Origin of the sequence: Aeromonas sp. WP2-W18-CRE-05, assembly GCF_014168615.1 — a bacterium.
Taxonomy (GTDB): domain Bacteria; phylum Pseudomonadota; class Gammaproteobacteria; order Enterobacterales; family Aeromonadaceae; genus Aeromonas; species Aeromonas caviae.
Genome location: NZ_AP021917.1, coordinates 2836029 through 2893699, shown reverse-complemented (window position 1 = coordinate 2893699; position 57671 = coordinate 2836029). Strand labels below are relative to the sequence as shown.

Sequence of the window (57671 nt, the reverse complement as noted above, 5' to 3'; positions counted from 1 at the left end):
CCAGAGAACCATGTCTTTGTCAATTTTGCTGGATGATCATTAATGACTTGTTAAAGCTGTTGTGAGATCTGGTTTACGGTTTTGGATTTTCTGTGTAGCTATTTGATTGTCATTGGTTAAGGCCGCCGATATACTGCGCCACGTGGGTGATGGTCGTCGGTGTTTGAAACGCTTTCGCAAAGCCAGATGTGATATCGAAAATGTTATTTTTGGCTTTCCTGAGTTGTTTTGGTAACAAAAACCTAACAAATGCCACTCCTCGCCCTCAAAGCGTGTGAAAACAATAACTAACGTGCTCAATGGAGCTGAGTGGGCAAAGCCGTGAAAAACAAACAGAGACCTGTAAACCTCGACCTACAGACGATCAGCTTTCCTGTCACCGCCATCGCTTCCATCTTGCATCGTGTCTCAGGGGTCATCACCTTTGTGGCATTGGCCATCTTGCTGTGGATGCTTGGTACTTCACTCGCCTCTCCCGAAGGATTTGAATCGGTCGTTGCCATCATGGACAACTTCCTGGTCAAGTTCGTGCTGTGGGGGATCCTGACCGCGCTGGCTTACCACATCGTGGGCGGTCTGCGGCACCTGGTCATGGACATGGGCTATTGGGAAGAGCTGGAATCCGGTAATCAGAGTGCCCGTGTGGCCTTCGTGATCACCGCGGTTTTGGCGGTATTGGCGGGGGTACTGGTATGGTAACCAATTCTGCAACTTTCGGGCGCAGCGGTGTTCACGATTACATCCTGATCCGCGCCACCGCCCTCATCATGACGTGCTACGTCCTCTATCTGGTTGGCTTTGTCGCGTTCAACGACATCACCTACGAGGTGTGGACCGGCTTCTTCTCCAACACCTTCACCAAGGTCTTCACCCTGCTGACGCTCGTATGCGTCTTGATCCACGCCTGGATCGGTCTGTGGCAGGTGCTGACCGACTATATCAAGCCGGTCGGACTGCGCGGTGCACTGCAGTTTGTGCTGGTGGTGGTGCTGTTTGTCTATGTGATGACTGGTTTCGTCGTGCTGTGGGGTGTGTAAGGTGACTATTCCAACTCGTGAATTTGATGCGGTCGTGATCGGTGCCGGTGGCGCCGGTATGCGCGCCGCGCTGCAGATTGCCCAGTCCGGCAAGAGCTGCGCCCTGTTATCCAAGGTTTTCCCGACCCGTTCTCACACGGTCTCCGCCCAGGGCGGGATCACGGTCGCCCTGGGCAATGCCCACGACGACAACTGGCAGTGGCACATGTATGACACCGTCAAGGGCTCCGATTACATCGGTGATCAGGAAGCCATTGAATATATGTGCAAGACCGGCCCCGAGGCCGTCTATGAACTGGAGAACATGGGCTTGCCCTTCTCCCGCTTCGACAACGGTACCGTCTATCAGCGTCCGTTTGGCGGCCAGTCCAAGAATTTCGGTGGCGAGCAGGCGGCCCGTACCGCGGCGGCAGCCGACCGTACCGGTCACGCCCTGCTGCACACCCTCTATCAGCAGAACGTCAAGAACAAGACCACCGTCTTCTCCGAATGGTATGCCCTGGATCTGGTGAAGAACCAGGACGGCCACATCGTTGGCTGTACCGCCATCGACATGGAGAGCGGTGAAGTCGTCTACTTCAAGGCCAAGGCCACGGTGCTCGCCACCGGCGGTGCCGGTCGCATCTACCAGTCCACCACCAACGCCCACATCAACACCGGTGATGGCGTCGGCATGGCGCTGCGTGCCGGGGTTGGCGTGCAGGACATGGAGTTCTGGCAGTTCCACCCGACCGGCATCGCCGGGGCTGGGGTGCTGGTGACCGAAGGTTGCCGCGGTGAAGGCGGCTACCTGCTCAATAAAGACGGCGAGCGCTTCATGGAGCGTTATGCGCCGAACGCCAAGGATCTGGCCGGTCGCGACGTGGTGGCCCGCTCCATCATGATCGAGATCCGCGAAGGTCGTGGCTGCGACGGTCCCTGGGGCCCGCACATCAAGCTCAAGCTGGATCACCTCGGCAAAGAGGTGCTGGAATCCCGCCTGCCGGGCATCTGCGAGCTCTCTCGCACCTTCGCCCACGTGGATCCGGTCAAAGAGCCCATCCCCATCATCCCGACCTGCCACTACATGATGGGCGGCGTGCCGACCAGCGTGAACGGCCAGTGCCTGACCCAGGACAAGGATGGCAACGACGTGCCGGTGGTCGGTCTGTTCGCGGTGGGTGAGATCGCCTGCGTCTCCGTGCACGGTGCTAACCGTCTGGGCGGCAACTCCCTGCTGGATCTGGTGGTGTTCGGTCGTGCTGCTGGCATGCACCTGGTGGAGACTCTTGGTTCGATGGAGCACGGCGTGGAAGCCACCGACGCCGACATCGCCAAGGCGCTGGAGCGCTTCAACCGCTGGGAAAACAACCGTGACGGGGAAGACCCGGCCCAGATCCGCAAGGATCTGCAGCGCTGCATGCAGAACAACTTCTCCGTGTTCCGGGAAGGGGATGCCATGGCAGAAGGGCTGGCCGAGCTGAAACTCATCCGCGAGCGTCTCAAGAACGCCCGTCTGGACGACACCTCCAAGGAGTTCAATACCCAGCGCATCGAGTGCCTGGAGCTGGACAACCTGATGGAGACCGCCTATGCCACCGCGGTGGCGGCGAACTTCCGTACCGAGAGCCGTGGCGCCCACAGCCGCTTCGACTTCCCGGAGCGTGACGATGAGAGCTGGCTGTGCCACAGCCTCTATCATCCGGACACCGAGTCCATGACCCGTCGCGCTGTCAACATGTCACCCAAGACCCGTGAGGCGTTCCCGCCCAAGGTCCGGACTTACTGATTGCGGAGCCAAGCACAATGAACGTCACATTCTCTGTCTACAGATACAATCCGGACGTTGATAACGTCCCGTATATGAAGGATTATCGTCTTGATATTCCTGAAGGTTCCGACATGATGGTGCTCGACGCACTGATCCAGCTCAAGGAGCTGGATCCCACGCTTGCCTTCCGCCGCTCCTGCCGCGAAGGGGTCTGTGGATCTGACGGTCTCAACATGAATGGCAAGAACGGTCTGGCCTGCATCACGCCGCTCTCCGATCTCTTGAAGAAGGGCAGCAAGGTCGTCATTCGACCCTTGCCCGGTCTGCCGGTGATCCGGGATCTGGTGATCGACATGACCCAGTTCTACACCCAGTGGGAGAAGGTCAAACCCTTCCTCATCAACGACGAAAAACTGCCGCCCGTGCGTGAGCACCTGCAATCCCCCGAAGAGCGCGCCAAGCTGGATGGCCTGTACGAGTGCATACTCTGTGCCTGCTGCTCCACCTCTTGCCCCTCCTTCTGGTGGAACCCGGACAAGTTCATCGGTCCGGCCGGCCTGCTCGCCGCCTATCGCTGGCTGGCGGACAGCCGCGATACTGCGGCCAGTGAGCGACTGGGCAACCTGGATGACGCCTTCAGCGTGTTCCGCTGCCACGGCATCATGAACTGCGTGAACGTCTGTCCCAAGGGCTTGAACCCGACCAAGGCCATCGGTCAGATCAAGTCGATGTTGCTCAACCGGGCCGTGTAGTATCGGGGCCAGGGCGCCTTGCGCCGGGCCCGACCTCTGGATAGCCATCCCGCCCCGGGATGGCTATGACCCTACAAGCTGCAGTGCAGCGAACAAGATGTACAAGGGATAGAAATGCATAACGGCGTGATGAAGGCCTGGTTGGAGTCATCTCACCTGGCTGGTGCGAATGCAAGCTACATTGAGGATTTGTACGAATCCTTCCTGGAAAACCCCGACTCCGTTGCCGACGAATGGCGCAGCCTGTTCCAGTCGCTGCCCCAGGTCAACGGACATGCAGTAGAACAACCCCACTCCCAGGTTCGCGACTATTTCCGCCGCCTGGCCAAGGACTCCTCCCGTTACAGCGCTCCCGTCTCCGATCCCCAGGTGGATGCCAAACAGGTTCGCGTACTGCAACTGATCAACGCCTTCCGCTTCCGCGGTCACCAGAACGCCAACCTGGACCCCCTGGGTCTGTGGCAGCGCGAGCCGGTCGCCGAGCTGGATCCGGCCTTCCACAACCTGCAAGGTGCAGACATGGAGGCCACCTTCAATGTGGGCTCCTACGCCATCGGTCGCGAGACCATGGTGCTCTCCGATCTGTATGCCTCGCTGAAGAAAACCTATTGCGGCAGCATCGGCGCCGACTACATGCACCTCACCTCCACCGAGGAGAAGCGCTGGCTGCAAGACAGGCTGGAATCCATCGAAGGGAAGGGCAACTATACCCTCGAAGAGAAGACTCGCTTCCTCGAGAGCCTGACCGCCGCCGAAGGGCTGGAAAAATACCTGGGTGCCAAGTTCCCTGGGGCCAAGCGTTTCTCCCTGGAAGGGGGCGATGCCATGGTGCCCATGCTCAAAGAGCTTATTCGCCGCGCCGGTGAGCAGGGTTGCAAGGAAGCCGTCATCGGCATGGCCCACCGCGGTCGCCTCAACGTGCTCATCAACGTGCTGGGCAAGCGCGCCCAGGACCTGTTCGACGAGTTTGCCGGCAAGCACGGCGAATCCTGGGGCACGGGGGATGTGAAGTACCACATGGGCTTCTCCTCCGACTTCGCCACCCCGGGCGGCAACGTCCATCTGGCGCTCGCCTTCAACCCGTCTCACCTCGAGATCGTCAACCCCGTGGTCATCGGCTCCGTGCGTGCCCGTATGGATCGTCGCGGTGACAAGGACGGCTCCAGCGTCCTGCCCATCACCATCCACGGTGACTCCGCCATCGCGGGGCAGGGAGTCGTTGCCGAGACCTTCAACATGTCCCAGACCCGTGCCTATGGCGTGGGCGGGACGGTGCGCATCGTCATCAACAACCAGGTGGGCTTCACCACCTCCTATATCCGTGACCTGCGCTCCACCGAATATTGCACCGACATCGCCAAGGCGGTGCAGGCCCCTGTGCTGCACGTCAACGGGGATGACCCGGAAGCCGTGGTGCTGGTGACCCAGATCGCCCTGGATTACCGCAACACCTTCAAGCGCGATGTGGTGATCGAGCTGGTCTGCTACCGTCGTCACGGCCACAACGAGGCTGACGAGCCGAGCGCGACCCAGCCCCTGATGTATCAGAAGATCAAGCAGCACCCGACTCCGCGCAAGATCTACGCCGATCAGCTGATCGCCGAAGGAGCCATCGCGCCTGAGCTGGCCACCACGCTAGTCAACGACTATCGCGATACCCTGGATCGGGGCGAGCGGGTGAGCAAGGAATGGCGCCCCATGGAGCTGCACTCCGTGGACTGGACCCCGTATCTGGGTCACGACTGGGCCATGGCCTATGACAGCACTGTGCCCATGGATCATCTGAAGGCCCTGGGCGAGCGCATCAGCCAGTACCCGGCCACCCATGTGCTGCAACGCCAGGTCGAGAAGATCTACGAAGACCGTCGCCTGATGGCCGCCGGTGAGAAGCTGGTGGACTGGGGCTTTGCCGAGACGCTGGCCTACGCCACCCTGGTGGACAAGGGCTCCCGCATTCGCTTCACCGGGGAAGACTCCGGGCGCGGCACCTTCTTCCATCGCCACGCCGTGCTGCACAGCCAGACCGATGCCAGCACCTACACCCCGCTGTGCAACCTGCATGACGAGCAGGGTCCGTTCGAGGTGTACGACTCCGTGCTGACCGAGAACGCGGTCCTGGCGTTCGAGTATGGCTACGCCAGCGCGGAGCCGGCCGGTCTCACCATCTGGGAAGCCCAGTTCGGTGACTTTGCCAACTGCGCCCAGGTGGTGGTGGATCAGTTCCTCTCCTCCGGCGAGCAGAAGTGGGGCCGGATGTGCGGCCTGACCATGCTGCTGCCCCACGGTTACGAGGGGCAGGGCCCGGAGCACTCCTCCGCCCGTCTGGAGCGTTACCTGCAGATGTGCGCCCAGCACAACATGCAGGTGTGCGTGCCCTCCACCCCGGCGCAGGTGTTCCACATGCTGCGTCGTCAGGTAGTGCGCCCGATGCGCCGTCCGCTCATCGTGATGACGCCCAAATCCCTGCTGCGCCACCCGCTGGCGGTGAGCAAGCTCGAAGAGCTGGCAGAGGGCACCTTCCTGAACGCCATCGGCGAGATCGATGCGCTGGATCCCAAAGGCGTCAAGCGCGTGGTCTTCTGCTCCGGCAAGGTCTACTACGACCTGCTCGATGCCCGTCGCAAGGCCGAGCAGCAGGACGTGGCTCTGGTTCGGATCGAGCAGCTCTACCCCTTCCCGGAAGAGGAAGTGCGCGCCATCCTGGCCGATTACAGCCATGTCACCGACTTCGTCTGGTGTCAGGAAGAGCCGCAGAACCAGGGCGCCTGGTACAGCACCCGTCATCACTACGACAGCGTGCTGCCAAGCCATGCCCGTCTGCGTTATGCCGGTCGCCCGGCCTCGGCCTCACCGGCCGTCGGTTACATGTCCGTCCACGCCAAGCAGCAAAAAGCACTGGTGGAAGACGCCCTTACCCTGGAATAACGAGTTGTGGATGAGAGGGCCCGTGTCGGGACCCTCTCTGACCTGGAACAAGCCTGCTGGCCAAGAAGTAACAAGGAACTGATTACATGACTATCGAGATCAAGGTACCGGACCTGCCGGAATCAGTGGCGGATGCCACCATCGCGACCTGGCACAAGAAACCGGGTGATCTGGTTGCCCGTGACGAAGTGCTGGTTGACATCGAAACCGATAAAGTCGTGCTGGAAGTGCCCGCACCGGAAGCCGGCGTACTGGGCGACATCCTGCAGAGCGAAGGGGCGACCGTGCTCTCCCGCCAGCTGATCGCCATGCTCAAGCCGGCCCCCGTTGCCGGTGAAGCGACCAGCGAGAAGCCGGTGGAAGCCGTGGCCGATGACGCTGCCGATGGCCTGAGCCCTTCCGTGCGCCGCATGGTGGCCGAGCACGACATCGACGTCGCCAAGCTGACCGGCACCGGCAAGGGTGGTCGTGTCACCAAGGAAGACGTGGAAGCCTTCATCAAGAATCTGGGCAAGGCTCCGGTGGCTGCGCCGACTGCTGCCGCTCCCGTGGCTGCCGCCCCGGTCGCGCCGCTGGCCGGTCGCACCGAGAAGCGTGTGCCCATGACCCGTCTGCGCAAGCGCATCGCCGAGCGTCTGCTGGAGGCCAAGAACACCACCGCCATGCTGACCACTTTCAACGAGATCAACATGGCGCCCATCATGAAGCTGCGCAAGCAGTACGGCGAGATCTTCGAGAAGAAGCACGGCATCAAGCTCGGCTTCATGTCCTTCTATGTGAAGGCCGTGGTCGAATCCCTCAAGCGCTACCCGGAAGTGAACGCCGCGCTGGATGGTGACGACATCGTCTACCACAACTACTTCGATGTCAGCATCGCCGTCTCCACCCCCCGTGGTCTGGTGACCCCGGTGCTGCGTGACTGCGACAACATGAGCCTGGCGGACATCGAGAAGGCCATCAAGGATCTGGCGGGCAAGGGCCGTGACGGCAAGCTGACCGTGGATGAACTGACTGGTGGCAACTTCACCATCACCAACGGTGGCGTGTTCGGCTCCCTGATGTCCACCCCCATCATCAACCCGCCCCAGAGCGCCATTCTGGGCATGCACAAGATCCAGGACCGCCCCATGGCCGTCGACGGCAAGGTCGAGATCCTGCCGATGATGTACCTGGCGCTCTCCTACGATCACCGCATCATCGACGGCCGCGAGTCCGTGGGCTTCCTGGTCTCCATCAAGGAGCTGCTGGAAGACCCGACTCGTCTGCTGCTGGATGTCTGAGCAAGCGTGACTGAAAGATAACGAGGGGCCGCCCAGGCCCCCATTCACAGGGGATTGAGAAACACGAGCCCCGGACGGAAATACCTACAACACGGATAGAGCATCTATGAATCTGCATGAATATCAGGCAAAACAGCTGTTTGCCGAGTATGGCCTGCCGGTCTCCGAAGGTTATGCCTGTGCCACCCCACAGGAAGCGGCCGAAGCGGCCGACAAGATTGGCGGCAACACCTGGGTCGTCAAGTGCCAGGTCCACGCCGGTGGCCGCGGCAAGGCGGGCGGCGTCAAGCTGGCCAAGAGCAAGGACGAGATCCGCGCCTTCGCCCAGAACTGGCTCGGCAAGAACCTGGTGACCTATCAGACTGACGCCAATGGTCAGCCGGTTACCAAGATCCTGGTGGAGTCCTGCACCGACATCGCCAAGGAACTGTACCTGGGCGCCGTGGTCGACCGTGGCTCTCGCCGCGTGGTCTTCATGGCTTCCACCGAAGGTGGTGTGGAGATTGAGAAAGTCGCCCACGAAACCCCGGAACTCATTCACAAGGCTGCCATCGATCCCCTGGTAGGCCCGCAGCCTTATCAGGCCCGCGAGCTGGCCTTCAAGCTGGGTCTGGTCGGCGATCAGATCAAGCAGTTCACCAAGATCTTCATGGGCTTGGGCCAGATGTTCCTGGACTGCGATTTCGCCCTGCTGGAGATCAACCCCCTGGTCATCACCGACAAGGGCAACCTGCACTGCCTCGACGGCAAGATCAACATCGACGCCAACGCCCTGTACCGTCAGCCCAAACTGCGCGAGATGCACGATCCGTCCCAGGATGACCCCCGCGAAGCGCACGCCGCCCAGTGGGAGCTGAACTATGTGGCGCTCGATGGCAACATCGGCTGCATGGTCAACGGCGCCGGCCTGGCCATGGGTACCATGGACATCGTCAACCTGCACGGCGGTTCCCCGGCCAACTTCCTGGACGTCGGCGGCGGCGCCACCAAGGAGCGCGTGACCGAGGCCTTCAAGATCATCCTCTCCGACAGCAAGGTACAAGCCGTGCTGGTCAACATCTTCGGTGGCATCGTGCGCTGCGACATGATCGCGGAAGGCATCATCGGTGCCGTGAAGGAAGTGGGGGTGAAAGTGCCCGTGGTGGTGCGTCTGGAAGGCAACAATGCCGAACTGGGTGCCCGTAAACTGGCCGACAGCGGCCTCAATATCATCGCCGCAACGAGTCTGACTGACGCAGCTCAGCAAGTGGTAAAAGCAGCGGAGGCCAAATAATGAGCGTTCTGATCAACAAAGACACCAAGGTGATCTGCCAGGGCTTTACCGGCGGTCAGGGTACCTTCCACTCCGAACAGGCCATTGCCTACGGTACCCAGATGGTCGGCGGCGTCTCCCCGGGCAAGGGCGGCACCACTCACCTGGGCCTGCCTGTGTTCAACACCGTCCGTGACGCCGTGGAAGCCACCGGCGCCACCGCCTCCGTCATCTATGTGCCGGCGCCGTTCTGTAAGGACGCCATCCTGGAAGCCATCGATGCCGGCATCAAGCTCATCGTCACCATCACCGAAGGCATCCCGACCCTGGACATGCTGCAGGTCAAGGTGAAGCTGCAGGAAACCGGCGTGCGCATGATTGGCCCGAACTGCCCGGGCGTCATCACCCCGGGTGAGTGCAAGATTGGCATCATGCCTGGCCACATCCACAAGCCGGGCAAGGTGGGCATCGTCTCCCGCTCCGGCACCCTGACCTATGAAGCGGTCAAGCAGACCACGGACGAGGGCTTCGGCCAGTCCACCTGCGTCGGTATCGGTGGCGACCCCATCCCGGGTTCCAACTTCATCGACATTCTGGAGATGTTCCAGAATGACCCGCAGACCGAAGCCATCGTGATGATCGGCGAGATCGGCGGCAACGCCGAGGAAGACGCGGCGGCCTACATCAAGGCTCACGTCACCAAGCCGGTGGTCTCCTACATCGCGGGCGTCACCGCCCCGGCTGGCAAGCGCATGGGTCATGCGGGCGCCATCATCGCCGGTGGCAAAGGCACCGCGGCCGAGAAATTTGCCGCACTGGAAGATGCCGGCGTGAAAACCGTGCGGTCGCTCGCCGATATCGGCAAGGCCCTGCGTGAAGTAACCGGCTGGTAAGTCAGCCTGTTATCTCTAATTGAAAAAGCCGCCCAATGGGCGGCTTTTTTATGGCTGACTATCTTAAATAGTAATCGGTGTTCGTGAATGTCAGAATAAGCAGTGTTACTCGAATCTATGAGCTAAGACCCATAAGGTGAAATGGTGGTTTCAACCTCTCTATTGCGGCCTCTTTCATCATCCCAAACCAGCTTGATTGTTACCGCAGATGGAGCTCCCATTGCAGTAGCAACAATCAGGTCAAAGTTTCCGCCTGGTTGTATGACATCAATAGGAAGCGCATCATCCATGATCGAAAACTCTCTAACAACAGGGCATTCTAACGTTATATTTCTAGCTGGTGACTTTCCTTTGTTGTAGATTTTTAAGCGATGTCCTTTGCCGATTTTAACAACACGAGCATTGAGAACTGCGCTGATAGCGTCTACTGCGTCATCTTGTTCTCTACGTAATAGCAGCTTGTTTAAATGATCAGCTGTGTTCGCAAACTCATTCTGACGCCGATTAAACTCCATTATTTTGTATGCAGAGTAAGCAGATAGGAGCAACGCCAGAACGCGAATTCAACTTCGAAGTGCGACACTCGCCTATGCCGCCTGACGGTACTCTTCGAATACCTTGACAGGCTGCCTGAATCCGAGACATTTCCGAGGTCGTAGGTTGAGCCACTGCTCCGCTCTCCTGACATCCTCGTCCGTGACCTCTCTCAGGTCTGTTCCCTTTGGGATAAACTGCCTCAACAGCCCATTGCTGTTCTCGTTCAGACCGCGCTCCCACGAAGAGTAAGGGTGCGCAAAGTAAGTCTCGGCACCCAGCGCTTCCTCTATCGCCTTGTGTTCGGCAAACTCGCCGCCGTTGTCAAAGGTGATGGTATGCACCTGCTCGATGTAGGGCGTTAACATCTCGATTATCGCATCCCGCACCACCCCAGCCTGTTTGCTCGCGACCCGCTTGACCAGATAGAGCCGGCTCTTGCGCTCCACCAGGGTGACCAGTGCACCTGTGCCTTGCTTGCCCAGCACCGTGTCCGCCTCCCAATCACCGAGCCGCTCCCGGCTATCGACGATAGCCGGCCGTTCATCAATAGAGCGGGCTTCCTTGATGGGAGAACGCAGGCTGCTCGCCCCCTTGCGGTAGCGCTTGTGGCCCTGGCGCAGATGGCGGTACAACTGGCCACCCCGGGCTTTGTCGGCGGCCACATGGCGGTATATCCACTCGTGACTCACCATGAGGCCTATCTGCTTGCCCACCGCGCTTATCTGCTCCGGGCTCCACCACCAGGCGAGTGTCAGCTCGACAAACTGGATGACATCGGCAGATAGCCGAGATTTGGCCGCACTGGCCCGTCGGTGGGTGGCGTGCTGATGCGCATTGTCTGGCTGGTAGCCCTGCGGCCCGGCGTTACGACGCAGCTCCCGGTAGAGGGTGGAGCGATGAACGCCAATGGCGCGTGCGGTGGCAAGGATGGACATCCCCTGTGCGCGAAGCACCGATAACTGGTATCGTTGCCCCTCGGTCAACTGCTGATAGCTCATGGTGATACTGCTTTTACTTTGGCGAGCAGAAGGGTACCACCAATCAGCAGTTGGCCACCTCTCGCCATTCATCCATGAGTGTCGCACTTATTATCTGAATTCCCGGAAGAGCAATTATATCGGTTAGAGTCATTATTTAGTTCCTTTAAAAAGCTTTTTAAAGTCTTTTTTTAAATCAGCTAAAAACTCCTGTTTTAGTTCCTCAATCGCCGTTTCTGTTGAGATGGTGTTCTGCTCGATTAGAGAGTCTTTATCGAACTAACTTTTGCAATCAGAACAAACGAAAAATAGATCTGAAACAGTTTCAAACTGAGTGTTCCCACATACAGGGCAAAGTATGACAACCTCGATCGAGTAATCTTTCTTCATGCAGTTATCCTTACGTTGCAGATTTTTAAAATGCAACGAAATAACAGTTATTGAGGCACCTATCGTAACTACTGGGTCAACCTATGAGATTCGATGAGTGCAGCGTAATCAGACGTTCGCAAAGATAATATCAAACTCTTACAAGTTATTTTCGAGTAAGGCTCAGGATCCAAATTACAAACTGTTATCTTACGTGCAGCTAAGCCCTACGTTTACTCGCAATTTCTGACCTTTCGCTTCTTTGACACTTTCCCACTCAACTTGAAAAATTGGGCCAAAAAGCGTATAACCACGCGCTTGTCAGTGTATTGAGTGAGCCAACTTTTATGCAGCAGAGTGAACCCGTGCAGAACGCCCCCTTTTGGCAGGTGAAGAGTCTGCAAGAGATGACCATGACGGAGTGGGAGTCCCTGTGCGACGGCTGCGGCAAGTGCTGCCTGAACAAGCTCATTGACGAGGACACCGAGGAGCTGGTGTTCACCAACGTGGCCTGCAATCTGCTCAATACCAAGACTTGCCAGTGCTCCGATTACGGCAACCGCTTTAAGAAAGAGCCGGACTGCCTGCAGATCACCCACGACAAGATTGCCGAGTTCAACTGGCTGCCCTCTACCTGTGCCTACCGCCTGCTGGCGGAAGGGCAGACCCTGCCGACTTGGCATCCCCTTATCACCGGCAGTCGCAGCGCCATGCACCAGGCTGGCCAGTCGGTGCGCGGCAAGGTAGTGCACGAGGCGCAGGCTGGTGACTGGGCCGACCATATCATTACCTGGGCGAGCTAAGCCTTAATCCGCCGTTTATTGCTTACTACAGGGGCAGGGGAGTGAGACTTCGCTGCCCCTGTTGTTTTTGGCATATAAGTGATCAGTTTTTTGCGATAAAGGCAGTTTGAAACTTCATGGTGAGATGAAAGCATCGTGAAGTCGTGAGAGGTCGCCCCTGACGCAGCCAGCCCCCGTTAAACCGCATCCATGACACAAGGGCTGCAGAGCACACTCTGCAGCCCTTGTAGCTTTCTGGCGCTTGCTAGCGATGTAGAGTGGTTTCCCCTCACCCTTACCCTCTCCCAAGGGGAGAGGGAATAGATCGAGGTTGCTATGCAAAACTCGTGGTGGTCGAGCATGGTTCTGCTCTGCTTTTCTGAGAACCTGAGAACCTGAGAACCTGAGAACCTGAGAACCTGAGAACCTGAGAACCTGAGAACCTGAGAACCTGAGAACCTGAGAACCTGAGAACCTGAGAACCTGAGAACCTGAGAACCTGAGAACCTGAGAACCTGAGAACCTGAGAACCTGAGAACCTGAGAACCTGAGAACCTGAGAACCTGAGAACCTGAGAACCTGAGAACCTGAGAACCTGAGAACCTGAGAACCTGAGAACCTGAGAACCTGAGAACCTGAGAACCTGAGTACCTGAGTACCTGAGTACCTGAGTGCCTGAGTGCCTGAGTGCCTGAGTGCCGGTGGCACATCCGTGCATCAAGCGCAGGAGGGGAGTGGAGAGGGGCATCATAGAGAGGGGCGTTAGGAGGCTAACGTCTGGTCGAGCCTGCGGGTCAGAGCCCACGAGCCAGCGGGCCTGGGAGGTGGGAAGCGGCTTGCACACTGCCAAACAGCCATAAAAAAACCGGCGCCTGGGCGCCGGTTTTGTTTCACCGAGACGCTATTACAGAGAAGCGGTGAAGGTACGGGTGATGACGTCTTGCTGTTGCTCCTTGGTCAAGGAGTTGAAGCGAACGGCATAACCGGATACGCGGATGGTCAACTGCGGATATTTCTCCGGGTTTTCCATGGCGTCCAGCAGCATTTCACGGTTCATCACGTTGACGTTCAGGTGCTGACCACCTTCCAGGTTGGCTTCGTGGTGGAAGTAACCATCCATCAGGCCGGCCAGGTTGGCTTTCTGGGCTTCCATGTCTTTACCCAGGGCGTTCGGCACGATGGAGAAGGTATAGGAGATACCATCTTTGGCGTAGGCGAACGGCAGCTTGGCGACGGACGTCAGGGAAGCAACGGCACCCTTCTGGTCACGACCGTGCATCGGGTTGGCACCCGGGCCGAACGGCGCACCGGCGCGACGACCATCCGGGGTGTTACCGGTCTTCTTGCCGTACACCACGTTGGAGGTGATGGTCAGCACGGACTGGGTAGCCACGGCACCGCGGTAGGTGTTGAGCTTCTGAATCTTCTTCATGAAGCGCTCGACCAGGTCGCAGGCGATGTCATCGACGCGAGCGTCGTTGTTGCCGAACTGCGGGTACTCGCCTTCGATTTCGAAGTCGATGGAGACGCCATCGGCATCACGTACCGGCTTGACCTTGGCGTACTTGATGGCAGACAGGGAGTCAGCGGCGACGGACAGACCGGCGATACCACAGGCCATGGTGCGATAGACGTCACGGTCGTGCAGCGCCATCAGGGAGGCTTCGTAGCTGTACTTGTCGTGCATGTAGTGGATGATGTTCAGGGCGGCGACATACTGCTTGGCCAGCCAGTCCATGAAGTGATCCAGTCTGTCCATCACGTCGTTGTAGTCGAGGTACTCGGAGGTGACCATTTCGGTCTTCGGACCGACCTGGATCTTGAGCTTCTCGTCCATACCGCCGTTGATTGCATACAGCATGGTCTTGGCCAAGTTGGCACGGGCACCGAAGAACTGCATCTGTTTGCCGACGATCATCGGGGACACACAGCAAGCGATGGCGTAGTCATCGTTGTTGAAGTCCGGACGCATCAGGTCGTCGTTCTCGTACTGAACGGAAGAGGTCTCGATGGATACCTTGGCGCAGTACTTCTTGAAACCGACCGGCAGCTTCTCGGACCACAGGATGGTCAGGTTCGGCTCAGGGGACGGGCCCATGGTGTACAGGGTGTTCAGCATACGGAAGCTGTTCTTGGTGACCAGGGTACGGCCATCAACGCCCATACCGGCCAGGGTCTCGGTGGCCCACATCGGGTCGCCGGAGAACAGTGAATCGTATTCCGGGGTACGCAGGAAGCGAACCATACGCAGCTTCATGACCATGTGGTCCATCAGCTCCTGGGCTTCTTGCTCGGTGATCAGGCCTTTTTGCAGGTCACGCTCGATGTAGATGTCCAGGAAGCTGGAGGTACGACCGAAGGACATGGCCGCGCCGTTCTGGGACTTGACCGCCGCCAGGTAGGCGAAGTAGGTCCACTGTACGGCTTCTTTGGCGGTCTTGGCCGGTACGGAGATGTCGCAGCCATATTTGGCAGCCATCACCTTCATCTGTGCCAGGGCACGGTGCTGCTCGGAGATCTCTTCGCGCAGACGGATGGTGGCTTCCAGGTTGACACCGTTTTCCAGGTCAGCCTGCAGGGACTTGAACTGAGCCAGTTTGTCGGCCATCAGGAAGTCGATACCGTACAGGGCAACACGGCGGTAGTCACCGATGATGCGGCCACGGCCGTAGGCATCCGGCAGACCGGTGATGACGCCGGACTTGCGGCAGTTCAGGATGTCTTTGGTGTAGACGTCGAACACGCCCTGGTTGTGAGTCTTGCGGTACTCGGTGAAGATCTTCTCGACCATGGGGTCAAGCTGACGACCGTACACTTCGCAAGAGGTCTTGACCATCTTGATACCGCCGTTGGCGATGATGGCGCGCTTGAGCGGCTTGTCGGTCTGCAGACCAACGATTTGCTCCAGGCTCTGGTCGATATAGCCGGCATCGTGAGCGGTAATGGTGGAGGGCAGGTCGGTATCAAAATCGACCGGCGCGTGAGTGCGGTTCTCGATCTTGATGCCTTCCATGACCTTGTCCCACAGCTTGGTGGTGGCTTCGGTCGCGCCAGCCAGGAAGGACTCGTCACCTTCATACGGGGTGTAGTTCTTCTGGATGAAGTCACGGGTGTTGACAGAGGTCTGCCATTCACCGGCTGCGAAGCCTTCCCATGCTTTTTGGAACTGTTCGTTAAGTTCTGCCATTTTCATTACCTCTCAAGGTATTTATGTGTCTGCCGCCATCCTTAATGATGGCGACGGAAGATAAACCAGTAAGTCAGCCCAACCATGACGCCACCACCAATGATATTACCGATGGTGACAGGAATGAGGTTGTGCAGGACGAAGTTGGATACGGTCAGGTCGGCAAAGGTTGCCGGATCCTGGCCGATGGCCTGCCAGAATTCCGGGCTCGCGACGCTGTGGATGGCGATACCGACCGGGATCATAAACATGTTTGCGATGCTGTGCTCGAAACCTGAGGCCACGAACATGGCGACGGGGAGCAACATCACCATCACCTTGTCGGTGGCGCTGCGGGCGCCGAAGGCCATCCACACGGCGAGACACACCATGAGGTTGCAGAGGATGCCAAGGGCCACGGCCTCGAAGAAGGTGTGATGGATCTTGTGCTGGGCCACTTTCATGGCGTTCAGCCCCCACTGACCATCCGCTGCCGTGTATTCCGCCGACATGATGATGAGGCCGACGATGATGAGACCGCCGATGAGGTTGCCGAAGTAGACCAGTCCCCAGTTCTTGAGCAGCTGGGCCCAGCTGATGCGATTCGCCGCCTTGGCTACCAGGGTGAGGGTAGTGGAGGTGAACAGTTCGGCGCCGAGCAGGACGCAGAGGATGAGACCGAGGGAGAAGCAGATGCCGCCCACCAGCTTGGACATGCCCCAGGCCATGCCGCTTGAGCCCGTGGTGACGGTGATATAGAAGACGAAGGCGATGGCGATGAAGGCGCCAGCGGTGATGGCCAGGGGAATGACCTTGTATGCGGGCTTGGTGGCCTTGGCATAGGTAATGTCTTCAGCCAGGGCGGCGATGGCTTCGGGCTTCAGACAATCAAAGGGAGATTCTGCTTTCAATTCTCAGTACCTGCATATTTTGCCTGTGGAAATCATAACAAAGGGACTGATCCCCAAAATTGACTCCGATCAAGAATTACAGATTGTGAATGTAATTTTACTACAGGATTTTTCGCCATCCGGAAGCGTTTCTTTACACCAGGTTTCAGGTGAAACAGAAATGGGTCTGTTATTAATTTTATGATTTTTAAGAACTTATAAAGGGCGCCCTGAAAAACGTACCGGCCAGGCACCTGTGCGGCCGCACTGCACCATGAGTGCCAAATTAACAACCCCCTAAGAGGTATTTTTTGTCTTTTATTTCATCTTTGTGGCACGGCCAGCCAAAGCGTAGACCATAAAACAGAAGGGGCCATAAGGCCCCTTCGTCACACTAGCATATCAGTTCCAGGTATGGATTCGTTTGGCTTTTTGCAATTTCTCGTAAGCGGCCAGCAGTTTCTGGTGCAGCGGGAACTGGGAGAGGGAGAGATCGGCGGCTTCCAGACCGTGGAAGCGCGCCTCGCCGCGGGCGTTGGCCCACGCCTGTGCCAGGGTCTCTTCCCCGAACATGCGGGCGAACACCGGGCGGTACTGCTCGGGGTCTCGATCCTCGTCGAGGAAAAGCTCGACGCAGGCGCGCAGGGCGCGGTAGTAAGCGGCGCGATCCGCCGGGAACACCGACTGGTTGAACTCCATGGTCCAGTCGATGAGGTCGAGGGCGCTCTCCAGGTCGCCTGCGGCCAGCGCCAGCATGGCTTTGAGCTCACCGACGCGCAGGGTGTGCAGGGCAGTGCCCTTGGCGGCGGCGATGCCGAGCAGCTCGCGCACCCGGGTCCGCTCGTCGTGACCCTCTTCATCCAGCTGGTCGAACAGGGCCATGTACTGCTCTGCGTCCCACTCGAGCGCCGGCAGCGCCAGGATGGTCTCCCGCAGGTGGGCCCCCATGGTGTTGTTGGCCAGCAGCAGATCTTCCACCGGATAGATGTCGGACATGCCGGGCACCAGGATACGGCAGGCGTAGACACCCAGGTGCTCGTAGTCGGCGATGTAGACCGGCTGCTCCAGCTCGTGGAAGATGCCGATCAGGTGGTCGAACTCTTCTTGCGAGGTGCCACGGAAGTCCCAGTCGGCAAACTCGAAGTCGGACTCTTCCTTGAACAGATCCCAGCTGATGAGGCCGGAGGAGTCGATGAAGTGGGTCTCCAGGTTGTGGTGATCCGCCACCTGCTCGTTGTCAAACGACGGCGGTACGAAGACGTCCAGATCCTTGAGGCTGCGCCCTTGCAGCAGTTCGGTGACGGTGCGTTCGAAGGCGACCTCGAAGCGCGGGTGGGCGCCGAAGGAGGCAAAGCAGGTGCCGTTGCTCGGGTTGAGCAGCACCACGCAGATGACCGGATAACGGCCGCCGAGGGAGGCATCGAAGCTGTAGATGGGGAAGCCTTCGGCCTCCAGTGCATCGATGGACGCCTTGATGCCGGGGTAACGGGCGATGACCTCGCCCGGGATCTGGGGCAGGCTGATGGCCTCGGCGATGATCTTGTTCTTCACGTGGCGCTCGAACACCTCCGACAGCCCCTGGGTGCGGGCTTCGGTGCGGGTGTTGCCGGCGCTCATGCCGTTGGAAACATACAGGTTGCCGACGATGTTCATCGGGATGTAGACGGTCTGGTGATCAGACTGGCGCTCGAAGGGCAGGGCGACGATGCCGCGTTCCTCGTTGCCGGATTGCAGGTCCACCAGCATGTCGGCGGTCACTTCACCGTCCGGGTTGTAGAACTTGCGGGTGAAGGAGTCGAGCAGACCAGTGGGAAGCTGATCCCCCTCGATGGGGAACCACTTCTCGTTCGGGTAGTGGACGAAGTCGCCATTGGCGACCTGCTCGCCCAGGTAGAAATCGGCGAAGAAGTAGTTGGTGGAGAGACGCTCGAAATACTCGCCAAGGGCGGAGGCGAGCGCCGCCTTCTTGCTGGCACCCTTGCCGTTGGTGAAGCAGAGGGCGCACTCCTTGTCCCGGATGTGCACGGACCAGACGTTGGGCACGGGGTTGAGCCAGGAGGCCTCTTCGATATCAAACCCCAGGGCTTGCAGCTTGGTCTGGAAGCGTTCGATGGAGTCTTCCAGCGCTGCGTCCTTGCCGGGAATAAAAGTGTGGTCGGTCATCACAATATCCTGATTTTATGGGCTCATGTTTGGACGCAGATAATAGCATGAGTGACGGGGAAAGCGGCCAGGGCAATGGTGTGGGCTTGCCCAGGTCTGCATTGGATGGGCGGGGTGTGGTAGTGGGGCCGGGCGGTGCGCTGCGGGGCGGCGATTTTTCATGGGAAAGAGGGTTGAGTCATCAGTTTTACTTAACATAATTAAGATAAAGTAAATTTTATTATGACCCTGTGCCCTTCATCATGGTGTCAACCGTTGGCGGGGGAAGGAAAAGAGGGGAGCGCCCGTGCCCGTTCCGCCCCCCCGTCTTGATGAACCTTGACCAGGAGTGCTGAATGTTCCCGATGATCCCCCGTATCGACCCCGAGATAGCCAGGTTGGCGCCGGGTTTTTGTGCCCTCAGCATCGTGGTGGAAGCCGCCCCCGTGATTGACACTCTGGTGGGGGAGCGGGCCCTGGCCCGGGCATGTGCGGCCCTTGGCACCGACGAGGCCCCCTGGGCCCTTGAACATCTGGCCGCCTGGGATCAGGTGTTCAAGGGGTTTGGCGCCAAGCCTGCCCGCACGCCCTGTTCGGCCCAGGCACTGCGCAAGCGGGTGCTGCGCGATGGCGTCTTGCCCGCCATCGATCCCGTGGTGGATCTCTACAACGCCATCAGCATCGAGTATGCCATTCCCGTGGGCGGGGAGGATCTGGCGGCCTATGTGGGGACGCCGCGCCTGGTGATTGCCGATGGCAGCGAATGCTTTGACACCCTCAAAGAAGGGCTGCCAATCCAGGAGGCACCGGCTCCCGGAGAGGTGGTGTGGCGGGACGATCTCGGCGTCACCTGTCGCCGCTGGAACTGGCGCCAGGGGATCCGCACTCGCCTGAGCCTCTCTTCCCCCCGGATGTGGTTCATTCTGGAGTGTCTGCCGCCGATGCCGCGCACGGCCTTGTGGGATGCCGGCGACAGGCTGATTGCCGGTCTCACGCAGATGATGCCTGGGGCCCGCATCGAGCAGACGCTGGTGGAGTGATTGAAGGAGCAGACGAAAAGATAAAAGGAGGCACCCCATGCTCGCCCGGGCGGTCATGGGGCAGATCTTGCTCGCCATCACGCGCCATGCCACGTCTGTGCCACCCGCCTTTACTCAACGCCTGCGAACACATCAGCAAGCAGAGGAACACAGCAACACGCCGGGCTGACATCGCCCCCTGGAGCTTGCCACGTCGGGGCCGGTGTACCCGGCCCTTTCAGCGCGCCTAACCGATGAATTTCAGACCCAGAATGCCGACGATGATGAGCAGCAGGCAGAGCACCCGGGCCAGGGTGGCCGGTTCGTTGAACAGCCAGATCCCCATCAGCACGGTGCCGACCGCGCCGATACCGGTCCAGACCGCGTAGGCGGTGCCAAGGGGCAATTGCTTGACCGCCATGGCGAGCAGCAGCACGCTCACCCCCATGGCACTCAGGGTCAGCAGGGTGGGGAGGGGACGGCTGAAACCGTCGGTGTACTTGAGGCCAATGGCCCAGGCGACCTCGAACAGGCCGGCCAACAGCAGGAGCAACCACGACATAAGGCAGATTCCGCAGGAAGCAGGGTCGTCCCTGCGTATCAGGAGGCCTCGGGGCCGTCCCCGAGGGGCAGCGGGGCTGCCGGTCGGTCTCAATGATGCCCCAACTGGAAGCAGGATGCCAACCGGCTGCCCGCAGGTCGGCCAGGCCGACGGATATTGCAGCGAATGGCACAGAATATTGCGCAATTCGACTTGCGCCCGCCGTCACAATCCGTAATGTGGACAGACGCATTTTTTGCAACTCATATATTGTGAATCCCTTGTAAACGGCTGGCGCCAAGGCAGGGGGTCACGGGTACCACACACGATTTCTATAAGCAGCTATCCAGGGTAGGACATTATGAAAAAAGTAGGTTTGGTCGGTTGGCGTGGCATGGTGGGTTCGGTCTTGATGAGCCGGATGCAGGAAGAGAAGGATTTTGCCCGCATTCAACCCACCTTCTTCACCACCTCCCAGGCCGGTGAGGCCGCCCCCAATTTTGGTGTCGATGCCGGCACCTTGCAGGACGCCTTCGATCTCGAGGCGCTGGCCGCACAGGACGTCATCATCACCGCCCAGGGCGGCGACTACACCAAGGATGTTTATCCGCGTCTGAAAGCCGCCGGCTGGCAGGGCTACTGGATTGACGCCGCCTCCTCCCTGCGCATGGAGAAGGACGCTGTCATCATCCTGGATCCGGTCAACGGCGACGTCATCGAGGATGCCCTGAACAACGGCATCAAGACCTTCGTTGGCGGCAACTGCACCGTCAGCCTGATGCTGCTGGCCCTGGGTGGCCTGTTCAAGGCCGATCTGGTGGAGTGGGTGAGCGTGGCCACCTATCAGGCGGCCTCCGGTGGTGGTGCCCGCCACATGCGCGAGCTGGTCACCCAGATGGGCATGCTGCGGGATGAAGTGGCGGTGGAGCTGGCGGATCCAGCCTCCGCCATCCTCGACATCGAGCGCAAGATCACCGAGAAGACCCGCTCCGGCACCCTGCCGGTGGACAACTTCGGTGTGCCGCTGGCCGGTGGCCTCATCCCCTGGATCGACACCAAGCTCGACAACGGCCAGAGCCGTGAAGAGTGGAAGGGCCAGGCCGAGACCAACAAGATCCTGGGCATCGAAAACGCCGCCATTCCGGTGGATGGTCTGTGCGTGCGCATCGGCGCCCTGCGCTGCCACAGCCAGGCCTTCACCATCAAGATGAAAAAAGACGTGCCGCTGGCCGAAATCGAAGCCCTGCTGGCTGCCCACAACGACTGGGTCAAGGTGATCCCCAACGATCGCGACATCACCGCCCGCGAGCTGACCCCGGCTGCCGTTACCGGCACCCTCAGCATCCCGGTGGGTCGTCTGCGCAAGCTCAACATGGGCCCGGAGTACCTGGCCGCCTTTACCGTGGGTGACCAGCTGCTGTGGGGCGCCGCCGAGCCGCTGCGCCGCATGCTGAACATCCTGCTGGCTCGCTGAGGTAGCGGCAGCAGGGAACAGGGAAGGCCTTGCCTTTCTTGTTCCCCTCTTCGTGCCTGTCCATAAAAAAGCGGCATCCCTTGGGATGCCGCTTTTTAATTTATCCAGTTTGACTCTTAGATGTTCTGTGCTTCGTTTGGCACGATGACAGAGGCATGATTTCCTTTCGGCCCCTGCTGCAGTTCAAAGTTGACTGCCTGACCTGCTTTCAAGGTCTTGTAACCTTCCATTTGAATCGTGGAGTAGTGAGCGAAGATGTCTTCACCACCGCCTTCCGGACAGATAAACCCAAATCCTTTTGCGTTGTTGAACCACTTGACTGTTCCGGTTGCCATACATCTACATCCTTTTATTGATTACCCTGAAGTCGTTGAGTAACCTGCGCCAGCCTTATATAACTAGGGCATGACCCCGTAGCAGACGGGCGCCGATTAGCAAGTAACCAATCTAGTCCAACTTTTAAGCGAGTCAAGAAGTTGTTAACAACCGATGTGATCTGGTTAACAAGTCTATTGACAATCTTGAGCGACACGGTAGTAATCTAGAGGTACCAAAGCGCAACTATGAGCAAGCAGAAAGAACTCTTTGCTAATGAAGAGATTGCAGAAGCAGAGAAAACGAAGCTGCAACCGCCACCCATGTACAAGGTCGTCCTGAACAACGACGACTACACACCGATGGAGTTCGTGGTGGAGGTGCTGCAAAGGTTCTTTGGTATGGATCTGGAGAAGGCCACTCAGGTGATGCTGAGCGTGCATTATAGTGGTAAGGGAGTCTGCGGCACATTTACCGCCGAGATTGCCGAGACCAAAGTGGTCCAGGTCAACACCTATTCACGTAACAACGAACATCCACTGCTATGTACCATGGAAAAGGCTTGAATCTGATGACTTGATGGCGATAACGACACCGCATTGTTGCTGTACTGAGGGGAGGTGCCTATGTTGAACAAAGATCTAGAAAAGACGCTGAACGAGGCTTTCAAGCTGGCCCGTGACGAGCGCCACGAATTCATGACCGTCGAGCACCTGTTGTTGGCCCTGCTGGATAACAGCTCAGCCCATGAGGCGCTGAGTTCATGTGGTGCGGATGTGGAACAGATGCGCAAAGAGATCCGCGCCTTCATCAATCAAACGACCCCGCTCATCCCCCGTGACGACGAAGACAGGGAAACCCAGCCGACGCTGGGCTTCCAGCGCGTGCTGCAACGTGCCGTCTTCCATGTCCAGTCGTCCGGCAATACCGAGGTGAGCGGTGCCAATGTCCTGGTCGCCATCTTCAGCGAACAAGAGTCCCAGGCCGCCTACTTCCTGAAAAAAGCCGAAATAAGCCGCCTGGATGTGGTGAACTTCCTGTCCCACGGGGTGCGCAAGGACAACAAGCCCGAGAGTGGTGGCAACAATGCGGAATCTGATGACGAGGTATCCTCTGCCCAGATAGAAAGCTTTGCCACCAACCTCAACCAGCTGGTGCTGGAGGGGCGCATCGATCCGCTCATCGGCCGTGATCAGGAGCTCAATCGTACCATTCAGGTATTGTGCCGCCGCCGCAAGAACAACCCCTTGCTGGTCGGGGAAGCCGGCGTGGGCAAGACCGCCATCGCCGAAGGGCTTGCCTACCGTATCGTCAAGGGGGATGTGCCCGAGGTGATTGCGGGTAGCACCATCTACTCCCTGGACATGGGCTCCCTGCTGGCGGGCACCAAGTATCGTGGTGACTTCGAGAAGCGCCTCAAGGTGCTGCTCAAGCAGATCGAACGTCAGGAGGGGGCCATCCTCTTCATCGACGAGATCCACACCATCATTGGCGCTGGTGCGGCTTCCGGTGGCCAGCTGGATGCGGCCAACCTCATCAAGCCGCTGCTCTCCAATGGTTTGCTGCGCTGCGTGGGCTCCACCACCTACCAGGAATATGCCCAGATCTTCGAGAAGGACAGGGCCCTTGCTCGCCGCTTCCAGAAGATCGACATCGTCGAACCCACAGTAGACGACACCACTCGCATTCTGATGGGACTCAAGAGCCGTTATGAGTCTCACCATGGCGTGCGTTACACCGTCAAGGCGATCCGGGCGGCGGTGGAGCTCTCCGCCAAGTACATCAATGATCGCCATCTGCCTGACAAGGCCATCGACGTCATCGACGAAGCGGGGGCAGGGCAACGCCTCTTGCCCGTCAGCAAGCGCAAGAAGGTGATCAATGTGCCGGAAATCGAAGCCATTGTTGCCAAGATTGCCCGTATTCCCGAGAAATCTGTCTCCTCCTCCGACAAGGAAGTGCTGAAGAACCTGGAGCGTAATCTCAAGATGGTGGTGTTCGGGCAGGACAAGGCCATCGAGGTGCTGACCGATGCCATTCGGTTGTCACGTTCAGGGCTTGGCAACGAACGCCGACCTGTGGGCTGCTTCCTGTTTGCCGGCCCGACCGGGGTGGGCAAGACCGAAGTGACCCAGCAACTGGGCAAGGCGCTCGGGGTCGAGGTATTGCGATTTGACATGTCGGAATACATGGAACGCCATACCGTGTCCCGGTTGATCGGGGCTCCTCCCGGTTACGTGGGATTCGAGCAGGGAGGGCTGTTGACCGACTCCGTCCTCAAGCATCCGCACTCCGTCGTGCTGCTTGACGAGATCGAGAAGGCGCACCCGGATGTCTTCAACCTGCTGCTGCAGGTGATGGACAACGGCACCCTGACGGACAACAACGGGCGCAAGGCAGATTTTCGCAATGTGATCCTGGTGATGACCACCAACGCAGGGGTTCAGGAAACCCAGCGCAAGTCCATCGGCTTCCAGCAGCAGGACATGAGCCACGATGCCATGGCGGTGATCAACAAGACGTTCAGTCCGGAGTTCCGCAACCGGCTCGATCACACCATCTGGTTCAACCATCTCGACATGGGAGTGATCCATCAGGTGGTCGACAAGTTCATCGTCGAGCTGCAGGTTCAGCTGGATGCCAAGGGCGTTTCACTGGAGGTGTCTGAAGAGGCGCGCCACTGGTTGGCAGAGAAAGGGTATGACAGGGCAATGGGGGCAAGACCCATGGGCCGGGTCATTCAGGAGCACCTCAAGAAGCCCCTGGCCAACGAGATCCTGTTCGGTTCCCTGGTCGATGGCGGCATTGTGAAGGTCGAGCTGGTGAACAACAGCCTCAGCTTTGATTTTCAGGTCAACGTTGAAGCTGTCTCTCACTGACTGTGAGCAAGGCCGGAAATGACAAAAAACCCCAACCGAGAGGCTGGGGTTTTTTGCTGAATTCCTGGCTTAGCGAGAGCGGAAAACAATACGTCCCTTGGAGAGATCGTACGGAGTCAGAGCCACCGTTACTTTGTCCCCAGTCAGGATACGGATGTAGTTTTTGCGCATCTTGCCGGAAATATGAGCGATAACCACGTGACCATTTTCCAGTTCCACACGGAACATGGTATTGGGCAAGGTTTCGAGAATGGTACCCTGCATCTCAATACTGTCTTCTTTAGCCATTGAATCCTCTTGATAAGCCACAACAAAAAACCGCTGGATCATGCCGGATTTAAGGCTATGTGTAAAGTTTACTCGGGCTTGGTGTCGATTTTTTTCCATTCGCCCTGTACCAGCAGCTCATGGGGCAGGTATTGGCGCTTGTAATTCATCTTGCGGCACTCCTCCACCAGATACCCCAGATAGAGCCACTGACGACCGGTACGTCTGGCCAGTTCCAACTGGCTCAGGATGGCGAAGGTGCCGAGCGACCGGTCGGCATAGTCGGGGTCGAAGAAGGTGTACATGGCGCTCAGAGAGTGGGGAAGCAGGTCCGTGGTGGCCACGCCGATGAGGCGTCCCTCCTTGCGTATCTCCAGATAAAGGGGGGGCATCCAGTCGCAGTGCAGGAACCCCTTGTATTGGGTCCGGCTCGGAGGATACATGCTGCCATCCCGATGACGCTCACGGATATAGCGTTCATAGAGCTGGTAATACTCGGGCTTGTCGTCATAGCTCAGCACGAGTTCGAGATCCCGGTTCAACTGGCGGATGCGTTTCTGCCCACGGCTCGGGATGAAGCGTTCACTGTGTATGCGCAAGGATTGGCAGGCGCTGCAGGCGGGGCAGTGAGGACGATAGATGTCGTTGCCACTGCGCCGGAATCCTGCCGTCAGCAGCCGTTCGTACCCGGTGGCGTTGAGCAATTCATGGTCCATCAGGACCAGCAACTGCTCCTGCTCGTGACCGAGGTAGCTGCACGGGTGCCTGGGGGTCAGCCCGACCTTGAGGATCACTTCTTCACTCATAGGCTGATTCTCCTCGGTTGCCAGCATCCCTCTTGCAACGGTTGCCGGGTCAGGGTGGCCAGGGTGGTCAGAAAGCGCTGCCTTGGCCACTCCTGGACGCCCAGCGTGGCCAGAAAGTCGTTTTGCATCTGGCAGTCGATGAGGGCACCGCCATGCCCTGCAAAGTGGCGACAGAGGGCCACCATGGCCAGTTTGGCGCCATTGTCGATGCGGCTGAACATGGATTCACCACAAAAGAGTCTGCCCAGGGAGAGACCATAGAGACCTGCCTGCAACTGATCATCCTGCCAGACCTCGATGGAGTGGGCATGACCGAGGCGATGAAGGCGCCGATAGGCGTCGATCATGGGGGCACTTATCCAGGTGCCGCTGGCGGTGCGACGAGGCGCGGCGCAGGCTGCAATGACGTCATCAAAGGCGCGATTGATGTAAATCTCGAAGGGGGTGCGGCGCAAACACTTCTGCAGGCTGCGGCCGATGTGGAGTTCCTCGGGCACGATGGCTCCCCTGGGGTCCGGTGACCACCACAGCAGTGGCTGATGGGGTTCATTCCATGGAAAGATCCCGCTGTGGTAAGCTGCCAGCAATCGAGCGGGGGAGAGATCTCCCCCAATCGCGAGCAGCCCGTTGGGTTCTTCCAGCGCATGGCTGGGGGAGGGAAACCAGCACAGCTCATCATCCAGTTCGGTAAGATAGCGAGACATAAGGCAGAGGTTCATAGATGAAGGCCATTATCCTGATAGTATCCAGCTTGCTTGGCTTTGTCACGGCGCCGGCCTGGAGTGCAGTGTATGAACGCAACACGGCGCGTCCGGTGGAGCAGGTGGTCTTCGGCCAGGTGGATGCGGTGCGCAACATCACCCAGCGCCAGATGGTGGAATCAGAGCATTCCGGCTGGAAAACCCTGGGAGGGGCCGTGCTTGGCGGGCTGCTCGGCAACCAGTTTGGCGGTGGGCACGGGCGGGAAATTGCCACAGCGGTCGGGGCGCTGGCGGGAGCGGCGGCGGTGCAGCAGTTTCAGTCAGGGGGCAGCGTGGTGGAGAACAAGTTGGTGGAGCTGCTGATCCGCAACGAGCAGAACGGGCTCATCAACGTGATCCAGGATTACGATCCGGCCATGGTCTTTGCGCAGGGCGACAAGGTGCGCATCCTCTATTTCAACGATGGAGTGCGGGTCGACAAGACCTATTGAACGGTGAAGAAGGGATTGACCCGGCGGCCGCCACACAAGGGGCGCCGGGCGGTACTACACGGAGTGTCTCTGCTGATGCTTGCTCAGACGTCCTGACAGACTATCTTGTCTCGCCCGGTATTCTTTGCCTGATACAACTGGCGATCTGCCTCGCTCAGCGCCTCGTCCATGGAGAGCCGCCCGACATTGATGACGCCGAAACTGGCGCGCACAAAGAGCGATATCTCCCGCGACAGCGGTTGCTGGCGCATTTGCAGACGAAGCCCTTCCAGCCGCTTGAGCAGCACGGGAACGGGGCAGTGGGGCACCATCAGGGCAAATTCTTCGCCACCGAATCGGGCTATCATGGCATCCGGGAAGAACTGGGTGAGCAGCCTGGCCAGATGACAGAGCAGCTGATCGCCGATGGCGTGCCCCCAGTGATCATTGACCTGCTTGAAGTGATCCACGTCGAGCACGCACAGGGAGAGCTGCGCCTGATGGCGCTGATGCTCCTCGAACCACTTTTGACCCTCGTTGAACCAGTAGCGTCTGTTGTAAAGTCCGGTCAGGTAGTCTCGGTTGGCCGATTCCTGGATGTTGTTGAACTGCTCAAGAGCCTCCAGGTTGTGGCTGACCCGGCACTGCAGCTCCTCGGGTTCAAAGGGCTGATTGAGAAAATCATTCGCCCCTTGCTTGAGGTAGCGTGCCGAGAGGCCGTGCTTGTCCGACACCGAGATGCCGATGATGGCGAGCTGCTGCTTGCTGTAGCGCTCGCGCAGCATTCGCACCAGGCTGATGCCATCGATCTCCGGCATGTAGTAGTCCACCAGCATCAGGCGAATGGCGGGGTGCTGCTCGAGCTGCGCCAGCGCATCGCGGGCTGAATTGGCCTCGTGCACCTGCAACAACTGCTTGCGCAACTGGGCCGCGGTACGGTGACGGGAGGTGCGTGAATCGTCGACCACCAAGACTTCGATGGCCTGGTTGAGGTAGAGGCGGTGCACCAGACCGACGGCATATTGCAGGGAGTGACGTGAATCCTTCATCACATAGTCCAGCACCCCGGCCTCCAGCCAGGCTTCCCGCTTCTCTTCGCTGATGTCGGCCGTCAGGATCACCACCGGCAACCCACGCTCCCTCAGCACGTTGACAGCCTCTCCGCCGGGGGCGTCCGGCAGGGTGAGATCCACCAGGGCGACCACATAATCTTCCCCATGGCAATCGCGAGCCCCTTCAAGGGTATCGAACGCGTCGATTTCCAGTCCGGTCTGCTGCGCAATGGCCTGGGTCAGCATACGGCGTACCGTCAGGCTGTCTTCCACTATCATTATTTTTCGTTTCATCCTGCTCCTTGCAATAAAAAAGGGCATGCCAACTGGCATGCCCTTTATATCCTTCCGATTATTGTGCGTCCAGATATCGCTCTGCATCGAGGGCGGCCATGCAGCCGGTCCCTGCGGAGGTGATCGCCTGGCGGTAGACGTGGTCGGCCACGTCGCCGGCGGCGAACACGCCCGGGATACTGGTCTGGGTTGCGAACCCTTCCAGTCCGCCACGCACTTTCAGATAGCCGTTTTCCATCGCCAGCTGCCCTTCGAAGATCTGGGTGTTGGGCTGGTGACCGATGGCGATGAAGACCCCCATCAGCGGCAGCTCGGAGGTGGTGTCATCCCGGGTGCTGCGCAGGCGCACGCCGGTGACGCCCATGTCGTCACCCAGTACTTCGTCCAGGGTCTGATGGGTGTGCAGGACGATATTGCCGCTCTCGACCTTGTCGTTGAGGCGCTTGATCAGGATCTTCTCGGCGCGGAACTCGTCGCGGCGATGGATGAGGTGCACCTTCTTGGCGATGTTGGCCAGATAGAGTGCCTCTTCCACGGCGGTGTTGCCGCCGCCGACCACGGCCACTTCCTGATTGCGGTAGAAGAAGCCGTCACAGGTGGCGCAGGCGGAGACGCCGCGGCCCTTGAAGGCCTCTTCGGAGGGCAGACCCAGGTATTTGGCGGAGGCGCCGGTGGCGAGGATCAGTGCATCGCAGGTGTATTCACCGTTGTCGCCCTTGAGGCGGAAGGGACGCTCGGTCAGCGTCACTTCATTGATGTGATCAAAGAGGATGCGGGTATCGAACTTCTCTGCATGCTCTTTCATGCGCTCCATCAGGGCCGGGCCGGTCAGCCCTTCCGCGTCCCCTGGCCAGTTTTCCACTTCGGTGGTGGTGGTCAGCTGACCACCTTGCTGCATGCCGGTGATGAGCAGGGGATTGAGGTTGGCGCGAGCGGCATAGACGGCCGCAGTGTAACCTGCCGGGCCGGATCCCAGGATCAGCAGTTTGCTGTGAGTGACTTGGCTCATGATGTGATTTCCGAGACGTGATGAGTTTGCGCGATTGTAGGTAATTCGTGATCCGTGGTCAAAGGCCAGCGCATCGATTGGGGCAATCGCCAACAAGAGGGGTGAGCCGGGGATGGCAGGCATAAAAAAACCGCCCATCGCGGGCGGATTTTCACTCATCTACCTCCCTTTGCAGGGACGCGATCAGTTCAGCAGGGTCAGGGGATCCGTGTAAGCCAGGTTGTGGGCCACGGCAACCTCCTTGCAGGTGATTTTGCCCGCCATCACGTTCAGGCCGTGCAACAGGTGGGGATCGGCGAGCAGTGCGTTGCGATAGCCCTGTTCGGCCAGCTTGATGATGAAGGGGAGGGTGGCGTTGTTCAGGGCCACGGTGGAGGTCCGCGCCACCGCACCCGGCATGTTGGCCACGCAGTAGTGCACCACCTCGTCGACGATGAAGGTGGGATCTTCATGGGTGGTGGCATGGGAGGTCTCGACACAGCCGCCCTGATCGATGGCCACGTCCACGATGGCCGCACCGGGTTTCATGCGAGCAATGTGGTCACGGCTGACAAGTTTTGGCGCAGTGGCGCCAGGCACCAGCACGCCGCCGATGACCAGGTCCGCCGCCAGCAGATGACGCTCCAGGGTCTCGCGGTTGGAGTAGACCACCTTGGCAGCCCCTTGGAACTCGCTGTCGAGACGGCGCAGGGTATCGACGTTGTTGTCGAGGATGGTGACGTCGGCACGCAGGCCGACGGCCATGCGGGCTGCGTTGGAGCCCACCACACCACCACCGATGATCACCACCTTGGCCGGTTCCACACCGGGCACACCGCCGAACAGCACGCCGCTGCCGCCACGGGATTTCTCCAGTGCCTGGGCACCGGCCTGAATAGACATGCGTCCGGCCACTTCCGACATGGGGGCCAGCAGGGGCAGACCGCCACGACCGTCCGTGACGGTTTCATAGGCGATGCAGACGGCACCACTGTCGATGAGATCCTGGGTCTGGGCCAGGTCCGGCGCCAGATGCAGATAGGTAAAGAGGGTCTGGCCGGGACGCAGCATGGCCCGTTCCACTGCCTGGGGTTCCTTGACCTTGACGATCATCTCCGCCTTGGCGAAAACTTCGGCAGCGGAGGCCAGGATCTCGGCTCCGGCAGCCAGATAATCTGCGTCACTGAACCCAATGCCATTTCCTGCGCCGCTTTGGACGAAAACAGTATGGTTTCGTGCTGTCAGTTCACGTACACTGGCCGGAACCATGCCTACGCGATATTCATGGTTTTTTATTTCCTTAGGTACACCGATAATCATGCTATCCCTCGTCTATCGATTGGTGGTTTATGTTGCCTAGATGTTAAGCGACATTTGCGCCTAGTATATTCAGGTATTGACAGGATTTGTGACCATTATTATAAAATGACTGGTGATTCTTACCAAAAAATAGCCAAAGGATGGAATTAAATGATGGAAGCTAAGAGTCGGCTAAAGGATTTGGACAGGATTGACCGCAACATTCTGAATGAACTGCAAAAGGATGGCAGGATTTCGAACGTTGAGTTGTCCAAACGAGTTGGCCTGAGTCCCACACCGTGTCTGGAACGGGTTCGTCGCCTGGAGCGACAAGGGTATATCGAAGGATATGCCGCCATTCTGAACCCTCATTATCTGGACGCGTCTCTGCTGGTGTTCGTGGAAATTACTCTCAATCGTGGCGCCCCCGATGTGTTCGAGCAGTTCAACAAGGCTGTTCAGGTGCTCGAAGAGATCCAGGAGTGCCATCTGGTGTCCGGTGATTTCGACTATCTGCTCAAGACCCGCGTCAGCGACATGTCCGCTTACCGCCGCCTGCTGGGTGAAACCCTGCTGCGTCTGCCGGGCGTGAACGACACCCGCACCTACGTGGTGATGGAAGAGGTCAAACAGAGCAGTCGTCTGGTGATCAGCACCCGATAAGCGGGGTTGTGCTGTGACTTGCAAGTTCCATGACGAGTCACGATAGTCAGAAACGAGCGGCCGGTCCGCTCGTTTCTTCTTATAGAGAGTTTCAGGCCCGCCCTCAGGCACTGGCTGACAATCGGTGGGCTTTTCAGGGATACTAGGCCCCCTATCCCCGCATTCATGTTTTCACAAAGGAGCCGGAGTTTGGCCGATAAAAAGCTGTTTACTCCTTTATCAGGTACACAACGGATCTTCGAGGCCGTCTTGATCGCCATCACCCTGATGGCTGCCTATCTTTTGCTTGCCCTGCTGACCTACCATCCCGCCGATCCCGGCTGGTCGCAAACCTCCTGGCAAGGGGAGGTGAAAAACCTCGCGGGCAGCGCCGGTGCCTGGCTCGCCGACATCACCATGTTTACCTTCGGGGCCTTCTCCTATCTGGTGCCCCCTCTGGTGGTGCTGCTTGGCTGGAGCCTGTTCTGGCGCCCGAGCAAGCTGCTGGAAGTGGACTACCTCACCCTGTCGGTACGGATCATCGGCTTCGTGCTGACGGTGCTTGGCATGTCCGCCATCGCCAGCATGAACTTCAACGACTTGCAGAACTTTTCCGCCGGCGGCCTGGTGGGGGATGTGATCGCCTCCGCCGTGGTGCCGCTGTTTGGCGGCGTGGGGGCCAACCTGATGCTGCTCTGCTTCGTGGCGACCGGCATCACCCTCTTTACCGGCTGGTCCTGGCTCACCATTGTCGAGCGCATCGGTGCTGCCTGCACCGGCTCTGTCAGCGCCATCTACCATTTCCCCACCACTCTGGGCCGCTGGCTCACCGGTGGCTGGCGCCAGCCCCGCTATGAGGGGCCGGATCCCCTGCTGGAAGGGGGCGTGGGCAGCTTCCAGCAGGAAGAGGATGACGAAGACCCCCACGGCAGCTGGACACGCAACCCCAAGGCGAAGAATCGCGCTCAAAAGACAAAAGCTGACGAATGGCTGCCGGAGCTTGACGAAGACACCTTCCAGTTCGATCCGCAGTTTGACGACGAAGAGGACGAGGCTCCGGCGCCTGCCGCCAAGGGCAAGCGCGTGGCCAATGGCCGTCCGCGTCCTGCCGTGCGCCAGGAGGAAGATGACCTCGACTTGCCCTGGGCGGAGGGGGATGACGAACCCGATGCTCCCGTTGCCGCGGCGCCGGTGAAAGCCAAGCGCCGTCCCCAGCCCGGTCTGGCCCCTTTGCCGAGCATCGATCTGCTGGACAGGCCGCCCACCAAGACCCAGATGATGAGCAAGGACGAGCTGGAGCGCATGGGCCGGCTGGTGGAGGCGAAGCTCGCCGATTACAACGTGCAGGCCAAGGTGGTGGGCGTCTATCCCGGTCCCGTCATTACCCGCTTCGAGCTGGACCTGGCGCCGGGCATGAAGGCGAGCAAGATCACCAATCTTTCCCGGGATCTCGCCCGTTCTCTCTCTGCCAGCAGCGTGCGGGTGGTGGAAGTGATCCCGGGCAAGACGTTCGTCGGGATCGAGCTGCCCAACCGGGTACGCCAGACCGTCTACCTGCGGGAAACCCTCGACTGCGAGGCGTTCGCGGCCAGCCGCAATCCGCTCACCATGGGGCTGGGTCAGGACATCGCGGGGGAACCCGTGGTGGTGAACCTCGCCAAGATGCCCCACCTGCTGGTGGCCGGTACCACGGGCTCGGGCAAGTCGGTGGGGGTGAACACCATGATCATCTCCATGCTCTACAAATCCTCCCCCGAGGATCTGCGCTTCATCATGATCGACCCCAAGATGCTGGAGCTCTCGGTCTATGAAGGCATTCCGCATCTGCTGACCGAGGTGGTCACCGACATGAAGGATGCCGCCAACGCCCTGCGCTGGTGCGTAGGCGAGATGGAGCGTCGTTACAAGCTGATGTCCGCGGTCGGGGTGCGCAACCTCAAGGGGTACAACGACAAGGTGCTGGCCGCCATCGAGGCGGGGGATCCCCTGGTCGACCCCCTGTGGCGTCCGGGCGACTCCATGGATCAGATGCCGCCGGAGCTGGAAAAACTGCCCCACATCGTGGTGGTGGTGGACGAGTTCGCCGACATGATGATGATCGTCGGCAAGAAGGTGGAAGAGCTTATCGCCCGTATCGCCCAGAAGGCGCGGGCGGCCGGTATTCACCTTATCCTCGCGACCCAGCGTCCGTCGGTGGATGTCATTACCGGCCTCATCAAGGCCAACATCCCGACCCGTATCTCCTTCCAGGTGTCGAGCAAGATCGATTCGCGCACCATCCTGGACCAGGGGGGCGCCGAATCCCTGCTCGGCATGGGTGACATGCTCTACATGCCTGCCGGCACCTCCAACCCCACCCGTGTCCACGGTGCCTTCGTCGATGACCACGAGGTACACAAGGTGGTGGCGGACTGGAAACTGCGTGGCGAGCCGGATTACATCGACGAGATCCTCTCCGGCGAGTCGGACGGCGAGGGCGGCGGTGGCGACTTCGGCGGGGGCGGCGATGAAGAGCTCGATCCCCTGTTCGACGAGGCGGTGGCCTTCGTGGTGGAATCCCGCCGTGGCTCCACCTCCAGCGTCCAGCGCAAGTTCAAGATCGGTTACAACCGGGCGGCCCGTCTCATCGAGCAGATGGAAAACCAGGGCATCGTCAGCGCCCCGGGCGGCAACGGCCAGCGCGACGTGCTGGCACCGCCGCCGGTTCGTGACTAAGCCTAACCCCTGTATCATTCTGGCCATGCCCTCTGCGGGCGTGGCCTTTTATCGAGAACCTCCCTATGAAGAGCCTGATGAAAAAACAACTGTTGATGGGTTCCATTCTGCTGGTCGCCAGCAGCCAGGTATGGGCCGATGCGGCCAGCGATCTCAAGGAGAAGCTCTCCTCCGTCAATGTCTTCTCCGCGACGTTTGCCCAGACTGTCTATGACAGCAAGGGCAAGGAGCTGCAAAAGGCGAGCGGTTCCCTGCTGGTGCAGCGACCCAACCGCTTCAACTGGCACACTACCTCCCCGGACGAGAGTTTGATCGTGGCCGATGGCAAGGATGTGTGGGTGTACGATCCTTTCGTCGAGCAGGTCACCGCCCTCAAGATGAAGGATGCGGTGCTCAACACCCCCTTCGTGCTCATCGCGGGCAACGACAACAGCCTCTGGAAGAACTATGACGTGACCCAGGAAGGGGATGTCTATACCGTCACCAGCCGCAACAAGGACGAGCTGATCGCCTCCTTTCGCATCACCTTCGACCGTCAGAACAACATCAGTCGCTTCGACGTGAAAGAGGCCCAGGGCCAGTGGAGCGAGTTCACCCTGAGCAGCTTCAACCGCAAGCCGGTGCTCAAGGGCAACGAATTTGTCTTCAAGATCCCGAAGGGGGTCGAGCTGGACGACCAGCGCTGATGAGCCAGCCGTTACCGGCGTTATCGTCTGACCGGGTGTTGTTTATGACCGATCAGATGCAAGGTCAATGCAGATGAGCAATTTATCCCTGGATTTCTCCTCGGACTTTCGTCCGCTTGCGGCCCGGATGCGGCCGCAAACCCTCGAGCAGTACATCGGCCAGCAGCATATCCTGGGGCCGGACAAGCCCCTGCGAAAAGCGATCCTGGCGGGGCACTGCCACTCCATGATCCTCTGGGGGCCCCCCGGCACCGGCAAGACCACACTGGCAGAACTGGTTGCCCACTACTGCCAGGCGGAGGTGGAGCGGCTCTCGGCGGTCACCTCCGGCATCAAGGAGATCCGCGCGGCCCTCGACAAGGCGAAGGAGAACGGCTGGCGCGGGGTGCGCACCATCCTGTTCGTGGATGAAGTCCACCGCTTCAACAAGAGCCAGCAGGATGTCTTCCTGCCCCACATCGAAGACGGCACCATCACCTTCATCGGCGCCACCACCGAGAACCCCTCGTTCGAGCTCAACAATGCGCTGCTCTCCCGGGCCCGGGTCTATCTGCTCAAGAGGCTGGAGGAGCAGGACATCCTCGCCATGATCGATCAGGCGATGCAGGACCCGCGCGGTCTCAATGACCCTAGCCTGCGCTTTGCCCCCGGGGCCAAGGAGGCGCTGGCGAAAGCCGTGGACGGGGACGGGCGCAAGTCTCTGAACTATCTGGAGCTCCTGGCCGACATGGCCGAGGCCGACAGCTCAGGGGCGCGGGTGATCGACAGTACCCTGCTCGCCGCCGTGGTGGGAGAGCACGTGGCCCGTTTCGACAAGGGCGGCGATCACTTCTACGACCTCATCTCGGCGGTGCACAAGTCCATTCGCGGCTCGGCGCCGGATGCGGCCCTCTACTGGTATGCCCGCATGGTGAGCGCCGGCTGCGATCCCCTCTACATCGCCCGCCGCTTGCTGGCCATTGCCTCGGAAGATGTGGGCAACGCCGATCCCCGTGCCATGCAGGTGGCGCTCTCGGCCTGGGACTGCTTCCATCGCATCGGCCCGGCGGAAGGGGAGCGGGCCATCGCCCAGGCCATCGTCTACCTCGCCTGCGCCCCCAAGAGCAATGCGGTCTACACCGCCTGGAAGGCGGCGCTTCATGACGCCAAGAACCTGCCGGACTTCGAGGTGCCGCCGCACCTTCGCAATGCCCCTACCAAGCTCATGAGCGAGCTGGGCTACGGCGCCGAGTATCGCTACGCCCACGACGAGCCGGGGGCCTATGCCGCCGGCGAGCAGTACTTCCCCCCGGAGCTTGCCGGCAAGCAGTACTATCAGCCCACCGAGCGGGGGCTTGAGAAGCAGATAGCCCAGAAGCTCGACTATCTGCATGAGCTGGACAAGCAGAGTCCGCGCAAGCGATAGGAAAGACCTTCAAGCCCCTTGCCCGGAAAGCGCACGGCAGGGTTATCAGGGGAGGGGGGCCCGGCAAAAACGGGCGCAATAGTCCCTGTTCGGGCGGGGGGGCGGTCTGCTACACTGCCCGTCTGACCCCGGTTGTCTTGGCCTTGCACCATCTTCTTGATTTCGAAGGCCCGATTCCGAAGGCAAAGGGGTGCGCCAACCGATGTTAACTTCCGGATCTGTTTCCCAACCCGGTCACGATGACCCGGGCCCAGATCCCATTAAAAAAAGTAGGTAAACCATGCTGGATCCCAAATATCTGCGCAGCGACATCACCGAAGCTGCCGCTCGTCTGGCGACACGTGGCTACGTTCTGGACGTAGCGGCGGTCAATGTTCTGGAAGAGAAACGCAAGGATCTGCAGTCCCGCACCCAGGAGCTGCAGGCCGAGCGCAACGCCCGCTCCAAGTCCATCGGTGAGGCTGCCCGTCGTGGTGAAGATGTTGCCCCCCTCAAGGCCGAGGTGACCAAGATCAACGACGAGCTCGAGACCAGCAAGGTCGAGCTGGAGGCCCTGCTGGCCCAGCTCAAGGGGATCGCCGACGCCATCCCCAACCTGCCGAGCGAGACCACCCCGGTGGGCCGTGACGAGAGCGACAACGTGGAGGTCCGCCGCTGGGGTACCCCGCGTGAGTTCGATTTCCCGGTACGCGATCACATCGATCTGGGTGAGGCGGCCAAGGGGGTCGACTTCAAGAACGGCGTCAAGCTCTCCGGCGCCCGTTTCGTGGTGATGAAGGGCCAGATTGCCCGTCTGCACCGCGCCCTGGCCCAGTTCATGCTGGACCTGCACACCCTGCAGCACGGCTACACCGAGTGCTACGTGCCCTATCTGGTCAACCCGGACAGCCTGTACGGCACCGGCCAGCTGCCCAAGTTCTCCCAGGACCTCTTCAATACCGGCATCGAAGGGGAAGGGGAAGACGAAGGCAAGGTGCGCAAGTTCTCCCTCATCCCGACCTCCGAAGTGCCGCTCACCAACATGGCCCGTGACGAGATCTTCGACGAGCAGGAGCTGCCCATCAAGATGACCGCCCACAGCCCCTGCTTCCGCTCCGAAGCGGGCTCCTACGGTCGTGATACCCGTGGCCTCATCCGCATGCACCAGTTCGACAAGGTCGAGATGGTGCAACTGGTGCACCCGGAAAAATCCTGGGATGCCCTGGAAGAGATGGTGGGTCACGCCGAGAAGGTGCTGCAACTGCTGGAGCTGCCGTATCGCGTGATGGCGCTTTCCACCGGTGACATGGGCTTCTGCGCCGCCAAGACCTACGATCTGGAAGTGTGGCTGCCGGCCCAGAACACCTATCGCGAGATCTCCTCCGTTTCCAACTGCACCGACTTCCAGGCGCGCCGCATGCAGGCTCGCGTGCGCATCGACGGCAAGCCGCAGCTCATTCACACCCTGAATGGTTCCGGTCTGGCGGTGGGTCGTACCCTGGTGGCCGTGCTCGAGAACTACCAGCAGGCAGATGGCCGCATCGCCATCCCGGCTGCGCTGCAATCCTACATGGGCGGCCTGACCCACATCGGGTAAGCGCTCGTTGCAGACGACAACGCCATGGCATGCCATGGCGTTGTGCATTCTGGGCCCGGGAAACCCGCCGCAAGGGGAAGGGATAGCTCCCTTCGGGCCTGTAACACAATTTTATCAAGCATTGCGCAATCGTTTTTGTTAGACTGCGCCGCAATTTCGCAGGACATCTTTTTCTATGGTCTGGATTGATTACGCCATCATCGGCATCGTCGGTTTCTCCGCCCTCATCAGCCTGGTGCGCGGCTTTCTCAAGGAGGCCATGTCTCTGGTCACCTGGTTCGTCGCCTTTTTCATTGCCAGCCATTTCTATCCTGATCTCGCCGTCTATTTCACCTCTTTCTCCGATGCCATGGTTCGCAACGGTCTGGCCATCGCCGCCCTGTTCGTGGCGACCCTGATCCTCGGCAGCGTGGTGAACTACGTGGTGGGCCTGCTGGTGGAAAAGACCGGGCTTTCCGGCACCGACAGGGTGCTCGGGGTCTGTTTTGGCGCCATTCGCGGGGTGCTGATCGTCAGCGCCCTGCTGTTTTTCATGGATACCTTCACCAGCCTCTCCCAGAGCGACTGGTGGGTGGCGTCCAGGCTGGTGCCGGAGTTCAAGCCGGTGATCCAGTGGTTTTTCGGGTTCATGATGAACTCGTCCAGTTTTCTTCAACAGGTACAGTGACTTCGAGGTAGCAAAGACATGTGCGGTATTGTCGGTATAGTTGGCACCACCCCCGTCAATCAGGCCCTCTACGACGCCTTGACGGTGTTGCAGCACAGGGGACAGGATGCCGCCGGGATCGTGACCATTGACAGTGGAAACTTCCGGCAACGCAAGGCCAACGGTCTGGTGAAGGATGTGTTTGAAGTGCGCCACATGCAGCGCCTGAAAGGGAATATCGGCATCGGACACGTCCGTTATCCCACCGCAGGCAGCTCCAGTGCGGCAGAGGCGCAGCCGTTTTACGTGAACTCCCCCTACGGCATGGTGCTGGCCCACAACGGCAACCTCACCAACGCCAAGGAGCTCAAGGAGCAGCAGTTCAAGGTGGCCCGCCGCCACATCAACACCACCTCGGACTCCGAAGTGCTGTTGAACGTGCTGGCCCACGAGCTGGACTTGTGCGACAAGATGGCGCTGCGTCCGGAAGATATCTTCTCGGCGGTGCGCAAGGTGCACCAGCAGATCCGCGGCGCCTATGCCGTGGTCTCTCTGGTGATCGGCCACGGCCTCATCGGGTTCCGTGACCCGAACGGCATTCGCCCGCTGATCCTGGGTCGCCGGGTCGACGAGCAGGGGCAGGTGGAGTACATGCTCGCCTCCGAGAGCGTGGCCCTCGACGCCATCGGTTTCGAGACGGTGCGTGACGTCGCCCCGGGCGAGGCCATCTACATCACCGAGCAGGGCCAGCTCTTCTCCGAGCAGTGTGCGGAGAACCCGCAGATGAACCCCTGCATCTTCGAATACGTCTACTTCGCCCGTCCCGACTCCTTCATCGACAAGGTCTCCGTCTATGCCGCCCGCCTCAACATGGGTCGCAAGCTGGGCCAGAAGATCGCACGGGAGTGGGACGATCTCGACGTGGACGTGGTCATCCCCATCCCCGAGACTTCCTGCGACGTGGCGCTGGAAATCGCCCACACCCTGGGCCTGCCGTACCGTCAGGGCTTCGTGAAGAACCGCTACATCGGCCGTACCTTCATCATGCCGGGCCAGACCCAGCGCAAGAAGTCGGTGCGCCGCAAGCTCAACGCCATCAGCTCCGAATTCAAGGGCAAGAAGGTGTTGCTGGTGGACGACTCCATCGTGCGGGGCACCACCTCCGAGCAGATCATCCAGATGGCCCGTGAAGCGGGTGCCGCCAAGGTCTACTTCGCCTCGGCCGCGCCGGAAATTCGCTTCCCCAACGTCTACGGCATCGACATGCCCACCGCCAACGAGCTCATTGCCCATGGCCGTGAAGTGGAAGAGGTGTGCAAGCTTATCGGTGCCGACGGCCTCATCTTCCAGGATCTGGAAGATCTGGAAGAGGCGGTGCGGGAGATCAACCCCGAGCTGCGCCATTTCGAGACCTCGGTCTTCAACGGTCACTATGTGACCTCCGACGTGGATCAGGGTTATCTGGACCACCTCAATGCCCTGCGCAGCGACGACAACAAGGCCGTGCGCGAGTGGCAGGAAGGGACCAGCAACCTCGAGATCTTCAACGAAGGCAGTTAAACGTTTTCAGATTGCCAGCGTGATGAACAACAGGGGGGCCTCGGCCCCCCTGTTGCATGGATGCGCCTTGCGGCGAAACTGAGGGGGGCCTCAGGCCAGATCCTCCCCGTTGCTCGCGATCACCTTCTTGTACCACCAGAACGACTTCTTGCGCCGGCGGGCCAGGGTGCCATGGCCGGCGTCGTCCCTGTCCACGTGGACGAAGCCATAGCGCTTGCTCATCTCCCCGGTGGAGGCGGAGACGAGATCGATGCAGCCCCAGCTGGTGTACCCCATCAGGGGCACGCCGTCCTCGATGGCGTCCCCCATGGCCTCGATGTGGGCGCGCAGGTAGTCGATGCGGTAGTCGTCCTCTATCTCCCCTTGCTCGTTCACTTCGTCCACTGCACCCAAGCCGTTTTCCACCAGGAAGAGGGGCTTCTGGTAGCGATCGTGCAAGGTGTTGAGGGTGATGCGAAGGCCCAGGGGGTCGATGCCCCAGCCCCACTCGCTCACCTCGATGTGGGGATTGCGCAGGGACTTGACCACGTTGGCCTCGCTGGTGTTGCCCGCATTCATGTCGGCGGCGGCGCAGCGGGAGGCGTAGTAGCTGAAGGAGACGAAATCCACGGTGTGCCTGAGGATCTCGTCATCTTCCGGCTCCTTCACCAGAGTGACCCCCTTGTCACGAAACACCCTCTGCGCATAGGCCGGATAGGCGCCCCTGGCCTGCACGTCGATGAAGAGGAGGTTCTCCCGATCTTTCTGGAGGGCGGTCCAGACGTCGGCGGGTTTGCAGGAGTAGGGGTAGAAGTTGCCCCCCGCCAGCATGCAGCCCACCTGGTTGGCCGGGTTCACCTCGTGGGCGATCCGGGTCGCCAGGGCGCTGGCCACCAGCTCGTGGTGGGCGGCCTGATACTTCACCTGATCCTGGTGTTCCCCTTGCTCGAACACCAGCCCCGCCCCGGAGAAGGGGCTGTGCAGCAGGATGTTGATCTCGTTGAAGGTGAGCCAGTACTTCACCAGGCCGTCGAACTGCTCGAAGCAGGTGCGGGCGTAGCGGGTGAAAAACTCCACCATCTGGCGGTTGCGCCAGGAGCCGTACTCGGTCACCAGGTGCATGGGCACATCGAAGTGGCACAGGGTCACCAGGGGCTCGATGTTGTACTTTCTGCACTCCTCGAACACCGCACGGTAGAAGGCGATGCCCTCGGCATTGGGCTCGCGCTCGTCTCCCCTGGGGTAGAGACGGGCCCAGGCGATGGAGGTGCGAAACACGGTGAAGCCCATCTCGGCCATCAGGGCGATGTCCTCCCGATAGCGGTGATAGAAGTCGATGGCCCCGTGGCTTGGGTAGAACTCGTCATCTTGCAGGGTGATGCGCTTCTCCTGGCCCAGTTTGACCGCCATGCGGCGCGGGCCGTGGGGGATCATGTCCACCGTGGTCAGCCCCTTGCCCCCCTCGAGATAGCCGCCCTCCGCCTGATTGGCGGCCAGGGCACCGCCCCAGAGAAAGCCCTCGGGAAATCTTGTTAACGACATTGGTTACCTCTTGTCATGTCTGAATGGGGTGTCACAGCCCGGCCTGCGCCTGGCTGGTGGCGACGGGTTGCACGGGCTCGGCGCGGGGGGCCGGGCTCTCGACCGGGATGTCCTCGAACCCCATCACCAGGGTCAGCACGAAGGAGAGCACCACCGAGAGGGCCATCACGCCGAACACCCAGGCGATGGTCATGGGGTTGGCCGGATCGAAGAACTGCACGCTGGTAAAGAGCCCGGGGGCGGCCATGGAGTGGCTGGCGAGCCCCGCCATGCCGGCGACGGCACCGCAGACAAAGCCGCTGATGAGGCTCGCGATGAGCGGACGCTTGAGGCGCAGGGCCACACCGTAGAGCGCGGGTTCGGAGATCCCCGCCATGATGGCGGAGGCGGCCGCCGCGAGCGCCGTCTGGCGCAGTTCCGGGTTTCGGGTGCGCCAGGCCACCGCCAGGGACGAGCCGCCAAGAGAGAGATTGGCGCCGATTTCGGAGGGCATCACCATGCCTTCCTTGCCGGTCTCGGCGATGGTCTGGATGATGGTCGGGGTGAAGACGCGGTGCATGCCGGTCATCACCAGCAGGGGCCAGAGCGCCCCCATGATGGCCACCGACAGCCAGCCCAGGTAGTCGTGGACCGTGTAGACCAGGCCGGAGATGGCGGTGCCAATCCAGATGCCGACGGGGCCGATGAAGAGGATGGCCAGCGGCGCCGCGATCAGCACGATCAGCATGGGTTTGAGGAAGTTCTTGGTGACCGCCGGGGTGATGCGGTCGACCCAGCCTTCGATGTAGGAGAGGCACCAGGTCATCACCAGGGCCGGAATGACGGTGTAGGTGTATTTGACCGCGGTCACCGGGACCAGGGCGAAGGTCACCTGCTCCCCTTCGGCGGCTCTGGCCATCAGCTCGATGAAGCTGGGGTGCACCAGCACGCCTGCGATGGCGATGGCCAGGGACATGTTGGTCTTGAACTTGACGGCGGCGGAGGCGGCCACCATCAGGGGCAGGAAGAAGAAGGCCCCATCCCCGGCCACCGTGAGGATGGTGAGGGTCGAGGAGCCTTTCTCCAGCACGCCGGTCATCTCCAGCACCATGGCCAGCAGCTTGAGCATGGAGCCGCCGATGATGGCCGGGATGAGGGGGGACATGGTGCCAATCAGGGCGTCGAGGATGGCAGCGCCCATGCGGCGCAGGCTCCAGCCAGCGGAAGCCTCCGGAAGCGGAGTCTGCCCGCCGCCCTGGGGCAGCAGGGCCAGCACCTCGCGATAGGCGTGGGAGACGGTATTGCCGATGATCACCTGACACTGGTTGTCCGCCTGCACCACCCCGAGCACGCCCGTGATGGCCTTGAGGGCAGGGCCATTGACCCAGGCGGGATCGCCGAGCACAAAGCGCAGCCGCGTCATGCAGTGGGTCACGGCGACGACGTTGTCGGCGCCGCCGAGTGCGGTGATGACGGTACCGGCCAGAGCCGCATAGTTTTTTGACATCGAGGTAGATCCTTTTCACCAAGTGGGCCTGCTCGCCCCCGCCGCCGCGAAGGGCGGGAACGCGCATGAAACTGAATGTGGAACCGGTTCCACATAGAGTGCGCGGCCTGAGCGCGGGAGACAAGCACCTTGTGCAGCGAGCGTCCGGATCCGTGAATGGGATCACTGAACCCGGGCCAGCACACCATTCGTGCGACGACAAGCCGGGGGCGGTGCAGTACACTGCGCCCCGTTACGAGCAAGGGAGAACACAATGACGACGATGCTGGAGGTGGCAAGGCGGGCAGGGGTGTCGAAGGCGACGGTCTCCCGGGTGTTGTCGGGCAATGGTTACACCAGCCAGGAGACCCGGGACCGGGTGCAGCAGGCCATCGAGGAGTGCGGCTATCGCCCCAACCTGGTGGCGAGGCAGCTGGCGACCAGGCACACCCGGACCCTGGGACTGGTGGTCACCAACACCCTCTACCACGGCGTCTACTTCGGCGAGCTGCTCTCCCAGGTGGCGCGGATGACCGAGGATCGCGGGCGCCAGCTCATACTGGCGGACGGCAAGCACAGCGCCGACGAGGAGCGCCAGGCCATCCAGTATCTGCTCGATTCCCGTTGCGATGGCGTCATCATCTATCCGCGCTTTCTTGGGGTGGAGGAGATGGACGAGATCATCGAGCAGCATGAGCAGCCCATCATGGTGCTCAACCGGCGTCTGAGCCGCCATCCGGCCCACTGCGTCTATGCGGATCAGCAGGCGGCGGCGGAGGCGGTGGTGGACAAGCTGGTGGCCATGGGGCACAGGGAGATCGCCTTCATCGCAGGCTCTGCGGATTCCCCCACCGGCGCCGAGCGCCTGGCCGGCTACCGGCAGGCGCTGATCCGGCACGGCATTCCGGTGCAGGAGACCTTGATCGCCCCCGGCAAATGGACCCCCGCCTGTGGCGCGGCCGCCGTCTCGGCCCTGCTGGCGCGAGGCGCTCGCTTCAGCGCCCTGGTGGCCAGCAACGATGACATGGCGATCGGGGCCATCAAACGGCTGCACGAAGCCGGTGTGATGGTGCCTGACGAGGTCTCGGTGGTGGGGTTTGACGACATCCCCCTGGCCCCTTACGTCATTCCCGCGCTGTCGAGCGTCAAGATGCCGGTGAACGGGATGATCCAGGAGACCATCAACCGCCTGATCACCATGGTGGAGGAGGGGAGTCGGGACGCACTGCCCGCCTTCAGCGGCACCCTGATCCGCCGCGACTCCCTCAGGCGTCTGACGGGCTGAGCCATGATGGCGGTGGGCAGGCCGGGCGGGATCCGTTAGCATAGGCCCCCCGGCGCCAGGCGCCGCGTGTCGTATCAACAGATGAGAGTTCAGATGGATGACCTGTTAGCCCCCGTTCGCCAGTTCCTGCATTGCGAGACCCCGGATGAGTGGGTGGAAATGGCGCGGGATCCCGCCCAGTTGCCGACCCTGCTTATCGATCACGCCAACTGCGAGAACAAGGCGGCACTCACCGCCCACAGCCTGGTGCGCCGCTACTGCCTGCCCAAGGAGAAGCGTCACCTGCTGCCCAAACTGACTTTCTACCGGAAGCTCGATGCCTTGCCGGAGAAGGCGGAGATCCTCGGCAAGCGCACCATGGGCGAATCAGACAGGAGCGTGTTTGCCGAGCTGGAGCGCAATCCCCTGCTGTTCCCCATGGTGCGCCTCATCCAGGAGGAGCTGCACCACTTCGAGCAGGTGCTGGAGATCATGGCCGCACGGGGCATCCCCTATGGTCCCGTCACCGCCTCCCGCTATGCCCGCAGCCTGCTGACCCATGTGCGCACCTACGAGCCGGCGGCCGTGGTGGACAAGATGATCATCGGTGCCTATATCGAAGCGCGATCCTGCGAGCGTTTTGCCAGGTTGGCCCCTCATCTGGACGAGGAGCTTGGCCGCTTCTATGTCTCCCTGCTGCGCTCGGAGGCGCGTCACTATCAGGACTACCTGGCCCTGGCACAGACGTTCGCAGACGAAGACATCAGCGAGCGGGTGTCCTTCTTCGGTCGCCTGGAGGCCGAGCTCATCTGTTCGCCGGATCCGCAATTCCGGTTCCATAGCGGACTGCCTGTCAGATCTGACAGTTGTTGAGGTGACGGGGGCTGCCTACCATTCCCCTGTTCCTACTACGAGCGACGCAATCACTTTTTGAGCGCAATCCCCCGGCGACTGATGAGACATCAGGCCGGGTTTTTTTATGTCTGGCGCAAGGGAAAACGCGCCGCGGGATCAGCGGCGGTATTCGTTGTTGTAGTTCTGAATGAGGCGGCGGGTGACGTCGTGCTGGGGGTCGGCGAAGACCCGCAAGGTCTTGCCGCGCTCCACCACACGCCCTTCGTGCATCACCAGCACCTCATCGCTGATGTGGCTCACGATCCCCAGATCGTTGGCCACCAGCACATAGCTCAGCCCCATGGTCTCCTGCATCTCCAGCAGCAGGTTGATGATCTGGGAGCGTACCGAGATATCCAGGGTCGAGAGCGCCTCGTCCGCCACTACTATCTTGGGATTGAGGATGAGCGCCCGTGCCAGCCCCACCCGCTGCTGCTGGCCGGCGGAGAGCATCTGGGGATAGAAGAGGGCGTGGTCGGGCAGCATGCCCACCATGCGCAGGGTCTGGATCACCTTCTCCCGGCGCTCCTCCTCGCTCAGGGCCGTGTTGAGGCGAAGGGGGGTCTCCAGGATCTGGCCGACCCGGATTTTTCGGTTAAGGGAGGTGTTGGGGTCCTGGAAGATCATCCGCAGCAGCTTGCAGCGTGTCTGGTAATCGCCGTGGACCATGGGTTGCCCCTCGATGGCGATCTCCCCGCCGCTCGGTTCAATCATGCCCGCCAGAATGCGGGCCAGAGTGCTCTTGCCCGAGCCCGCCTCCCCGACGATGGCCAGGGTCTGGCCCACCTCGAGATCGAACGAGAGGGGCTTTATCGCCTCCACCGCGCGGCGCCTGAACAGGCCGGTGCGGTTCTGGTAGGTCTTGCACAGGCCCCTGACCTGCAACAGGGAAGGTTCGGTCACGACGTGGTCTCCTTGGGTGTGCTCGCCGGATAGAGGGGCTGACGGGGCGGGCAGGTGCCCCGGATCAGGGTCTGGTGCCGGTTCATTTCTTCGGTTCTTCCATGTTGAGGGGGAAGTGGCAACTGAACTGATGCCCCTTGACCTTGCTCATCAGCGGCGTCTGCACGCACTGCTTCTGGGCGTAGGGGCAGCGTGGGCCGAGGCGGCAGCCGATGGGCAGATGCTGCAGCGGCGGTATCACCCCGGGCAGGGTCTCGAGCCGGGACTTGTGGCGCACCAGTTTGTCAAAGTCCGGGATGGATTTGAGCAGGGCATCCGTATAGGGGTGGTGAGGGGATTCCAGGATCTGGTCCCGGGTCCCCACTTCCACCATCTGGCCGCAATACATGATGTTGAGGGTGTCGGTCAGGTTCGCGATGGCGGCGATGTCGTTGCTGATGATGAGGATGGTGGTATTGCCCAGCTTGTTCATCTTGTCCAGCAACCGCAGGATCTGGGAGTGGGTAGTGGACTCCATGGCGCTGGTGGGCTCGTCCGCCACCAGCAGGCGCGGCTGGTTGGCGATGGCCATGGCGATCATCACCTTCTGGCACATGCCGTCTGACAGCTCGTGGGGATAGGCCCGCATCACCTTGCGGTGATCCTTGACCCCGACCCGGTGCAGCAGGGCGATGGCCCGCTTCTTGCGCCACTGGAAGCGCTGCCAGAACTTGCCGGTGAAGGCGCTGGTGGGGATGGCCTCTTCGAGCTGGGTGCCTATCTCCTCCGAGGGGTCGAGGCAGCTGATGGGGTCCTGGAAGATCATCGCTATCTCCCGCCCCATGATGCGGCGCCGCTCCTTGGGCGCCATGGTCAGCAGGTCCATGTCGTTGAAGCGCATCCGGTCGGCGCGCACCGTCCAGTTGTCCTTCTGGATGCCAACGATCACCTTGGCCACCAGGCTCTTGCCCGAGCCGGATTCCCCCACCAGCCCGCGGATCTCCCCCTCGTTCAGGGTCAGGCTGACTCTGTCCACCGCCTTGACCTTGCCCTGGGGGGTGTCGATTTCGATGGTGAGGTTGCGTATGTCGAGCAGGGGCATCAGCAATGTCTCCCGTTCAGGGCGCAGCCGGGTCGCTCAGGGCGTCCGGGGGCGGGGATAGATAACAAGACTGGCAACATCAGTCGTTCCCCTCTTTGAGTGCTTCGCGAATGCCTTCGCCCACCAGGTTGGTCACCAGCACGCTGAACAGAATGGCCATCCCGGGCAGGGTCACCGTCCAGGGGGCCAGATAGATAAGATCGCTCGAATCGGCCAGCATGGCACCCCACTCCGGCTGGGGAGACTGGGCCCCGAGACCGAGGAAGCCCACCGCCGAGATGTCCAGGATGGCGGCGGAGAGGGTGCGTGTGGTCTGGGTCACCAGGGTCTCGACGATGTTCGGCAAGATGGCCAGACGCATGATCCGCTGGGGCGGAGAGCCGTCGAGGCGGCTGGCGATGATGTACTCCTTCTGCATCTCGGCGTGGACCGCGTTGTAGGTGGCCCGGATGAAAGGCGGTATCAACGCGAGCGTGATGGCGATCAGGGTGTTGAACAGACCCGGCCCCAGGATGGCCACGACGATGATGGCCAGCAGCAGGGACGGGATGGAGAGCAGGGTATCGAGCAGGTGATGGAGCACGCTCGACTTCACCCCCTTGCTCATGCCGCCGAGGATGCCGATGGCCGAGCCGATGACCAGGGCGATGAGCACCACCAGCAGGGCGTTGCCGAAGGTGAGCCTGGCCCCGGCCACCAGACGGGAGAGGATGTCGCGCCCCAGATCGTCGGTTCCCAGGAAGTAATCGATGTTGCCACTGTTGGCCCAGGAGGGGGCGAGCAGCAGGTGGTTGCTGTGCTGATCGTCGATGCCGTAGGGGATCACCAGGGGACCGATGAGGGTCACCAGCAGCAGCAGCCCGAAGCACCAGAGCCCCGCCATGGCCAGCGGGTTGCGTCGGTAGGAGGCCCAGGTCTGCTCCAGGGGGGAGAGGATCTTGAGCTCCGGATAGATGTTCGATTTATCGTGCATGATGCAGGCTCCCGTGCTGGTCGCAAGGGGATGGGCACGCCTGTGCGCCGGTGGCCCATGGGCCGCCGTGGCTCATCCACAGACCGCAATCAATCTTGTCTTGCATAGAGTTCTTTACGCCGTGCCGGATACATGATGGTGGTCAGCAGATCGGTGCTGACGCTGATGAAGATGACGAAGCTCGCCACCACCAGGAAGGCGCCGCGGATGGCGGCATAGTCCTGCAGCGCGATGCTGCTCACCAGCCAGCGGCCGATGCCGGGCCAGTCGAACACCACCTCGGTGATCATGGCGGAGGTGAGCACACTGCCAAGTTGCAGCCCCAGCAGCGGCAACACCGGGGGCAGGGCGTTTTTGAGCCCGTGACGCCAGACGATCTGGCGGCGGGAGAGTCCGCGGCTGGCGGCGGCCTTGATGTAGTTCTGTTTCATCACGTCGATGAGGGAGCTGCGCACGTGGCGGATCACCTCGGTGGTGGGCACCACGGCCAGCACCAGGGAAGGCAGTACCAGATGGCGCAGGGCGTCGTGCAGGGCCGCTTCCCGCCAGGGCTCCTGGCTCATCAGCACATCGACGATGGCGATCCCGGTGATGGAGGGCACGTCGTAGAGCAGGCTGATCTGGCCGGAGGAGGGGAGCCAGCCAAGATCCAGGGAGAAGAACATCACCATCAGCAGCCCCAGCCAGAAGACCGGGATGGCATAGCCGACGAGGCCGGCGGCCATGATGGAGAGGTCCGGGCTGCGCCCCTGATAGAGGGCCGCCAGGGTCCCAAACGGGATCCCCACCAGCAGCGAGATGGCAAAGGCCGCGAGACACAGGGTCAGGGTCGCCGGGAAGTAGTGACGAATTTCGCCCAGCACCGGCTGGCCGGAGACGCTGGAGAGGCCGAAATCACCGACGGCGATGCGTTGCAGGAAGTTCGGGTAGCCGTGCCAGAAGTCCAGCACCTGGCCGACGAGGCGAAACTCCAGCAGGTAGGCCCCCATGGTCAACACCAGCAGGGTGATCACCAGCAGGGTGATGCGGCGGAGAATATAAAAAAACATGCTTATGCCTCCGCGCCGGGGTGCGTCGATGGGAAGGGGGGCCAGATGCCACCGATGGGATGGATATCCGCCATGTTCACTCCCGATGGGCCTGGTTGAAGGTGGTGCCGCCAAAGGGCATCAGGGTCAGCCCCTGAATGTCGCTGCGGCTCACCTGGGTGCGCAGGGCATGGGCCAGCGGGATGAGTGGCAACTGTTCGTTGAGCAGCGACTGGGCATAGTAATAGTTGCGCAGGCGGAAGGCGAGCTGCGGGGTGGTCACCGCATCGTCCAGCAGCTGATCAAACGCCGGGCTGCACCAGCGGCTGTAGTTGTTGCCCCGCTCGACGGCGGCGCAGCTCAGCAACTGGCGGAAGAAGTTGTCCGGATCCGCGTTGTCGGCGATCCAGCCCGAGAGCAGGCTGTCATATTGTCCATGGGCGAGCCGGGTTTCGATGACCGGCCAGGCCTGCTGCACTATCTTGAGGCTCACCCCAATCTTGGCGAAATCGCTGCGCATCAGTTGCGCCGTCTTGAGGCCGTCCGGGTTGTAGGGACGGGCGCCGGGTTGCACCAGCACCTGCATCTCGAAGCCGTTGGGGTAGCCCGCGTCCTTGAGCAACTGGCGAGCGAGCTTGAGATCCGGCTTGCGCTGGGGCAGGGAGGGGTTGTAACCCCAGGAGAGGGGCGGCAGCAGGCTGGCGGCGCTCTGGCCGGTCTCGAAATAGACAGCCTGCAGCAGATTCTGCACATTGATGGCGCTGGCGAGGGCCTGGCGCACCTGCACCTTGTTGAAAGGGGCCTTGCGGGTATTGAGGGCGAGGAAGGCGACGTTCATCCCCGACTGCACCGACAGATCCAGGTGGGAGTCTTTGTCTATCACCGACAGCTGGCTGGCAGAGGGGGTGCTCATCACGTCGCACTCGCCGGTCAGCAGCTTGGCCAGGCGCTTGGAGGATTTGGGGGTGATGTCGTAGATGAGCTGCTCCATTCTGGCCTCGCCGCCCCAGTAGCCGGGGTGGCGCAGGTAGCGCACGAACTCGTTGTGGCGATACTCCTTGAAGCTGAAGGGGCCGGTGCCGATGGGGCGGCTGTCCAGCAGCGCCGGGGTGCCGGCCTTTAGCATCTGCTCCCCGTACTCGGCGGAGAGCACGATGGCGTAGTCGCTGGCCAGGGTGGCGAGGAAGGAGGCATCGGGGCGGTTCAGCTCGAACACCACCTCATAGGGCCCCTTCTTGTAGACCCGCTTGATGAGGTTGCCGAGCCCCAGGCTGTAAAAATAGGGGTACTCGCCGCCGGAGACGGCGTGGAAGGGGTGGTGTTCGTCCAGCAGACGCTGCCAGGTGAACAGGACGTCGTCGGCATTGAAGTGACGGGTCGGGCTGAACCAGGGGGTACGGTGGAAGGTCACTCCCTTGCGCAGGGTCAGGGTATAGGAGAGGCCGTCCTCGCTGCTTTGCCAGCGGGTGGCGAGCCCCCCTTCGATGCCGAGGGTGTTGGCATTGACCTCGAGCAGGCGATCGTAGATGGGACGGGCACTGGCATCCAGGGTCGCATCCGAATTGGCAAGCTGCGGGTTGAAGGTTCGGGGTGCCCCTTCGGCACAATAGATGAGCCCGGTTTTGGAGGCTTCATCGCGTTTCTGACAGCCGCTGACCAGGACCAGGAGACCAAGCAGCAGGGGGGTGAGCATTCTCATGTTGGAACCATGTTTTCAGACAAAGTTGCCCACCAGGGGGCGGGCGCGTTGCGGGGGGCGACCGGGCAGGCGCTCCCGTCGGGGGTGACGTGCGCCGCGTTATCCGCGCGCACAGACCCGGTGCCAGGCATCAGCCCGCCTCCTGGTTGCCACTGTTGTCATCCCCGTCCAGCAATTGATATTTGCGCAGCATCCCCCGGAACTGGTGATAGCTCAGGGCCAGCAACTGGGCTGCTTTGCGCTGATTATACTGGGATTGCTGCATCGCTTGCTTGAGTAAATTAATCTCGTACTCCGCCACCGCCCCTTTGAGATCCAGCGGCAGGGTCAGGGTCGGGACCGTTTCTGCCGAGGTCGGCGCGTCCGTGGAAGGGGCGGCGTCACCTCGGGCACGGGGGCGCCAGGGGGAGTCAAAGGGATTGAGCACCAGCTCCGCCAGCGGCAGCTGGGGGTTGCCCTGGCGATAGAGGCTGCGCTCCACCACGTTCTTGAGCTCCCGCACGTTGCCCGGCCAGGGATAATCTTGCAGCAGCTGGGTCGCCTTGCGCGAGAAGCCGGCAAAGAGCGGATACCCCAGCTCCCGGGTCATGCCGTGGGCGAAGTGCTCCGCCAGCATCAGGATGTCCTCGCGCCGCTCCCGCAGGGGGGGCAGGGTGATGACGTCGAAGGCGAGCCGGTCCAGCAGGTCGTGACGAAACCGTCCTTTCTCTGCCAGTGCAGGCAGATCCTCGTTGGTGGCGCACACCAGCCGCACATCCACCTTGAGGGGCTTGGCACCGCCCACGCGTTCGAACTCCCCGTACTCGATGACCCGCAGCAGTTTTTCCTGCACCCGGGCGCTGGTGGTGGCCAGCTCGTCGAGGAACAGGGTGCCGCCGTCGGCCCGCTCGAAGCGCCCCTGATGACGCTTGGCGGCGCCAGTGAAAGAGCCCGCCTCGTGGCCGAACAGCTCGGTCTCCAGCAGGCTCTCGCTCAAGGTGGCACAGTTGATGGTGACAAAGCTTTGATCCCAGCGATCCGAGAGATAATGTAGGCGGTGGGCGATGAGCTCCTTGCCGGTCCCCCGCTCGCCGATGATGAGTACGGGCTTGCGCAGCGGCGCGAGGCGCGATGCCTGCTCGATGATTTCTAGAAATGCGTTGGATTCACCCAACAGACTTTCCGTGGCCGTGGTCATCCCTGCCCCTGTGAGTTGAAAAATCTGGTTAATCTTACCAAAAGTTGGTTATTTTAATCATCACTTGTTTCCCCGGGACTTGAACTGCATTCTGAGTGCCCATATAAATCAACAAGTTAAATATTGTTCCAGATTGGCACACAAGTTGCCATTGTCAATGGAGACACAACCCGATGCCTATCACAGGAGTACAATCATGAGCATTTTTTCTCGCCTGGCCGACATCATCAATTCCAATCTGACGGCCCTGCTCGACAAGGCGGAAGATCCCCAGAAGATGGTGCGTCTGATCATCCAGGAGATGGAAGATGAACTGGTGAAGGAGCGCTCCAATCTGGCCCGCTTCCTCGCGAATCAAAAAGAGATCGGCCGTCAGGTGAGCCGCCATCAGGAGCGGGTCGCCGAGTGGCAGGGCAAGGCCGAGCTGGCCCTGACCAAAGGGCGCGAAGATCTGGCCCGGGCCGCCCTCATCGAGAAGAGCAAGCAGGCGGAGCTTGCCGACGCCCTGTCTCGGGAACAGCAGGCGGTGGACAGCGGCATCGAGAAGCTGGGGGAGGAGATCCGCCAGCTGGAAGCCAAGCTGGAAGACGCCCGTGCCCGCCAGAAGGCGATGGCCATTCGCAGCGAAGCCGCCAGCAGCCGTCTCAATGTGCAAAGCCAGGTGGCCCGTGGCGACAGCCAGGCCGTGGTGAGCAAGTTCGAGCGCATGGAACGCCGCATCGACGAGATGGAAGCCCGCGCCGATCTGGGGCAGTCCGACAAGGCGCTCGCCCAGCAGTTTGCCGAGCTGGAAGCGGACGACCAGATCAGCCGCGAGCTGGAAGCCATGCGCCAGAAGCTGGGCCAGCACAATCCGGCACCGAAACAGGGAGAGTAACAGATGGAAGATCTGCTGGGTGTATTGATGGTTCCCATGGTGGTCTTCATGGTGGTGGTGGCCCCCATCTGGCTGGTGCTGCACTACCGCGCCAAGGGACGCATTGGCGCCGGTCTTGCCGATGGTGAGCGTGAACAGCTGCAGGGTTTGCTGGTGCGTGCCGAGAAGATGCAGGAACGGGTCGGCGCCCTGGAGTCGATTCTGGATGCCGAGGTTCCTGGTTGGAGAAACAAGGTATGACGGTTTTCAATGAGAGGTGTCATGACCGTGGCAAAAAGCCGGAGCGGACCGGAACCGTATTGGCGTCGATTCTGGATGCGGAAGTCCCCGGTTGGAGGAACAAGGTATGAACAGTGTCAGTCGTGAAGGGCGCAACCTGTACCGGGATCCCCAGCGGGGCAAGATTGCCGGGGTCTGTGCCGGTCTGGCAGAGTACTTCGGGGTGGAGACCTGGATCGTGCGGCTGCTGGCCATCAGTGGTCTCATCTTCGCCGGTTTCATCACCTTCACCGCCTATATTGCCGCCTGGTTCTTGCTCGACAAGAAGCCGGTCACCCTCTACTCCCAGGAAGATGTCGAGTTCGCCGAGGTGCGGATGAAGGCGCGCAGCTGGCAGGCAGGCGTCACACCTCATCAGGCCCTTGCCCGCATCGGCCAGGAGCTGGATGCACTGGAGCCCAGGGTGCAGCGCATCGAGAAGCTGGTGACCTCCAAGGAGTTCACCCTGCAACGGGAGTTCAGCAAGCTCTAATCGTGCCGGGCCGCGAGGATACTGCCTCGCGGCCGTCTCTCTGATGTGATCACAAGGAGAAGAAGACCCGCCTTGATACGCAACAAACTCGAACACTCCTGGTCGGTGCTCCAGCACAAGGCCGTTGACGCGGTGAACCGGGCCCGGGATCGCCACATCCGGCTGGCGGTCACCGGCCTCTCTCGCAGTGGCAAGACCGCGTTTATCACGGCGCTGGTCAATCAACTGGAGCACGCGGCCATCGATGGTCGTCTGCCGCTCTGGGACGCCCAGCGCCAGGGACGCATCCTCGGTGCTCGCCGGGTGCCCCAGCAAAACGTCCACATTCCCACCTTTCCCTATGAACGGGGCCTCGATGCCCTGTTTGGCGATCCGCCCGCCTGGCCCGCGCCGACCCGGGGGGTGGCCGAGGTACGCCTCGAGATCCGTTATCGCACCCGCCATCCGCTGCGTCGGCACCTGGGGGAGATCTCCACCCTCTATGTGGATCTGGTGGATTATCCCGGGGAGTGGCTGCTGGATTTGCCGCTGCTGGATCTGAACTACGAGCAGTGGAGCGAGCAGGTGCGGGAGCAACTGTGCCGCCCCGAGCTGCAAGCCCTGGCGGCAGGCTGGTTGACGCCGCACTGGCAGGCGGATCAAGCCTTCGAGGAGCGCGCCGCCAGCGAACTGGCCGCCCGCTACACCGATTATCTGCACGCCTGCAAGCAGGGGCTCGGGCTTCACCTCATCCAGCCCGGGCGTTTCGTGTTGCCCGGCGAGTATGCCGGTGCGCCGCTGCTGCAATTCGTGCCCTGGGTGTGGGAGATGCCCACACACTCCCCCGAAGACGGCACCCTCTACGCCACCTTCAAGCAGCGCTTCGAGCAGTACAAGCAGCATCTGGTACAGGGCTTCTATGAGCAGCACTTTGCAGGCTTTGATCGCCAGATCGTGCTGGTGGACTGCCTGGCGCCCCTCAATGCCGGTGCCGCGAGCTTTGGTGACATGCAGCAGGCCATCGCCCGCATCATGGAAAGCTTCGCCTACGGCAAGAGCAACTGGTGGCGCCGCCTCTTCTCCCCGCGCATCGACAAGCTGCTGTTTGTGGCGAGCAAGGCCGATCACGTCACGCCGGAGCAGCACGGGCCTCTGGTGTCGCTCCTGCAGCACCTGGTGAGCCGTGGCCGGGGTCAGGCCCGCTTCGAGGGGATAGAGACAGAATGCCTGGCGCTCGCCGCCATCAAGGCCACTGAGGTGGGCAAGGGGGTGGCAAACGGACGGGAATTTCCCGCCATTCGTGGCACTACCCTCTCGGGCGAGCCCTTGCTGCTCTTCCCGGGGGAGGTGCCTGCCCAGATCCCGCCTGCGCAGTGGTGGAAAACTCAAGGGTTTGATTTTCAGGCCTTTCGCCCGCTGCCTATGAGCGCCCATCAGGCGCTCCCCCATATCCGGCTCGATGCGGCGCTGGAGTTCCTGCTCGGGGATCACCTCGAATAACGGGTGGGTGACCCGCTGTGCTCGAGGGGCGCCCACAGGAGAGAATGCGATGAACGATCAGACAAGATGGCGCACCGATGACGCCGCTCCCCTGCAAGGCAAGGTGACGCTGGAGCCCGCGCCCTCGGTGGCAAGCGAAGTGCAGCCACCGGCCCCGGCCCGGCGGCTGGAAGAGGAGAGCTTCGAGCCTCTGGACGCGCTGGACGAGCTCACCGAGGTGGAACCCGCGCTTACCGTCAGGCCTCGGCGCCGTCATCGTCTGCTGGCCTGGGGGCTGGGTGGGGTGGGGCTGCTGTCCCTTGGCCAGTTTGGCGCTTTTCTGGTGGATCAGTTTGCCGCCTCCCCCTTCTGGGGCGGCGCCTGGTTGCTTGCCTCCGGCCTGGTGGCGGTGGGGACCGCCGGGGTGGCGGGGAGCGAATGGCTGCGGCTGCGCACCTTGAAGCGGCGCCAGGATGTGCGCTCAAGAGCCGAGGATCTGCTGGCCCATCAGGGGGGGGGTCAGGGGCAGGCCTTCTGCGAGGCCCTGGCCGAGAAGAGCGGTGACAAGGGGCGGGAAGAGTATCGCACCTGGCTATCCCAGCTTGACGAGAGCCACAACGATCGGGAAGTGCTGACCCTCTACAGCCAGCTGGTGCTCACCGAGCGGGACAAGCTGGCCCAGGCCCGCGTCGCCAAATGGTCGGGGGAGGCCGCCGTGCTGGTGGCCCTGAGCCCGCTCGCCACCGTCGACATGATGCTGATGCTCTGGCGCAACCTGCGGATGATCGAGGACATCGCCGATGTCTACGCCATCGAGCTCGGCTACTGGAGCCGCATCCGCCTCATTCGTAAGGTGTTTCGCAACATGCTCTATGCGGGGGCCACCGAGCTGGTGACCGAGGTGGGAATGGATCTGCTGGGGGCCGAGCTGACCGCCAAGCTCTCCGCCCGCGCTGCCCAAGGGGTCGGGGCCGGGTTGCTCACCGCGCGCCTCGGGATGCGTACCATGGAAGCCTGTCGTCCGCTCCCCTGGTGTGCCGACGAGAAGCCGAAACTGGGCGAGCTGCGCAAGCGGCTGATCGGCCAGTTGGTGGGTTATCTCAACAAGTCGTGAGGTGGCTGGCACCCGACATGGATGTCACAAATTATTTACAATTGTCACAAGCAGCCGACCCCGGGGTCGGCTGCTTTTTTGAGGGGCAAACCGTTACAGTGATCCCATGACTCAACGGCCAGTGACCGCCCGGATGGCGGCTGGCACCCGAAGGATGGGAGCACTCATGGCAAGTCTCTACACGGCCCGCCAACCGGATGGGCAGGGCCGGATCCACTACACGGACGAGGAGCACGGCACCTGGCGGATCCTGATTGCACGCCAGCTTGCGGCGCTCGATGGCAAGGCCTGCGACGAATACCAGGCCGGGTTGGCACGCCTCGACCTGCCTCTGGACCGCATCCCCCAGCTAGGCGAGATCAACGCCGCCCTGATGCCCGCCACCGGCTGGTCGGTGGCGGCGGTGCCGGCACTCATCTCCTTTGATCACTTCTTCGCGCTGCTCGCTGATCGCCGTTTTCCCGTCGCCACCTTCATTCGCCGCCGGGATGAGCTCGACTACCTGCAAGAGCCCGACATCTTCCACGAGATCTTCGGCCACTGCGCCATGCTGACCAACCCGGCCTTTGCCCACTTCACCCACCTGTATGGTCGGCTCGGACGCCATGCCAGCAAGGAGGAGCGGGTCTATCTGGCGCGGCTCTACTGGTTCACGGTGGAGTTCGGTCTCCTGCAGGGGGAGGAGGGGCTGCGCATCTACGGCGGCGGCATTCTCTCCTCCATCGGCGAGACCGCTTATGCCCTCTCGGGCAAGCCCGAGCTGCAACCCTTCGATCTGCTGGAGATCCTGCGTACCCCCTATCGCATCGACATCATGCAGCCGACCTATTTCGTGCTGCCTCGTCTCGATACCCTCTATGGTCTGGAGGGGCAGGGGATCATGGCGGCCGTGGCCGAGGCCCGTCGTCTTGGCCTGCGTCCACCCCGCTTTGCCCCCGTTGCCGGCAAGCAGGCGAGCTGACCCGTATTCATTCCCACGATGTTTCATGAAAGGAGTCCCGAATGACTGAACTGGCGAGTCAACGATGCGAGGCGTGCCGCGCCGATGCCCCCAGGGTGAGCGATCAGGAGCTGGGGGAGCTGATGCTCCTCATCCCCGACTGGCAGCCCCTGGTGGTCAACGGCGAGCTGCAACTGCGTCGTGAATTTGTGTTTCGCAACTTCAAGGAGGGGCTGGCGTTCACCAACCGCCTCGGAGAACTGGCGGAGGCGGAGTTCCATCATCCGGCGATCTTGCTTGAATGGGGCAAGGTGACCGTGAGCTGGTGGACCCACAAGATAGGCGGCTTGCATCGCAACGACTTCATCATGGCAGCCCGCACCGACGGTCTGATGAAGTAACCGCCGTCTGGCGCCAGCGCAGACAGGGCCTGCCCGGT

51 protein-coding genes are annotated in these 57671 nt (G+C 61.0%); 30 read left to right on the top strand and 21 right to left on the bottom strand.

Annotated elements, in window-relative coordinates; genetic code table 11:
• The first annotated feature begins 309 nt into the window (after positions 1–309).
• The 8 genes from sdhC (at position 310) to sucD (ending at position 9889) form a co-directional block, all read left to right on the top strand.
• Entirely contained in the window at positions 310–699 is a 390-nt protein-coding gene (gene sdhC, locus H7R73_RS13485; RefSeq protein ID WP_029314418.1) for a succinate dehydrogenase cytochrome b556 subunit, read from the top strand.
• The gene (gene sdhD / locus H7R73_RS13480) at positions 693–1037 is read left to right on the top strand and encodes a succinate dehydrogenase, hydrophobic membrane anchor protein (RefSeq protein WP_010674495.1); all 345 of its coding nucleotides are present in this window, start codon (positions 693–695) and stop codon (positions 1035–1037) included. Before sdhC ends, sdhD begins: the two co-directional genes overlap by 7 nt.
• Position 1038: 1 nt before the next feature.
• Entirely contained in the window at positions 1039–2805 is a 1767-nt protein-coding gene (gene sdhA / locus H7R73_RS13475) for a succinate dehydrogenase flavoprotein subunit (protein ID WP_045524725.1), read from the top strand.
• A 17-nt stretch (positions 2806–2822) separates the two neighbouring features.
• Complete coding sequence (locus H7R73_RS13470) at positions 2823–3539, top strand: succinate dehydrogenase iron-sulfur subunit (protein ID WP_010674497.1); 717 nt, start codon at positions 2823–2825, stop codon at positions 3537–3539.
• Positions 3540–3653: 114 nt separating this feature from the next.
• On the top strand, positions 3654–6464 hold the full coding sequence (sucA, locus tag H7R73_RS13465) for a 2-oxoglutarate dehydrogenase E1 component (RefSeq protein ID WP_103260002.1): 2811 nt from the start codon (positions 3654–3656) through the stop codon (positions 6462–6464).
• Positions 6465–6550: 86 nt separating this feature from the next.
• The gene (gene odhB, locus H7R73_RS13460) at positions 6551–7744 is read left to right on the top strand and encodes a 2-oxoglutarate dehydrogenase complex dihydrolipoyllysine-residue succinyltransferase (RefSeq protein ID WP_042863770.1); all 1194 of its coding nucleotides are present in this window, start codon (positions 6551–6553) and stop codon (positions 7742–7744) included.
• Positions 7745–7850: 106 nt separating this feature from the next.
• Positions 7851–9017 carry an ADP-forming succinate--CoA ligase subunit beta gene (gene sucC, locus H7R73_RS13455; protein WP_005300220.1) on the top strand — a complete coding sequence of 389 codons (1167 nt, stop codon included), beginning with the start codon at positions 7851–7853 and terminating at the stop codon, positions 9015–9017.
• Positions 9017–9889: a succinate--CoA ligase subunit alpha gene (sucD, locus tag H7R73_RS13450; protein ID WP_042015506.1), complete on the top strand. Its 873-nt coding sequence runs from the start codon at positions 9017–9019 to the stop codon at positions 9887–9889. The genes sucC and sucD overlap by 1 nt, the downstream gene beginning before the upstream one ends.
• Before the next feature lie 122 nt (positions 9890–10011).
• Here the strand turns inward: sucD and H7R73_RS13445 are convergent, their stop codons facing one another.
• Both H7R73_RS13445 and H7R73_RS13440 read right to left on the bottom strand, forming a co-directional pair.
• Positions 10012–10404: a hypothetical protein gene (locus H7R73_RS13445; RefSeq protein ID WP_182951167.1), complete on the bottom strand. Its 393-nt coding sequence runs from the start codon at positions 10402–10404 to the stop codon at positions 10012–10014.
• A gap of 72 nt (positions 10405–10476) precedes the next feature.
• On the bottom strand, positions 10477–11424 hold the full coding sequence (locus H7R73_RS13440) for an IS30-like element ISAs2 family transposase (protein WP_019706001.1): 948 nt from the start codon (positions 11422–11424) through the stop codon (positions 10477–10479).
• Between the two features lie 695 nt (positions 11425–12119).
• Here H7R73_RS13440 and H7R73_RS13435 point away from each other — a divergent pair.
• Positions 12120–12575 carry a YcgN family cysteine cluster protein gene (locus tag H7R73_RS13435; protein ID WP_103260003.1) on the top strand — a complete coding sequence of 152 codons (456 nt, stop codon included), beginning with the start codon at positions 12120–12122 and terminating at the stop codon, positions 12573–12575.
• Positions 12576–13458: 883 nt separating this feature from the next.
• On the opposite strand, the gene pflB is transcribed toward H7R73_RS13435, so the two are convergent.
• The 3 genes from pflB to ycaO all read right to left on the bottom strand — a co-directional run bounded on the left by pflB (position 13459) and on the right by ycaO (position 18773).
• Positions 13459–15741 (bottom strand): formate C-acetyltransferase, encoded by a 2283-nt coding sequence (gene pflB / locus H7R73_RS13430; RefSeq protein ID WP_010674504.1) that lies wholly within the window; start codon positions 15739–15741, stop codon positions 13459–13461.
• 41 nt (positions 15742–15782) lie between these two features.
• A complete protein-coding gene (gene focA, locus H7R73_RS13425) occupies positions 15783–16631 on the bottom strand; it encodes a formate transporter FocA (protein ID WP_010674505.1) in 849 nt (282 codons plus the stop codon).
• Between the two features lie 381 nt (positions 16632–17012).
• Positions 17013–18773, bottom strand: coding sequence for a 30S ribosomal protein S12 methylthiotransferase accessory factor YcaO (gene ycaO, locus H7R73_RS13420; protein WP_103260004.1), 1761 nt, complete (start codon positions 18771–18773; stop codon positions 17013–17015).
• A 335-nt stretch (positions 18774–19108) separates the two neighbouring features.
• On the opposite strand from ycaO, the gene H7R73_RS13415 reads away from it, so the two are divergent.
• The gene (locus tag H7R73_RS13415; protein WP_103260005.1) at positions 19109–19792 is read left to right on the top strand and encodes a B3/B4 domain-containing protein; all 684 of its coding nucleotides are present in this window, start codon (positions 19109–19111) and stop codon (positions 19790–19792) included.
• A gap of 226 nt (positions 19793–20018) precedes the next feature.
• On the opposite strand, the gene sugE is transcribed toward H7R73_RS13415, so the two are convergent.
• Positions 20019–20333: a quaternary ammonium compound efflux SMR transporter SugE gene (gene sugE, locus H7R73_RS13410; RefSeq protein WP_042016284.1), complete on the bottom strand. Its 315-nt coding sequence runs from the start codon at positions 20331–20333 to the stop codon at positions 20019–20021.
• A gap of 340 nt (positions 20334–20673) precedes the next feature.
• Here sugE and asd point away from each other — a divergent pair, with 340 nt between their 5' ends.
• Entirely contained in the window at positions 20674–21786 is a 1113-nt protein-coding gene (asd, locus tag H7R73_RS13405) for an aspartate-semialdehyde dehydrogenase (RefSeq protein WP_103260006.1), read from the top strand.
• 116 nt (positions 21787–21902) lie between these two features.
• On the opposite strand, the gene cspD is transcribed toward asd, so the two are convergent.
• Complete coding sequence (gene cspD, locus H7R73_RS13400) at positions 21903–22121, bottom strand: cold shock-like protein CspD (protein ID WP_010674510.1); 219 nt, start codon at positions 22119–22121, stop codon at positions 21903–21905.
• Between the two features lie 228 nt (positions 22122–22349).
• Here cspD and clpS point away from each other — a divergent pair, with 228 nt between their 5' ends.
• Positions 22350–22667 (top strand): ATP-dependent Clp protease adapter ClpS, encoded by a 318-nt coding sequence (clpS, locus tag H7R73_RS13395; RefSeq protein ID WP_005325410.1) that lies wholly within the window; start codon positions 22350–22352, stop codon positions 22665–22667.
• A 60-nt stretch (positions 22668–22727) separates the two neighbouring features.
• A complete protein-coding gene (gene clpA, locus H7R73_RS13390) occupies positions 22728–24980 on the top strand; it encodes an ATP-dependent Clp protease ATP-binding subunit ClpA (protein ID WP_010674511.1) in 2253 nt (750 codons plus the stop codon).
• Between the two features lie 69 nt (positions 24981–25049).
• Here clpA and infA read toward each other — a convergent pair whose 3' ends face one another.
• The 3 genes from infA to aat form a co-directional block, all read right to left on the bottom strand.
• Positions 25050–25268, bottom strand: a complete 219-nt coding sequence (gene infA, locus H7R73_RS13385; protein ID WP_005300033.1) for a translation initiation factor IF-1 — start codon at positions 25266–25268, stop codon at positions 25050–25052.
• A gap of 68 nt (positions 25269–25336) precedes the next feature.
• Positions 25337–26053 (bottom strand): arginyltransferase, encoded by a 717-nt coding sequence (locus H7R73_RS13380; protein ID WP_041215290.1) that lies wholly within the window; start codon positions 26051–26053, stop codon positions 25337–25339.
• The gene (gene aat, locus H7R73_RS13375; protein WP_182951165.1) at positions 26050–26757 is read right to left on the bottom strand and encodes a leucyl/phenylalanyl-tRNA--protein transferase; all 708 of its coding nucleotides are present in this window, start codon (positions 26755–26757) and stop codon (positions 26050–26052) included. Before aat ends, H7R73_RS13380 begins: the two co-directional genes overlap by 4 nt.
• Before the next feature lie 17 nt (positions 26758–26774).
• On the opposite strand from aat, the gene H7R73_RS13370 reads away from it, so the two are divergent.
• Positions 26775–27245 carry a glycine zipper 2TM domain-containing protein gene (locus H7R73_RS13370; RefSeq protein ID WP_010674514.1) on the top strand — a complete coding sequence of 157 codons (471 nt, stop codon included), beginning with the start codon at positions 26775–26777 and terminating at the stop codon, positions 27243–27245.
• A gap of 83 nt (positions 27246–27328) precedes the next feature.
• On the opposite strand, the gene H7R73_RS13365 is transcribed toward H7R73_RS13370, so the two are convergent.
• The 3 genes from H7R73_RS13365 to ald form a co-directional block, all read right to left on the bottom strand.
• Positions 27329–28570: a diguanylate cyclase gene (locus H7R73_RS13365; protein ID WP_029314438.1), complete on the bottom strand. Its 1242-nt coding sequence runs from the start codon at positions 28568–28570 to the stop codon at positions 27329–27331.
• Between the two features lie 58 nt (positions 28571–28628).
• Positions 28629–29579, bottom strand: coding sequence for a thioredoxin-disulfide reductase (gene trxB / locus H7R73_RS13360; RefSeq protein ID WP_010674516.1), 951 nt, complete (start codon positions 29577–29579; stop codon positions 28629–28631).
• A gap of 183 nt (positions 29580–29762) precedes the next feature.
• Entirely contained in the window at positions 29763–30878 is a 1116-nt protein-coding gene (gene ald / locus H7R73_RS13355) for an alanine dehydrogenase (RefSeq protein ID WP_182951163.1), read from the bottom strand.
• Between the two features lie 150 nt (positions 30879–31028).
• On the opposite strand from ald, the gene lrp reads away from it, so the two are divergent.
• The 7 genes from lrp (at position 31029) to purF (ending at position 40087) form a co-directional block, all read left to right on the top strand.
• Entirely contained in the window at positions 31029–31520 is a 492-nt protein-coding gene (lrp, locus tag H7R73_RS13350) for a leucine-responsive transcriptional regulator Lrp (protein WP_005300047.1), read from the top strand.
• A 189-nt stretch (positions 31521–31709) separates the two neighbouring features.
• Positions 31710–34214 carry a DNA translocase FtsK gene (locus H7R73_RS13345; protein ID WP_103260007.1) on the top strand — a complete coding sequence of 835 codons (2505 nt, stop codon included), beginning with the start codon at positions 31710–31712 and terminating at the stop codon, positions 34212–34214.
• Positions 34215–34291: 77 nt separating this feature from the next.
• Positions 34292–34900, top strand: a complete 609-nt coding sequence (gene lolA / locus H7R73_RS13340; RefSeq protein ID WP_039039163.1) for an outer membrane lipoprotein chaperone LolA — start codon at positions 34292–34294, stop codon at positions 34898–34900.
• 67 nt (positions 34901–34967) lie between these two features.
• Entirely contained in the window at positions 34968–36305 is a 1338-nt protein-coding gene (locus H7R73_RS13335) for a replication-associated recombination protein A (protein WP_041211365.1), read from the top strand.
• A 280-nt stretch (positions 36306–36585) separates the two neighbouring features.
• Positions 36586–37881: a serine--tRNA ligase gene (gene serS, locus H7R73_RS13330; RefSeq protein ID WP_103260008.1), complete on the top strand. Its 1296-nt coding sequence runs from the start codon at positions 36586–36588 to the stop codon at positions 37879–37881.
• A gap of 175 nt (positions 37882–38056) precedes the next feature.
• Positions 38057–38548, top strand: a complete 492-nt coding sequence (locus H7R73_RS13325; RefSeq protein WP_010674522.1) for a CvpA family protein — start codon at positions 38057–38059, stop codon at positions 38546–38548.
• 18 nt (positions 38549–38566) lie between these two features.
• Positions 38567–40087, top strand: a complete 1521-nt coding sequence (gene purF / locus H7R73_RS13320; protein WP_010674523.1) for an amidophosphoribosyltransferase — start codon at positions 38567–38569, stop codon at positions 40085–40087.
• A gap of 90 nt (positions 40088–40177) precedes the next feature.
• Here purF and H7R73_RS13315 read toward each other — a convergent pair whose 3' ends face one another.
• Positions 40178–41608, bottom strand: coding sequence for a 6-phospho-beta-glucosidase (locus H7R73_RS13315; RefSeq protein WP_103260009.1), 1431 nt, complete (start codon positions 41606–41608; stop codon positions 40178–40180).
• A gap of 31 nt (positions 41609–41639) precedes the next feature.
• Positions 41640–43094, bottom strand: a complete 1455-nt coding sequence (gene ascF / locus H7R73_RS13310; protein WP_103260010.1) for a PTS cellobiose/arbutin/salicin transporter subunit IIBC — start codon at positions 43092–43094, stop codon at positions 41640–41642.
• A gap of 253 nt (positions 43095–43347) precedes the next feature.
• Between ascF and H7R73_RS13305 the strand changes: the two genes are divergently transcribed.
• The gene (locus H7R73_RS13305) at positions 43348–44358 is read left to right on the top strand and encodes a LacI family DNA-binding transcriptional regulator (RefSeq protein ID WP_103243232.1); all 1011 of its coding nucleotides are present in this window, start codon (positions 43348–43350) and stop codon (positions 44356–44358) included.
• A 93-nt stretch (positions 44359–44451) separates the two neighbouring features.
• Positions 44452–45210 (top strand): tRNA isopentenyl-2-thiomethyl-A-37 hydroxylase MiaE, encoded by a 759-nt coding sequence (miaE, locus tag H7R73_RS13300; RefSeq protein ID WP_103260011.1) that lies wholly within the window; start codon positions 44452–44454, stop codon positions 45208–45210.
• 138 nt (positions 45211–45348) lie between these two features.
• On the opposite strand, the gene H7R73_RS13295 is transcribed toward miaE, so the two are convergent.
• From H7R73_RS13295 to pspF, 6 genes are all read right to left on the bottom strand, one after another.
• Positions 45349–46134 carry a peptide ABC transporter ATP-binding protein gene (locus H7R73_RS13295; protein ID WP_039039015.1) on the bottom strand — a complete coding sequence of 262 codons (786 nt, stop codon included), beginning with the start codon at positions 46132–46134 and terminating at the stop codon, positions 45349–45351.
• A gap of 82 nt (positions 46135–46216) precedes the next feature.
• The gene (locus tag H7R73_RS13290) at positions 46217–47215 is read right to left on the bottom strand and encodes a peptide ABC transporter ATP-binding protein (protein ID WP_010674529.1); all 999 of its coding nucleotides are present in this window, start codon (positions 47213–47215) and stop codon (positions 46217–46219) included.
• 79 nt (positions 47216–47294) lie between these two features.
• Positions 47295–48188 (bottom strand): ABC transporter permease subunit, encoded by an 894-nt coding sequence (locus H7R73_RS13285; protein WP_010674530.1) that lies wholly within the window; start codon positions 48186–48188, stop codon positions 47295–47297.
• Positions 48189–48277: 89 nt separating this feature from the next.
• On the bottom strand, positions 48278–49237 hold the full coding sequence (locus H7R73_RS13280; protein WP_103260012.1) for an ABC transporter permease: 960 nt from the start codon (positions 49235–49237) through the stop codon (positions 48278–48280).
• A 76-nt stretch (positions 49238–49313) separates the two neighbouring features.
• Entirely contained in the window at positions 49314–50909 is a 1596-nt protein-coding gene (gene sapA / locus H7R73_RS13275; protein ID WP_010674532.1) for an ABC transporter substrate-binding protein SapA, read from the bottom strand.
• A 136-nt stretch (positions 50910–51045) separates the two neighbouring features.
• Positions 51046–52092, bottom strand: a complete 1047-nt coding sequence (gene pspF, locus H7R73_RS13270; RefSeq protein ID WP_103260013.1) for a phage shock protein operon transcriptional activator — start codon at positions 52090–52092, stop codon at positions 51046–51048.
• A 196-nt stretch (positions 52093–52288) separates the two neighbouring features.
• On the opposite strand from pspF, the gene pspA reads away from it, so the two are divergent.
• From pspA to H7R73_RS13235, 7 genes are all read left to right on the top strand, one after another.
• On the top strand, positions 52289–52969 hold the full coding sequence (gene pspA, locus H7R73_RS13265) for a phage shock protein PspA (protein ID WP_010674534.1): 681 nt from the start codon (positions 52289–52291) through the stop codon (positions 52967–52969).
• A 3-nt stretch (positions 52970–52972) separates the two neighbouring features.
• Positions 52973–53209 (top strand): envelope stress response membrane protein PspB, encoded by a 237-nt coding sequence (gene pspB / locus H7R73_RS13260; RefSeq protein WP_005300084.1) that lies wholly within the window; start codon positions 52973–52975, stop codon positions 53207–53209.
• A 106-nt stretch (positions 53210–53315) separates the two neighbouring features.
• Complete coding sequence (gene pspC / locus H7R73_RS13255) at positions 53316–53720, top strand: envelope stress response membrane protein PspC (protein WP_039039018.1); 405 nt, start codon at positions 53316–53318, stop codon at positions 53718–53720.
• A 72-nt stretch (positions 53721–53792) separates the two neighbouring features.
• Positions 53793–55199 (top strand): YcjX family protein, encoded by a 1407-nt coding sequence (locus H7R73_RS13250; protein WP_103260014.1) that lies wholly within the window; start codon positions 53793–53795, stop codon positions 55197–55199.
• 49 nt (positions 55200–55248) lie between these two features.
• Positions 55249–56292: a YcjF family protein gene (locus H7R73_RS13245; protein WP_103260015.1), complete on the top strand. Its 1044-nt coding sequence runs from the start codon at positions 55249–55251 to the stop codon at positions 56290–56292.
• 166 nt (positions 56293–56458) lie between these two features.
• Positions 56459–57253 carry a phenylalanine 4-monooxygenase gene (phhA, locus tag H7R73_RS13240; protein WP_103260016.1) on the top strand — a complete coding sequence of 265 codons (795 nt, stop codon included), beginning with the start codon at positions 56459–56461 and terminating at the stop codon, positions 57251–57253.
• 41 nt (positions 57254–57294) lie between these two features.
• Entirely contained in the window at positions 57295–57633 is a 339-nt protein-coding gene (locus H7R73_RS13235; RefSeq protein WP_042863781.1) for a 4a-hydroxytetrahydrobiopterin dehydratase, read from the top strand.
• The last annotated feature ends 38 nt before the right edge of the window (positions 57634–57671 follow it).

Excerpts from the sequence above, each read along its gene's own strand:
- H7R73_RS13280 (WP_103260012.1), bottom strand. The coding sequence starts at position 49,237 with ATGTTTTTTTATATTCTCCGCCGCATCACCCTGCTGGTGATCACCCTG.
- asd (WP_103260006.1), top strand. The coding sequence starts at position 20,674 with ATGAAAAAAGTAGGTTTGGTCGGTTGGCGTGGCATGGTGGGTTCGGTC.
- sapA (WP_010674532.1), bottom strand. The coding sequence starts at position 50,909 with ATGCTCACCCCCCTGCTGCTTGGTCTCCTGGTCCTGGTCAGCGGCTGT.
- ascF (WP_103260010.1), bottom strand. The coding sequence starts at position 43,094 with ATGTCAAAAAACTATGCGGCTCTGGCCGGTACCGTCATCACCGCACTC.
- pspA (WP_010674534.1), top strand. The coding sequence starts at position 52,289 with ATGAGCATTTTTTCTCGCCTGGCCGACATCATCAATTCCAATCTGACG.
- H7R73_RS13370 (WP_010674514.1), top strand. The coding sequence starts at position 26,775 with ATGAAGGCCATTATCCTGATAGTATCCAGCTTGCTTGGCTTTGTCACG.
- pspB (WP_005300084.1), top strand. The coding sequence starts at position 52,973 with ATGGAAGATCTGCTGGGTGTATTGATGGTTCCCATGGTGGTCTTCATG.
- H7R73_RS13435 (WP_103260003.1), top strand. The coding sequence starts at position 12,120 with ATGCAGCAGAGTGAACCCGTGCAGAACGCCCCCTTTTGGCAGGTGAAG.
- H7R73_RS13365 (WP_029314438.1), bottom strand. The coding sequence starts at position 28,570 with ATGAAACGAAAAATAATGATAGTGGAAGACAGCCTGACGGTACGCCGT.
- sucA (WP_103260002.1), top strand. The coding sequence starts at position 3,654 with ATGCATAACGGCGTGATGAAGGCCTGGTTGGAGTCATCTCACCTGGCT.
- odhB (WP_042863770.1), top strand. The coding sequence starts at position 6,551 with ATGACTATCGAGATCAAGGTACCGGACCTGCCGGAATCAGTGGCGGAT.
- H7R73_RS13235 (WP_042863781.1), top strand. The coding sequence starts at position 57,295 with ATGACTGAACTGGCGAGTCAACGATGCGAGGCGTGCCGCGCCGATGCC.
- pspF (WP_103260013.1), bottom strand. The coding sequence starts at position 52,092 with ATGACCACGGCCACGGAAAGTCTGTTGGGTGAATCCAACGCATTTCTA.
- H7R73_RS13380 (WP_041215290.1), bottom strand. The coding sequence starts at position 26,053 with ATGAGTGAAGAAGTGATCCTCAAGGTCGGGCTGACCCCCAGGCACCCG.
- aat (WP_182951165.1), bottom strand. The coding sequence starts at position 26,757 with ATGTCTCGCTATCTTACCGAACTGGATGATGAGCTGTGCTGGTTTCCC.
- cspD (WP_010674510.1), bottom strand. The coding sequence starts at position 22,121 with ATGGCAACCGGAACAGTCAAGTGGTTCAACAACGCAAAAGGATTTGGG.
- H7R73_RS13245 (WP_103260015.1), top strand. The coding sequence starts at position 55,249 with ATGAACGATCAGACAAGATGGCGCACCGATGACGCCGCTCCCCTGCAA.
- H7R73_RS13315 (WP_103260009.1), bottom strand. The coding sequence starts at position 41,608 with ATGTCGTTAACAAGATTTCCCGAGGGCTTTCTCTGGGGCGGTGCCCTG.
- pspC (WP_039039018.1), top strand. The coding sequence starts at position 53,316 with ATGAACAGTGTCAGTCGTGAAGGGCGCAACCTGTACCGGGATCCCCAG.
- H7R73_RS13285 (WP_010674530.1), bottom strand. The coding sequence starts at position 48,188 with ATGCACGATAAATCGAACATCTATCCGGAGCTCAAGATCCTCTCCCCC.
- purF (WP_010674523.1), top strand. The coding sequence starts at position 38,567 with ATGTGCGGTATTGTCGGTATAGTTGGCACCACCCCCGTCAATCAGGCC.
- sucD (WP_042015506.1), top strand. The coding sequence starts at position 9,017 with ATGAGCGTTCTGATCAACAAAGACACCAAGGTGATCTGCCAGGGCTTT.
- clpS (WP_005325410.1), top strand. The coding sequence starts at position 22,350 with ATGAGCAAGCAGAAAGAACTCTTTGCTAATGAAGAGATTGCAGAAGCA.
- infA (WP_005300033.1), bottom strand. The coding sequence starts at position 25,268 with ATGGCTAAAGAAGACAGTATTGAGATGCAGGGTACCATTCTCGAAACC.
- phhA (WP_103260016.1), top strand. The coding sequence starts at position 56,459 with ATGGCAAGTCTCTACACGGCCCGCCAACCGGATGGGCAGGGCCGGATC.
- ald (WP_182951163.1), bottom strand. The coding sequence starts at position 30,878 with ATGATTATCGGTGTACCTAAGGAAATAAAAAACCATGAATATCGCGTA.
- H7R73_RS13440 (WP_019706001.1), bottom strand. The coding sequence starts at position 11,424 with ATGAGCTATCAGCAGTTGACCGAGGGGCAACGATACCAGTTATCGGTG.
- H7R73_RS13305 (WP_103243232.1), top strand. The coding sequence starts at position 43,348 with ATGACGACGATGCTGGAGGTGGCAAGGCGGGCAGGGGTGTCGAAGGCG.
- H7R73_RS13470 (WP_010674497.1), top strand. The coding sequence starts at position 2,823 with ATGAACGTCACATTCTCTGTCTACAGATACAATCCGGACGTTGATAAC.
- serS (WP_103260008.1), top strand. The coding sequence starts at position 36,586 with ATGCTGGATCCCAAATATCTGCGCAGCGACATCACCGAAGCTGCCGCT.
- sdhD (WP_010674495.1), top strand. The coding sequence starts at position 693 with ATGGTAACCAATTCTGCAACTTTCGGGCGCAGCGGTGTTCACGATTAC.
- ycaO (WP_103260004.1), bottom strand. The coding sequence starts at position 18,773 with ATGACCGACCACACTTTTATTCCCGGCAAGGACGCAGCGCTGGAAGAC.
- lolA (WP_039039163.1), top strand. The coding sequence starts at position 34,292 with ATGAAAAAACAACTGTTGATGGGTTCCATTCTGCTGGTCGCCAGCAGC.
- miaE (WP_103260011.1), top strand. The coding sequence starts at position 44,452 with ATGGATGACCTGTTAGCCCCCGTTCGCCAGTTCCTGCATTGCGAGACC.
- sucC (WP_005300220.1), top strand. The coding sequence starts at position 7,851 with ATGAATCTGCATGAATATCAGGCAAAACAGCTGTTTGCCGAGTATGGC.
- H7R73_RS13325 (WP_010674522.1), top strand. The coding sequence starts at position 38,057 with ATGGTCTGGATTGATTACGCCATCATCGGCATCGTCGGTTTCTCCGCC.
- H7R73_RS13445 (WP_182951167.1), bottom strand. The coding sequence starts at position 10,404 with ATGGAGTTTAATCGGCGTCAGAATGAGTTTGCGAACACAGCTGATCAT.
- trxB (WP_010674516.1), bottom strand. The coding sequence starts at position 29,579 with ATGAGCCAAGTCACTCACAGCAAACTGCTGATCCTGGGATCCGGCCCG.
- H7R73_RS13290 (WP_010674529.1), bottom strand. The coding sequence starts at position 47,215 with ATGCCCCTGCTCGACATACGCAACCTCACCATCGAAATCGACACCCCC.
- pflB (WP_010674504.1), bottom strand. The coding sequence starts at position 15,741 with ATGGCAGAACTTAACGAACAGTTCCAAAAAGCATGGGAAGGCTTCGCA.
- lrp (WP_005300047.1), top strand. The coding sequence starts at position 31,029 with ATGATGGAAGCTAAGAGTCGGCTAAAGGATTTGGACAGGATTGACCGC.
- H7R73_RS13335 (WP_041211365.1), top strand. The coding sequence starts at position 34,968 with ATGCAGATGAGCAATTTATCCCTGGATTTCTCCTCGGACTTTCGTCCG.
- H7R73_RS13415 (WP_103260005.1), top strand. The coding sequence starts at position 19,109 with ATGTTCCCGATGATCCCCCGTATCGACCCCGAGATAGCCAGGTTGGCG.
- sugE (WP_042016284.1), bottom strand. The coding sequence starts at position 20,333 with ATGTCGTGGTTGCTCCTGCTGTTGGCCGGCCTGTTCGAGGTCGCCTGG.
- clpA (WP_010674511.1), top strand. The coding sequence starts at position 22,728 with ATGTTGAACAAAGATCTAGAAAAGACGCTGAACGAGGCTTTCAAGCTG.